This is a genomic window from Micromonospora sp. RTGN7 (genome assembly GCF_033804645.1).
Classification (GTDB): Bacteria; Actinomycetota; Actinomycetes; order Mycobacteriales; family Micromonosporaceae; genus Micromonospora.
In genome coordinates this window covers 168,801-223,034 of the sequence record NZ_JAPZLF010000009.1, presented here as the reverse complement: position 1 = coordinate 223,034, position 54,234 = coordinate 168,801, and the positions used below count along the sequence as shown (strand labels likewise).

60 protein-coding genes and 1 tRNA gene (2 of these 61 running past the window's edge) are annotated in these 54,234 nt (G+C 72.1%); 36 read left to right on the top strand and 25 right to left on the bottom strand.

The window, feature by feature from the left end; all coding sequences use genetic code 11:
* Positions 1 to 1,125, bottom strand: partial view of a HAMP domain-containing protein gene (locus SNR22_RS16140; RefSeq protein ID WP_320067385.1) — the 5' end (the start) only. It extends 3,243 nt beyond the left edge of the window; the window shows 1,125 of its 4,368 coding nt (coding positions 1-1,125); its start codon is at positions 1,123 to 1,125; its stop codon lies beyond the left edge, outside the window.
* A gap of 274 nt (positions 1,126 to 1,399) precedes the next feature.
* On the opposite strand from SNR22_RS16140, the gene SNR22_RS16135 reads away from it, so the two are divergent.
* Positions 1,400 to 3,490 carry a SpoIIE family protein phosphatase gene (locus tag SNR22_RS16135; protein ID WP_320067384.1) on the top strand — a complete coding sequence of 697 codons (2,091 nt, stop codon included), beginning with the start codon at positions 1,400 to 1,402 and terminating at the stop codon, positions 3,488 to 3,490.
* 49 nt (positions 3,491 to 3,539) lie between these two features.
* Here SNR22_RS16135 and SNR22_RS16130 read toward each other — a convergent pair whose 3' ends face one another.
* The gene (locus tag SNR22_RS16130) at positions 3,540 to 4,898 is read right to left on the bottom strand and encodes an FAD-binding oxidoreductase (protein WP_320067383.1); all 1,359 of its coding nucleotides are present in this window, start codon (positions 4,896 to 4,898) and stop codon (positions 3,540 to 3,542) included.
* Between the two features lie 165 nt (positions 4,899 to 5,063).
* On the opposite strand from SNR22_RS16130, the gene SNR22_RS16125 reads away from it, so the two are divergent.
* Entirely contained in the window at positions 5,064 to 7,154 is a 2,091-nt protein-coding gene (locus SNR22_RS16125; protein ID WP_320067382.1) for a S9 family peptidase, read from the top strand.
* A 75-nt stretch (positions 7,155 to 7,229) separates the two neighbouring features.
* On the opposite strand, the gene SNR22_RS16120 is transcribed toward SNR22_RS16125, so the two are convergent.
* Together SNR22_RS16120 and SNR22_RS16115 are read right to left on the bottom strand one after the other, a co-directional pair.
* Complete coding sequence (locus SNR22_RS16120) at positions 7,230 to 8,180, bottom strand: threonine/serine dehydratase (RefSeq protein WP_320067381.1); 951 nt, start codon at positions 8,178 to 8,180, stop codon at positions 7,230 to 7,232.
* A 668-nt stretch (positions 8,181 to 8,848) separates the two neighbouring features.
* Positions 8,849 to 10,225: an ATP-binding protein gene (locus SNR22_RS16115; RefSeq protein WP_320067380.1), complete on the bottom strand. Its 1,377-nt coding sequence runs from the start codon at positions 10,223 to 10,225 to the stop codon at positions 8,849 to 8,851.
* A 187-nt stretch (positions 10,226 to 10,412) separates the two neighbouring features.
* On the opposite strand from SNR22_RS16115, the gene SNR22_RS16110 reads away from it, so the two are divergent.
* The 4 genes from SNR22_RS16110 (at position 10,413) to SNR22_RS16095 (ending at position 13,517) form a co-directional block, all read left to right on the top strand.
* Complete coding sequence (locus SNR22_RS16110) at positions 10,413 to 10,604, top strand: hypothetical protein (protein WP_320067379.1); 192 nt, start codon at positions 10,413 to 10,415, stop codon at positions 10,602 to 10,604.
* A 192-nt stretch (positions 10,605 to 10,796) separates the two neighbouring features.
* Positions 10,797 to 11,543, top strand: coding sequence for an ATP-binding cassette domain-containing protein (locus SNR22_RS16105; protein WP_320067479.1), 747 nt, complete (start codon positions 10,797 to 10,799; stop codon positions 11,541 to 11,543).
* Entirely contained in the window at positions 11,540 to 12,835 is a 1,296-nt protein-coding gene (locus SNR22_RS16100) for a hypothetical protein (protein ID WP_320067378.1), read from the top strand. Before SNR22_RS16105 ends, SNR22_RS16100 begins: the two co-directional genes overlap by 4 nt.
* A complete protein-coding gene (locus SNR22_RS16095) occupies positions 12,798 to 13,517 on the top strand; it encodes a hypothetical protein (RefSeq protein WP_320067377.1) in 720 nt (239 codons plus the stop codon). Before SNR22_RS16100 ends, SNR22_RS16095 begins: the two co-directional genes overlap by 38 nt.
* A 119-nt stretch (positions 13,518 to 13,636) precedes the next feature.
* Here the strand turns inward: SNR22_RS16095 and SNR22_RS16090 are convergent, their stop codons facing one another.
* Positions 13,637 to 14,203: a TIGR03086 family metal-binding protein gene (locus SNR22_RS16090; protein WP_320067376.1), complete on the bottom strand. Its 567-nt coding sequence runs from the start codon at positions 14,201 to 14,203 to the stop codon at positions 13,637 to 13,639.
* A 31-nt stretch (positions 14,204 to 14,234) separates the two neighbouring features.
* On the opposite strand from SNR22_RS16090, the gene SNR22_RS16085 reads away from it, so the two are divergent.
* Complete coding sequence (locus tag SNR22_RS16085) at positions 14,235 to 15,047, top strand: AraC family transcriptional regulator (RefSeq protein ID WP_320067375.1); 813 nt, start codon at positions 14,235 to 14,237, stop codon at positions 15,045 to 15,047.
* Positions 15,048 to 15,056: 9 nt separating this feature from the next.
* On the opposite strand, the gene SNR22_RS16080 is transcribed toward SNR22_RS16085, so the two are convergent.
* From SNR22_RS16080 to SNR22_RS16055, 6 genes are read right to left on the bottom strand one after another with little or no spacing between them, the layout of a single operon-like run.
* Positions 15,057 to 16,607: a SpoIIE family protein phosphatase gene (locus SNR22_RS16080; protein ID WP_320067374.1), complete on the bottom strand. Its 1,551-nt coding sequence runs from the start codon at positions 16,605 to 16,607 to the stop codon at positions 15,057 to 15,059.
* Positions 16,604 to 17,929 carry a sensor histidine kinase gene (locus SNR22_RS16075; protein WP_320067478.1) on the bottom strand — a complete coding sequence of 442 codons (1,326 nt, stop codon included), beginning with the start codon at positions 17,927 to 17,929 and terminating at the stop codon, positions 16,604 to 16,606. Before SNR22_RS16075 ends, SNR22_RS16080 begins: the two co-directional genes overlap by 4 nt.
* Before the next feature lie 32 nt (positions 17,930 to 17,961).
* The gene (locus tag SNR22_RS16070) at positions 17,962 to 18,978 is read right to left on the bottom strand and encodes a SpoIIE family protein phosphatase (RefSeq protein ID WP_413775645.1); all 1,017 of its coding nucleotides are present in this window, start codon (positions 18,976 to 18,978) and stop codon (positions 17,962 to 17,964) included.
* Positions 18,966 to 19,385: an ATP-binding protein gene (locus SNR22_RS16065; RefSeq protein ID WP_320067372.1), complete on the bottom strand. Its 420-nt coding sequence runs from the start codon at positions 19,383 to 19,385 to the stop codon at positions 18,966 to 18,968. The genes SNR22_RS16070 and SNR22_RS16065 overlap by 13 nt, the downstream gene beginning before the upstream one ends.
* Positions 19,382 to 19,795: an STAS domain-containing protein gene (locus tag SNR22_RS16060; protein WP_320067371.1), complete on the bottom strand. Its 414-nt coding sequence runs from the start codon at positions 19,793 to 19,795 to the stop codon at positions 19,382 to 19,384. Before SNR22_RS16060 ends, SNR22_RS16065 begins: the two co-directional genes overlap by 4 nt.
* Entirely contained in the window at positions 19,795 to 20,652 is an 858-nt protein-coding gene (locus tag SNR22_RS16055; RefSeq protein ID WP_320067370.1) for an STAS domain-containing protein, read from the bottom strand. The genes SNR22_RS16060 and SNR22_RS16055 overlap by 1 nt, the downstream gene beginning before the upstream one ends.
* Before the next feature lie 161 nt (positions 20,653 to 20,813).
* Here SNR22_RS16055 and SNR22_RS16050 point away from each other — a divergent pair, with 161 nt between their 5' ends.
* On the top strand, positions 20,814 to 21,170 hold the full coding sequence (locus SNR22_RS16050) for an STAS domain-containing protein (RefSeq protein WP_320067369.1): 357 nt from the start codon (positions 20,814 to 20,816) through the stop codon (positions 21,168 to 21,170).
* A 9-nt stretch (positions 21,171 to 21,179) separates the two neighbouring features.
* On the opposite strand, the gene SNR22_RS16045 is transcribed toward SNR22_RS16050, so the two are convergent.
* Complete coding sequence (locus tag SNR22_RS16045) at positions 21,180 to 22,478, bottom strand: MFS transporter (RefSeq protein WP_320067368.1); 1,299 nt, start codon at positions 22,476 to 22,478, stop codon at positions 21,180 to 21,182.
* A gap of 50 nt (positions 22,479 to 22,528) precedes the next feature.
* Here SNR22_RS16045 and SNR22_RS16040 point away from each other — a divergent pair, with 50 nt between their 5' ends.
* The 4 genes from SNR22_RS16040 (at position 22,529) to SNR22_RS16025 (ending at position 24,517) form a co-directional block, all read left to right on the top strand.
* Positions 22,529 to 23,212, top strand: coding sequence for a FadR/GntR family transcriptional regulator (locus SNR22_RS16040; protein WP_320067367.1), 684 nt, complete (start codon positions 22,529 to 22,531; stop codon positions 23,210 to 23,212).
* A gap of 39 nt (positions 23,213 to 23,251) precedes the next feature.
* The gene (gene mscL, locus SNR22_RS16035; RefSeq protein WP_320067366.1) at positions 23,252 to 23,725 is read left to right on the top strand and encodes a large conductance mechanosensitive channel protein MscL; all 474 of its coding nucleotides are present in this window, start codon (positions 23,252 to 23,254) and stop codon (positions 23,723 to 23,725) included.
* A gap of 111 nt (positions 23,726 to 23,836) precedes the next feature.
* A complete protein-coding gene (locus SNR22_RS16030) occupies positions 23,837 to 24,097 on the top strand; it encodes a hypothetical protein (protein ID WP_320067365.1) in 261 nt (86 codons plus the stop codon).
* 45 nt (positions 24,098 to 24,142) lie between these two features.
* Positions 24,143 to 24,517, top strand: a complete 375-nt coding sequence (locus tag SNR22_RS16025; protein WP_320067364.1) for a hypothetical protein — start codon at positions 24,143 to 24,145, stop codon at positions 24,515 to 24,517.
* A 24-nt stretch (positions 24,518 to 24,541) separates the two neighbouring features.
* Here SNR22_RS16025 and SNR22_RS16020 read toward each other — a convergent pair whose 3' ends face one another.
* A complete protein-coding gene (locus SNR22_RS16020) occupies positions 24,542 to 25,771 on the bottom strand; it encodes a benzoate/H(+) symporter BenE family transporter (protein WP_320067363.1) in 1,230 nt (409 codons plus the stop codon).
* 55 nt (positions 25,772 to 25,826) lie between these two features.
* Here SNR22_RS16020 and SNR22_RS16015 point away from each other — a divergent pair, with 55 nt between their 5' ends.
* The 5 genes from SNR22_RS16015 to SNR22_RS15995 all read left to right on the top strand — a co-directional run bounded on the left by SNR22_RS16015 (position 25,827) and on the right by SNR22_RS15995 (position 29,851).
* The gene (locus SNR22_RS16015) at positions 25,827 to 26,381 is read left to right on the top strand and encodes a helix-turn-helix domain-containing protein (RefSeq protein WP_320067362.1); all 555 of its coding nucleotides are present in this window, start codon (positions 25,827 to 25,829) and stop codon (positions 26,379 to 26,381) included.
* A gap of 91 nt (positions 26,382 to 26,472) precedes the next feature.
* Entirely contained in the window at positions 26,473 to 27,192 is a 720-nt protein-coding gene (locus SNR22_RS16010; protein ID WP_320067361.1) for a PP2C family protein-serine/threonine phosphatase, read from the top strand.
* 103 nt (positions 27,193 to 27,295) lie between these two features.
* Positions 27,296 to 28,489 carry an enhanced intracellular survival protein Eis gene (gene eis, locus SNR22_RS16005; protein ID WP_320067360.1) on the top strand — a complete coding sequence of 398 codons (1,194 nt, stop codon included), beginning with the start codon at positions 27,296 to 27,298 and terminating at the stop codon, positions 28,487 to 28,489.
* A gap of 41 nt (positions 28,490 to 28,530) precedes the next feature.
* Positions 28,531 to 29,280 carry a ZIP family zinc transporter gene (locus SNR22_RS16000; RefSeq protein WP_320067359.1) on the top strand — a complete coding sequence of 250 codons (750 nt, stop codon included), beginning with the start codon at positions 28,531 to 28,533 and terminating at the stop codon, positions 29,278 to 29,280.
* A gap of 130 nt (positions 29,281 to 29,410) precedes the next feature.
* Positions 29,411 to 29,851: a hypothetical protein gene (locus SNR22_RS15995; protein ID WP_320067358.1), complete on the top strand. Its 441-nt coding sequence runs from the start codon at positions 29,411 to 29,413 to the stop codon at positions 29,849 to 29,851.
* A 66-nt stretch (positions 29,852 to 29,917) separates the two neighbouring features.
* On the opposite strand, the gene SNR22_RS15990 is transcribed toward SNR22_RS15995, so the two are convergent.
* Entirely contained in the window at positions 29,918 to 30,205 is a 288-nt protein-coding gene (locus SNR22_RS15990; RefSeq protein ID WP_074310625.1) for a hypothetical protein, read from the bottom strand.
* 80 nt (positions 30,206 to 30,285) lie between these two features.
* On the opposite strand from SNR22_RS15990, the gene SNR22_RS15985 reads away from it, so the two are divergent.
* Complete coding sequence (locus SNR22_RS15985) at positions 30,286 to 30,570, top strand: antibiotic biosynthesis monooxygenase family protein (RefSeq protein WP_320067357.1); 285 nt, start codon at positions 30,286 to 30,288, stop codon at positions 30,568 to 30,570.
* 26 nt (positions 30,571 to 30,596) lie between these two features.
* Here SNR22_RS15985 and SNR22_RS15980 read toward each other — a convergent pair whose 3' ends face one another.
* Positions 30,597 to 30,785, bottom strand: a complete 189-nt coding sequence (locus SNR22_RS15980; RefSeq protein ID WP_320067356.1) for a DUF397 domain-containing protein — start codon at positions 30,783 to 30,785, stop codon at positions 30,597 to 30,599.
* 263 nt (positions 30,786 to 31,048) lie between these two features.
* Between SNR22_RS15980 and SNR22_RS15975 the strand changes: the two genes are divergently transcribed.
* Complete coding sequence (locus tag SNR22_RS15975; RefSeq protein ID WP_320067355.1) at positions 31,049 to 32,164, top strand: XRE family transcriptional regulator; 1,116 nt, start codon at positions 31,049 to 31,051, stop codon at positions 32,162 to 32,164.
* A gap of 319 nt (positions 32,165 to 32,483) precedes the next feature.
* On the opposite strand, the gene SNR22_RS15970 is transcribed toward SNR22_RS15975, so the two are convergent.
* Positions 32,484 to 33,089, bottom strand: coding sequence for a YdeI/OmpD-associated family protein (locus SNR22_RS15970; RefSeq protein WP_320067354.1), 606 nt, complete (start codon positions 33,087 to 33,089; stop codon positions 32,484 to 32,486).
* Between the two features lie 42 nt (positions 33,090 to 33,131).
* A complete protein-coding gene (locus SNR22_RS15965; RefSeq protein ID WP_320067353.1) occupies positions 33,132 to 33,992 on the bottom strand; it encodes an alpha/beta hydrolase in 861 nt (286 codons plus the stop codon).
* A gap of 148 nt (positions 33,993 to 34,140) precedes the next feature.
* On the opposite strand from SNR22_RS15965, the gene SNR22_RS15960 reads away from it, so the two are divergent.
* Entirely contained in the window at positions 34,141 to 35,241 is a 1,101-nt protein-coding gene (locus SNR22_RS15960) for an META domain-containing protein (protein WP_320067352.1), read from the top strand.
* A gap of 457 nt (positions 35,242 to 35,698) precedes the next feature.
* Here SNR22_RS15960 and SNR22_RS15955 read toward each other — a convergent pair.
* Together SNR22_RS15955 and SNR22_RS15950 are read right to left on the bottom strand one after the other, a co-directional pair.
* A tRNA-Lys gene (locus SNR22_RS15955) sits at positions 35,699 to 35,771 on the bottom strand.
* 224 nt (positions 35,772 to 35,995) lie between these two features.
* Entirely contained in the window at positions 35,996 to 36,535 is a 540-nt protein-coding gene (locus SNR22_RS15950; RefSeq protein WP_320067351.1) for a hypothetical protein, read from the bottom strand.
* A gap of 189 nt (positions 36,536 to 36,724) precedes the next feature.
* On the opposite strand from SNR22_RS15950, the gene SNR22_RS15945 reads away from it, so the two are divergent.
* From SNR22_RS15945 to SNR22_RS15935, 3 genes are all read left to right on the top strand, one after another.
* Entirely contained in the window at positions 36,725 to 36,985 is a 261-nt protein-coding gene (locus SNR22_RS15945; RefSeq protein ID WP_320067350.1) for a DUF6289 family protein, read from the top strand.
* A gap of 200 nt (positions 36,986 to 37,185) precedes the next feature.
* On the top strand, positions 37,186 to 37,695 hold the full coding sequence (locus tag SNR22_RS15940; RefSeq protein WP_320067349.1) for a hypothetical protein: 510 nt from the start codon (positions 37,186 to 37,188) through the stop codon (positions 37,693 to 37,695).
* Between the two features lie 84 nt (positions 37,696 to 37,779).
* Positions 37,780 to 38,409 carry a phosphatase PAP2 family protein gene (locus tag SNR22_RS15935; RefSeq protein WP_320067348.1) on the top strand — a complete coding sequence of 210 codons (630 nt, stop codon included), beginning with the start codon at positions 37,780 to 37,782 and terminating at the stop codon, positions 38,407 to 38,409.
* A 46-nt stretch (positions 38,410 to 38,455) separates the two neighbouring features.
* Here the strand turns inward: SNR22_RS15935 and SNR22_RS15930 are convergent, their stop codons facing one another.
* A complete protein-coding gene (locus SNR22_RS15930) occupies positions 38,456 to 39,319 on the bottom strand; it encodes an A24 family peptidase (RefSeq protein ID WP_320067347.1) in 864 nt (287 codons plus the stop codon).
* Between the two features lie 717 nt (positions 39,320 to 40,036).
* On the opposite strand from SNR22_RS15930, the gene SNR22_RS15925 reads away from it, so the two are divergent.
* From SNR22_RS15925 to SNR22_RS15870, 12 genes are all read left to right on the top strand, one after another.
* On the top strand, positions 40,037 to 40,498 hold the full coding sequence (locus tag SNR22_RS15925; protein ID WP_320067477.1) for a hypothetical protein: 462 nt from the start codon (positions 40,037 to 40,039) through the stop codon (positions 40,496 to 40,498).
* The gene (locus SNR22_RS15920) at positions 40,492 to 41,430 is read left to right on the top strand and encodes a hypothetical protein (RefSeq protein ID WP_320067346.1); all 939 of its coding nucleotides are present in this window, start codon (positions 40,492 to 40,494) and stop codon (positions 41,428 to 41,430) included. The genes SNR22_RS15925 and SNR22_RS15920 overlap by 7 nt, the downstream gene beginning before the upstream one ends.
* The gene (locus SNR22_RS15915) at positions 41,427 to 42,083 is read left to right on the top strand and encodes an SAF domain-containing protein (protein ID WP_320067345.1); all 657 of its coding nucleotides are present in this window, start codon (positions 41,427 to 41,429) and stop codon (positions 42,081 to 42,083) included. The genes SNR22_RS15920 and SNR22_RS15915 overlap by 4 nt, the downstream gene beginning before the upstream one ends.
* A gap of 2 nt (positions 42,084 to 42,085) precedes the next feature.
* Entirely contained in the window at positions 42,086 to 42,886 is an 801-nt protein-coding gene (locus SNR22_RS15910) for a ParA family protein (protein ID WP_320067344.1), read from the top strand.
* Entirely contained in the window at positions 42,876 to 44,471 is a 1,596-nt protein-coding gene (locus tag SNR22_RS15905; protein ID WP_320067343.1) for a CpaF/VirB11 family protein, read from the top strand. Before SNR22_RS15910 ends, SNR22_RS15905 begins: the two co-directional genes overlap by 11 nt.
* The gene (locus tag SNR22_RS15900) at positions 44,420 to 45,376 is read left to right on the top strand and encodes a type II secretion system F family protein (protein WP_413775649.1); all 957 of its coding nucleotides are present in this window, start codon (positions 44,420 to 44,422) and stop codon (positions 45,374 to 45,376) included. The genes SNR22_RS15905 and SNR22_RS15900 overlap by 52 nt, the downstream gene beginning before the upstream one ends.
* Positions 45,376 to 46,245 carry a type II secretion system F family protein gene (locus tag SNR22_RS15895; RefSeq protein WP_320067475.1) on the top strand — a complete coding sequence of 290 codons (870 nt, stop codon included), beginning with the start codon at positions 45,376 to 45,378 and terminating at the stop codon, positions 46,243 to 46,245. The genes SNR22_RS15900 and SNR22_RS15895 overlap by 1 nt, the downstream gene beginning before the upstream one ends.
* Before the next feature lie 30 nt (positions 46,246 to 46,275).
* Positions 46,276 to 46,494, top strand: coding sequence for a hypothetical protein (locus tag SNR22_RS15890; RefSeq protein ID WP_320067342.1), 219 nt, complete (start codon positions 46,276 to 46,278; stop codon positions 46,492 to 46,494).
* A 158-nt stretch (positions 46,495 to 46,652) separates the two neighbouring features.
* The gene (locus SNR22_RS15885) at positions 46,653 to 47,090 is read left to right on the top strand and encodes a TadE family protein (RefSeq protein ID WP_320067474.1); all 438 of its coding nucleotides are present in this window, start codon (positions 46,653 to 46,655) and stop codon (positions 47,088 to 47,090) included.
* Between the two features lie 179 nt (positions 47,091 to 47,269).
* Complete coding sequence (locus SNR22_RS15880) at positions 47,270 to 47,746, top strand: TadE/TadG family type IV pilus assembly protein (protein WP_320067473.1); 477 nt, start codon at positions 47,270 to 47,272, stop codon at positions 47,744 to 47,746.
* Positions 47,747 to 47,910: 164 nt separating this feature from the next.
* Positions 47,911 to 48,282, top strand: a complete 372-nt coding sequence (locus SNR22_RS15875; RefSeq protein ID WP_320067472.1) for a hypothetical protein — start codon at positions 47,911 to 47,913, stop codon at positions 48,280 to 48,282.
* A 15-nt stretch (positions 48,283 to 48,297) separates the two neighbouring features.
* Positions 48,298 to 49,464, top strand: coding sequence for a LysM peptidoglycan-binding domain-containing protein (locus SNR22_RS15870; protein ID WP_320067341.1), 1,167 nt, complete (start codon positions 48,298 to 48,300; stop codon positions 49,462 to 49,464).
* A gap of 35 nt (positions 49,465 to 49,499) precedes the next feature.
* Here the strand turns inward: SNR22_RS15870 and SNR22_RS15865 are convergent, their stop codons facing one another.
* The 5 genes from SNR22_RS15865 to SNR22_RS15845 form a co-directional block, all read right to left on the bottom strand.
* The gene (locus SNR22_RS15865) at positions 49,500 to 50,342 is read right to left on the bottom strand and encodes a DUF2231 domain-containing protein (RefSeq protein WP_320067340.1); all 843 of its coding nucleotides are present in this window, start codon (positions 50,340 to 50,342) and stop codon (positions 49,500 to 49,502) included.
* A 66-nt stretch (positions 50,343 to 50,408) separates the two neighbouring features.
* On the bottom strand, positions 50,409 to 50,993 hold the full coding sequence (locus tag SNR22_RS15860) for a TetR/AcrR family transcriptional regulator (protein ID WP_320067339.1): 585 nt from the start codon (positions 50,991 to 50,993) through the stop codon (positions 50,409 to 50,411).
* A gap of 21 nt (positions 50,994 to 51,014) precedes the next feature.
* The gene (locus SNR22_RS15855) at positions 51,015 to 51,698 is read right to left on the bottom strand and encodes an ABC transporter ATP-binding protein (protein ID WP_320067338.1); all 684 of its coding nucleotides are present in this window, start codon (positions 51,696 to 51,698) and stop codon (positions 51,015 to 51,017) included.
* On the bottom strand, positions 51,695 to 52,819 hold the full coding sequence (locus SNR22_RS15850; RefSeq protein WP_320067337.1) for an FtsX-like permease family protein: 1,125 nt from the start codon (positions 52,817 to 52,819) through the stop codon (positions 51,695 to 51,697). The genes SNR22_RS15855 and SNR22_RS15850 overlap by 4 nt, the downstream gene beginning before the upstream one ends.
* A 174-nt stretch (positions 52,820 to 52,993) precedes the next feature.
* Entirely contained in the window at positions 52,994 to 53,914 is a 921-nt protein-coding gene (locus SNR22_RS15845; protein ID WP_320067336.1) for a phytoene/squalene synthase family protein, read from the bottom strand.
* Between the two features lie 66 nt (positions 53,915 to 53,980).
* On the opposite strand from SNR22_RS15845, the gene SNR22_RS15840 reads away from it, so the two are divergent.
* Positions 53,981 to 54,234, top strand: partial view of a polyprenyl synthetase family protein gene (locus SNR22_RS15840; RefSeq protein WP_320067335.1) — the 5' portion only. Its footprint extends 898 nt past the window's final position; only the first 254 of its 1,152 coding nucleotides appear in the window; the start codon lies at positions 53,981 to 53,983; its stop codon lies beyond the right edge, outside the window.

Genomic DNA, 54,234 nt, shown 5'->3' with positions numbered 1-54,234 from the left:
CCAGGTGCCGGAGACCCCGCGCACCTGCGCCTGACCGCCCAACTTGCCCTCGATGCCCACCTCCCGGGCCACCCGGGTCACCTCGTCGGCGAACGAGCTGAGCTGGTCCACCATCGTGTTGACGGTGTCCTTCAACTCCAGGATCTCGCCCTGCGCGGCGACGGTGATCTTCTGCGACAGGTCGCCCCGGGCGACGGCCGTGGAGACCTGGGCGATGTTGCGGACCTGCGCGGTCAGGTTCGATGCCATCGAGTTGACGCTGTCGGTGAGGTCCTTCCAGGTGCCCGCGACATTCGGCACCTCCGCCTGGCCGCCGAGCTTGCCCTCGGTGCCCACCTCCCGGGCCACCCGGGTCACCTGCTCGGCGAAGAGCCGCAGCGTGTCGGTGAGCGAGTTCATGGTGTCGGCCAGCTCGGCGACCTCACCCTTCGCCGACACGGTGATCTTCTGCGACAGGTCACCCCGGGAGACCGCCGTGGCCACCTCGGAGATCGACCGCACCTGGTGCGTCAGGTTCGACGCCATGGTGTTCACCGAGTCGGTGAGGTCCTTCCAGGTGCCGGCGACCCCGCGCACATCGGCCTGGCCGCCGAGCTTGCCCTCGGTGCCCACCTCCCGGGCCACCCGGGTCACCTCGTTGGAGAAGGACGAGAGCTGGTCGACCATGGTGTTGACCGTGCGGCCGATGCGCAGGTACTCGCCGCGCAGCGGGCGGCCGTCGATCTCCAGCGCCATCTGCTGGGAGAGGTCGCCGTCCGCGACGGCCACAATCACCCGGGCGATCTCGGTCGTTGGGCGGCCGAGATCGTCGATCAACGAGTTGACGGCCCGCTGGCCCTCCGCCCAGGAGCCCTCCAACCCCTCCTCGTCGAGACGCTCGGTGAGCCGGCCGTCCCGGCCGACGACCCTGCTGATCCGGCGCAGGTCGAGGTGCTGGCGCTCCTGGACCGCCACCACGTCGTTGAACGCGTCCGCCACCTCGCCGGCCGCTCCCGCACGGCGGGGCAGCCGGACCTTCAGGTCACCGCCGCGCACCCGGCGCAGCGCCTCCACCAGCTCGCCGAGCAGGGCGGCCTGGTCCGGCGCGGACGGGTCCGCGGCTAGCGACTGTTTCGCCGTGGTCATCATTCCTCGCTCAGTTCGGGGCCGCCGGGACCTGCCCGGCACACCAGCCATCCCATCATTGTGCCCGGACCGGCGTCGATGCCGCGCCGCGCGCCCGCCCGCCACGCCAACCGGTCACCGTACGTAGACCCTGCTCACGGCCCTGGGAATCCGACGCCGGCCGGGCGGCCTGCGCCGACTCCGGCGGCGGCGGCACTCCCCCGGCCGGGGGACCATGGCGGACGCCGCACCTGGTCGGCTTGGCTTACGGCCTGCCGCAATGCAGGATACGGAGGTGTCAGCGGAGGCGGGGCCGGCGATCTTCGACGGTCCGGACGAACGCGTCCGGCGCGTACGGCTACCCGCCGACCAGCGGACGCCGGCCGCCGCGCGCGCCCTCGTCCGGTCCGTGCTGGCCGCCGCACGCCTCGACGACCTGCTGAACGAGGCCCTGCTGCTGACCACCGAGCTGAGCACGAACGCCGTGGAGCACGCCCGCACCGAACTGGACATCGAGGTCATCGCCGACGACGTCGGGCTCACCGTCACGGTCTCCGACTTCGCCGCCGGGTCGGTCGACGAGCTGACCGTCGGCGTCCGCAACGACAGCTCCGAGATCAACGAGGTCTCCGTCCGGGGCCGGGGCCTGCTGCTGGTGGATCACTTCTCCAGCCGGTGGGGCACCACGTACCTGCCCACCGGCAAGGGGGTGTGGTTCCGGCTGGACCGGCCCGACGCCACCGAACAGCCGGGAAACGCCGGGCCGCAGGCCGGCACCGCCTGGGGCACCACCGTGGCGCACGCCGGCGGGGGCACCGCCGCCGAGCACCCGGGGCCGAGCGCCGGGGCGATGAGCGAGCTGATCCAGACCACTCCCGACCAGTACGCCGAGGACCCGTTGCCGGACTTCGCCGGCGAACTGCTCACCCGGTTGGCCGAGATGGTCGGCGCCGCCGGTGGCCTGGTTCGGCTGGACCGGGGCGACGGGCAGGGCACCCAGGTGCTGGCCCGCTACGGCCGCGCACCGCGCGCCGGCAACGAGCTGCTCCGGGTGCCACTGGCGGTGCACCGGCCGTACGCCGGGGAGCTGGAGTTGGACGCAGCCCCCTCGACGTACGCCCGACCGCTCGCGGTGCTGACCGCCGAGCGGCTCTCGTTGCACCTGGAGAACGACCGGCTGCGCCGGGCCGACCGACGCCGGCAGTCCTGGCTGACCTTCCTGGCCGAGGCGAGCGAACTGCTGGCCCAGTCCCTGGACGTCGAGCTGACCATGGCGCTGATCCCGCAGCTGGTGGTCCCCCGCCTCGGCCAGTGGTGCGCCGTGCACACCGCCGACGAGTGGGGGCGGCTACGGCTCGCGGCGGCCACCCACGCCGACGAGTCGGTGCTGCCGCAGCTGGACAAGGTGCTCCGGGAGACGGGGCCGGACTCGGTGCAGGCGCGGCTGCGCGAGGCGTCGCGGACCGGTTCGCAGGTGCCGCTCGGCGGGCCGATGGAGGGCTTCGCCGTCCCGCTGGTCGCTCGCGGCCAGCGGCTCGGCACCCTGGCGGTCGGTCGCCACCAGCGCCACCGGCACGACGCGGACGAGATCGCCGTGCTGGAGGACGTGGCCCGCCGGGCCGCCCTGGCCATCGAGAACGCCCGCATCCACGCCGAGCGGCGTCGGGTGGCGCAGACCCTCCAGCGGTCGCTGCTGCCGCCGGTGCTGCCGGTGGTCGACGGCATCGGCTTCGCCGCCGAGTACGTGCCGACCGGCGACGAAGCGGAGGTCGGCGGCGACTTCTACGACGTGCTCCCGCTGCCCGACGGCCGCTGGCTGGTGGTGATCGGCGACGTCTCCGGCAAGGGGGTCGAGGCGGCGGCGGTCACCGGGCTGGTCCGGGACGTGATCCGGGTGCTGGTCAGCGACGGCAAGCCGCTGCCGGAGGTGCTGCGCCGGCTCAACGAGACGCTGGTCGAGCGGGGCGGTGGGCGCTACTGCACGCTGGCGCTGGCGGCAGTCGGGCTCGACGACGACAACTACCTCGACGTGGCCCTGCACCTGGCCGGCCACGACCAGCCCGTGCTGCTGCGGGCGGGCGACGGGGCCGCCTTCGTCGGCACGGGTGGCACCGCCCTCGGCCTGCTCGACTCGATCAGTTCACCGACGGCGCAGGTCCGGCTCGCCCCCGGCGACTCGCTGATCTTCTACACCGACGGGGTGACCGAGCGTCGCCGGGGCCGGGAACTGTTCGGCACCGAGCGGTTGCGGGAGTCCGCCGCGCCGCTGGCCGGGTATTCCGCCGACGTGGTGGCCGCCCGGTTGCGCTCCACCGCGATCGGCTTCTCGGTCGAGGCACCCCGCGACGACATCGCCATCCTGGTGCTCCGCAACGACGCCGGCTGACCCCGGCAGACCCTGTCCTCCGACCCCGTGCCGGCCGGCGGCTCCCGGTTCAGCGGCCGCCGGGGAGGCGGCCCGGGGCCAGTCGCTGGTGCGGGTCGAGATAGTCCTTCGCCGCCCGCAGTTGGGACAGCGAGGTCAGCTCGCCCCACAGGTCGACCGCCTGCCGCACCGACGGCGGCGCCGCGACCACCACGCACCGGCCGCGCCGGGCGAGCAGCGTGTTGCGTACCCCGGTGACGATCGACGCCACCCGCTCGGCGGGCAGCGAGCCCGGCAGGGCCGCGTACAGCACGCCGTGCCCGGCGGAGCCACGGATGGGGACCGGGCTGCCGGCCACGTCGCGCAGTGCGTAGGCGCCCGCGCGCAGGTCGGTGGCGGGCACCTCGATGCGTAGCGCGGTCTCGCCGGGACTGAACGGGTAGTGCCCCCACCACGCCGGGGCCGAACGGTCGGCCGTCGCCTCGTCGCCGAGCAGGCCGAGCAGGCCGTCCGCCCGCTCGGAGACGTCGGCGGGATCGCCCTCCAGCAGAATCGTCAGGGCGCCCACGCTGGCCGTCGGCAGCGGGCGCCGGAACATCGAGGGGTGTTGGGCACGGGCGACCGCCTCCGGATCGTCGGGGTGCCGCGGTGGGCGCGTCCGGTTCGCCCGGGCCTGCAGGTCCAGCTCGACGGCGGCCGGGTCGACCGGGGCGGCGAGCACCACCCGGACCAGGTCGTACGCCTCCGCCGGGCTGCCCACCGGGCGGGTGACCCAGACCCGGCTCACCGGCACGGGCTGGACCCGCAGGGTGGCCGAGACCAGCACCCCGAGCCCACCCTGGGACCCGCAGAGCAGCCGGGCCAGCTCCAGGCCGGGCGTGCCGCCACCGGCACTGGTCAGCTCACCGTCGGCGTTCAGGTAGCGCACCCCGACCAGTTGCTCGCCGGGACCGCCGTGCCGGTGCCGCAGCGGCCCGGACTCGTCGGCGGCCAGCACCCCGCCGAGGGTGGCCCCGAGCGACGGCGCGTCGAGGGCGAGCCGCTGCCCGGTGCGTGCCAGCACCGCCTGCGCCGCCCGCAGTGGAGTGCCCGCGCCGATCTCGACCACCGGGCCGCCCGCCGGCTGGTGGCCGATGCCGGCCAGCCGGCCGGTGTCGAGCATGATGTCGACCTGCTCCGGAGCGGCGCCCCAGTCGATCTTCGTGCCGGCGCCGCGGGGCACCACAGTCAGGTCGTTCGCGGCGGCCAGCCGGAGCACCTCGGCGGCGGCGGACGAATCGCCGGGCACCGCCACCCACCGCGCCAGCCGCCCGGCGACGTCGTCGGCCGCGCCCGCGGACCGGGCGAAGGACGGCCCGCAGATCTCGGTGAGTTGACGGATGATGCCTCTTGCCCCGGATCGGTCGGTCGACCGCGCTGCTGTCGCCATGGCAGATATAGTACAGGTGTTCGAACGATTCGACTGCCCGCCGTCGAGGTAGCGGCCCGACCTGGCTTTCCGCCCGCCGACGGCGGGGCCCGCCGCGCCGCAGCGGCACCGGTCAGCCGGTGACGCGTCCCCGGGGACGGCCCTCCGGCCGGTAACCTGGCCGGCGTGACCACCGAGATCCCGCCCGTCGCCAAGCAGGTCCCCGCCGAGCGCGTCCACCACGGCGACACCGTCGTCGACGAGTACGCCTGGCTGGCCGCCAAGGACGACCCGGAGACGATCGCCCACCTGACGGCGGAGAACGCGTACACCGAGGCGCGCACCGCGCACCTGGAGGAACTGCGCGGCACCCTGTTCGAGGAGACCCGCCGCCGCACCCAGGAGACCGACCTGTCGGTGCCGGCCCGCAAGGACGGCCACTGGTACTACACCCGCACGGTCGAGGGCCAGCAATACGGCGTGCAGTGCCGTCAGGCCGTCCGCGACGGCGAGACCGAGCCACCGGTCAGCATCGACGGCGCCCCCCTCGATGGCGAGGAGGTGCTGCTCGACGGGAACCTGCTCGCGGAGGGGCACGACTTCTTCTCCCTCGGCGCGTTCGACGTCAGCCCCGACGGGCGTTGGCTGGCGTACTCGACGGACTTCAGCGGCGACGAGCGGTTCACCCTGCGGGTCAAGGACCTCGGCACCGGCGAGGTGCTGGCCGACGAGGTGCCGGACACCTTCTACGGCACGGCCTGGTCGGCGGACGCCTCGGTGCTCTTCTACGTCACGGTGGACGACGCCTGGCGGCCCCACCAGGTCTGGCGGCACCGGATCGGCACCCCGTCCAGCGAGGACGTCGTGGTCTACCAGGAGGACGACGAGCGCTTCTGGGTCGGCGTGGAGCTCACCCGGTCGGAGAGGTTCATCCTCATCGACATCCACAGCAAGATCACCAGTGAGGTGCTGGTGATCCCGGCCGGCAACCCCACCGGCGAGCCGGCGATCATCGCCCCTCGCCGGCAGGGCGTGGAATACGCCGTCGAGCACCACGGGCACCGCTTCCTGATCCTGCACAACGACGACGCCGAGGACTTCGCGCTGGCGTACACCTCGGCGGACGCGCCGGGCGACTGGGTGCCGCTGATCCCGCACACCCCCGGCACCCGACTGGAGTCGGTGGACGCCTTCGCCGACCACCTGGTCGTCTCGCTGCGCAGCAACGGGCTGACCGGGCTGCGGGTGCTGCCGGTCGGCGGCGGCGACGGCCACGACATCGACTTCCCGGAGCCGATCTACAGCGTCGAGCTGGACAGCAACCCGGAGTACCACACCCGGCAGGTCCGGCTGAGCTACGCCTCGCTGGTCAGCCCCCGCTCGGTGTACGACTACGACCTGATCACCCGGGAGCTGACGCTGCGCCGGCGCAAGCCGGTCCGCCCCGGCCCGGACGGCCGGGAGTACGACCCCGCCGACTACGAGCAGCACCGGGACTGGGCGCTCGCCGACGACGGCACCCGGGTGCCGATCTCGCTGGTCTGTCGGGCCGGCACCCCCCGCGACGGCTCCGCCCCCTGCGTCATCTACGGGTACGGCTCGTACGAGGCGAGCATGGACCCGTGGTTCTCCATTCCCCGGCTCTCCCTGCTGGATCGGGGGGTCATCTTCGCGGTGGCGCACATCCGGGGCGGCGGCGAGCTGGGCCGGCGCTGGTACGACGAGGGCAAGCTGCTGGCCAAGAAGAACACCTTCACCGACTTCGTGTCCTGCGCCCGGCACCTGGCCACGTCCGGCTGGACCTCGGCGGACCGGCTGGTGGCCCGGGGCGCGTCGGCCGGCGGCCTGCTGATGGGCGCGGTGGCCAACCTGGCCCCCGACGCGTTCACCGGCGTCGTCGCGCAGGTGCCCTTCGTGGACGCGCTGACCTCGATCCTCGACCCGTCGCTGCCGCTGACCGTCACCGAGTGGGAGGAGTGGGGAAACCCCCTCGAAGACCCCGAGGTGTACGCGTACATGAAGTCGTACACCCCGTACGAGAACGTGGCCCCGGTGGACTACCCGGCCATCCTCGCGGTGACCAGCCTCAACGACACCCGGGTGCTCTACCACGAGCCGGCGAAGTGGATCGCCCGGCTGCGCGCGGTCGCCCCGCACGGCGACTACCTGCTCAAGACCGAGATGGGTGCCGGGCACGGCGGCCCCAGCGGCCGGTACGACTCCTGGCGCGAGGAGGCGTTCGTCAGCGCCTGGATCCTCGACCGCCTGAAGGCGTAAGGAAGGGCACCTTGTTAACGCATTCGGTATAGGAAGGGCACCCTCCTAACACCGGAGCCGTGGGTAGACGGAGGCTCAGGGGGCGGTGGTGATCAGGTCGGCAAGAATCGTCGGGTCGACGTTGCCGCCGGTCACCACCGCGACGGTACGCCCGGCCGGCAGCTCCCCGGCGCGGAACAGCCGGGCGGCCGTCGCCACCGCCCCGCTCGGCTCGACCACCAGCCGGGCGTCCCTGATCAGCCGGCCCGCCGCCGCCCGGATCTCCTCCTCGGTCACCGTGACGATGCCGTCGAGGCGGTCCCGCAGGTGGGCCAGGGTCAGCTCGGAGAGCCCGGTGCGCAGCCCGTCCGCGCAGGTGCGGTAGGTCAGCTCGACGCCCCAGGGCACCACCCGGCCGGCGGCGAGCGACTCCCGGGCGTCGGCGGCGAGTTCCGGCTCGACGCCGATCACGGCGGCCGACGGGCGCAGCGCCCGCAGCGCCGTGGCGACCCCGGAGGCGAGGCCGCCCCCGCCGACCGGCACCAGCACCACGTCCACGTCGGGCAGGTCGTCGACGATCTCCGTGCCGATGGTGCCCTGGCCGGCGATGACCCGCCGGTCGTCGAAGGGCGGGATCAGCGTCGCCCCGGTCTCGGCGACGATCCGTTGCGCCTCGGGCAACCGCTGCGCGGGCGGGACGAGCAGCACCGTCGCCCCGAACGCCCGCATCCGGGCGATCTTCACCGCCGGGGCGCCCGCCGGCACCACCACCGTGCACGGCACGCCGGCCGCCCGCGCCGCGTACGCGAGGGCCTGGCCGTGGTTGCCGGACGAGTGGGTGACCACGCCCCGGCTCCGCCCGGCCTCGTCGAGGCGGGCGACCGCGTGGGTGGCGCCCCGCAGCTTGAACGAGCCGACCGGTTGCAGGCTCTCCGGCTTCAGCCACAGCGCGTCGTCCCAGGGGGCCCGGAGCAACGGCGTGTGCAGGACAGTCGGGGCGATGTCGGCGGCGGCGGCCCGGATGTCGTCGAGCGTCACGAGGTCCATAGGGTCATCCTGCCGCCGACGACCCGCCCGTCCGGTCGCCGCAGTTACAACTTCGATCATCAGGCATGGGTAACCGCGATAACGCGTCGATGACCAGCACTCCCTTCACGCAACAAGCACAACGACCGCAAATGCCCCAAGGTGGGCTATTCGGGCATATCCAGTCGCGCAGAAATCCCTGCTCCGCCGCCATCCCCGCACGCGGGTGGACATCGGCACACCTGATTGATTTACTTGCATAGGCCACACGGGGATATTGTAATGTTTGGCATCTTGGGCACTCTTCGCCTTACGGATAAGGCGGAATGCGTTATAGTAATTTCTTCGAAAGGCGCGCGCGCTCGCTGTCACCCTAATGTTGGATAGTCGGCAGCAATTTCTCTCGACACAATGATAGAAATGCTCTGGGATGAACCGCTGCCGTCTGCCGCCGCGAATGTGCGGAGCTACGTCGCCATAATCCGACGGGCCCTGAAGAGTATCGATTCACGGCTCGGTGAGGCACTCCTGACCGTGCCAGGAAACGCCGCGGGGATGAAAGCATCCTATCGCTTGAATATCCAGGAGTTCATCGACGTGCACCGGTTCCGCAGGAGCTGCATATCGCCATCCTTCGGGGCGACGAAGTGACGATGCCACCGATGGGCATCGTGTGATGATGGAAGCGCCTACCGGCGCCCGCCGAGAGCTACCCGGCTGCTTCTCAGTTCGTCGAGAGCTCGCAGGACATGGCCGACGTCCGCCCTCACGTCTCCCGCTGTAGCAGCCAATAGTTCCGCCCGGCGACCCAACTCAGCGAAGAAGGAGGCGGTGACACCAGTGGTTGCGGCGACGATCCTGCCCACATCGGCGTCACTCAGCAGCAGTGATCTCCCGTAGAGGGCCAAGAGGCGGGCTCTGCCCGCCTCGTCCGGCGGCGGCACCTCGACCAGAAGGTCCACGCGTCCCGGGCGATGCACCAGTGCTTCCTCGACCGCTTCAAGCCGGTTCGTGGTGAGCAAAAAGGTAATGTCCGCATCGCCCCCTATCCCGTCCATCAGGTTCAGAACCTCAGCGAGGAAGGGGTTGGTCGAGGTAGTAGCTGATCGCTCGCGCCCTTGAGCGACCAGGTCCACGTCCTCGATTACGACGATGGCCGGCGCGAGGGTCCGGGCCAGCGCGCACGCTTCACGGATGAACTGCGCGGCGAACCCGGTAACAATCAGGATGGTTGCGGCCGGCGCCCTGCCGATCAGGTGTCGCAGCGTATGCGTCTTGCCGGTGCCCGGTGGACCATACAAGACAATGCCTCGCCTGAGCCGGTGCCCGGCGGCCTGAATGCGAGCCCGATGCTCAGTCGGCCCAATCACATGCCTGTGCAGGACTTCCAGCGCACCGGACGGCAGTATCACATCGGCCTCATCGACGTCCGGACGGTGGTGAAACCGAAGTGGACCCAGCCCGCCGGAGAAGTCATGTGGCTCGAACGAGAGGACCTGACCACGGAAGATGCTGCGCTCGACCGCCAGAGCACGGATGACATCCAAGAACTTCCTCGCCGCAGCCACGTCGGCGGTGAGCACCTCCAGTTGCACCTGCGACACACCGGTACGGCGCGCGCCGACACGCAGGAGGACGGCGAGGCGGTGACCCGACGAGGCGACTAACAGCAGTCCGAAACCTAGGCAGGTCATTTCGGTGTCGACCCCTGTCGGGACCGATACGTAGTCGACAGCGCCCACGTCGAACTGCTGATGACGGCCAGTGGCGTTCACGATGTCCGCCAAACCGTGGTGTTCGCGGTTGGCGCCGCTAATCCCCAGCAGGTCCGCTGTCGTTCCCGGCGCGTCGAGGTACGCGTCCAACGCCAACTGAATATTGGGGTGTTCAAACGCCGGGAATGATTCGGTCACCACCGGAAGGCCGTCTGGATTTCCCCCCAAGTGCGATTCGAGTCGTTGACGCAGCACCGAGGTCTCCTCAGGGGGGGCAAGCCGGGAGACCGCGGTCATGAATGCGCGGAACTGCCGACCAAAGTCGGCCGCATCAAAGTCGTCCGTCATCATGCGAGAGAGACTACCGCCTGACCGAACGGGGCACCGGACTGACCCCCCGGTCACATCGACTGCAAAGCGTGCGATTTCTGCGTTCAAACGAACATTGGCCCGGCGAGATTTCTAAATACGCGCCATATGCAGCCCTTATACACAGCCGTGACAGAGTTACCTCACTCGACCAAGGAATGGAGGCAGCATGAAGTTGCAATCAGCCATCGCGGGAGCGGCGTTGATCGCCGGCACGGTTCTCGCGGTAGCGGCGCCGGCGCAGGCGGCGATCAGTCAGACCCAGGACGGCACGACGTGTGTTCCCGACCACCGCGAATACCGCTGCTTGGACCAACTGCAGCGGAGGGAGCGGGACGTGGAAAATCTACGTCGAGTGTGACTGGCTGAACCCGCCCATGACTGTTGGCCGGGCCCAGAACAGCACGACCACCTACAGCGGCACCGACTGCTCGATCGGTGCCAGCAACGGTTGGATTACTTACGTGTAAGCGGCTGCTGTAACCTTCGATGAAGGAGTGTGGCTGCCAGCCACACTCCTTCACCTCTTGTTCATGAAATGAGAGAGTTTCGCATGAGTGTAGTGCTCGACGCGCTGTCCCAGGGCTATGGAACGTCGACTGTCATCGACAGTCTCAGCGTGGCACTGCGACCAGGGATCACCGCCCTGTTGGGCCCCAACGGGGCCGGCAAGACGACCCTGCTCCGCACCCTGGCGACGGTGATGCCACCGCGTAACGGTCGGATCCGTATCGATGATGTTGAGATCTCCGGGGAACGGTCCGCCCGGCGGGTTCGTGACCGGATCGGCTATCTGCCACAGGAGTTCGGCTTCGACCCGAAAATGACGGTCGCCGACTTCGTGACCTACGCGGCCTGGATGCGCGGGGTGCCGGCCACCCAGTGGCGGCGGTCGGTCGGCGAGGCATTGGAGATGGTCGACCTGACCGACCGGCGGCGGGCGAAGATGGGCAGCCTCTCCGGCGGCATGCGCAGACGCGCCGGTATCGCCTGGGCGGTCGTCGGGCGGCCTCGACTCGTACTCCTGGACGAACCCACGGTCGGCCTGGATCCTCGCCAACGGCTGCAGTTCCGGAAGATCATCTCAGGGCTTGGTGAGACGGTGGTGGTACTCAGCACGCACCTTATCGATGATGTCGCCGCAGTCTGTGACCGGGTGATCGTGATGCACGCTGGAGCCGCCCGCTTCGACGGTACGGTCGCGGAAATGGAAGCTCTGGGCCGCGACGGACTTCCTGGGCATTCCAGATTGGAACGGGCGTACATGCATCTACTGCCCGAGGGAGAGCAGCAGTTGTGAGCGGGCTGTGGCTGCACATCCGGAACTCGCCGATCCGCTGGGCCTTCCCCGTGCTCGTCGTCCTCGACGTGGCGGTGTTGTTCCTGCGTAACCGGTACTGGATCGGCGACTGGCCGGAGACCGGTGCTGCGGCACAGGTGCCGGCATACCTGCTCGGGACGGTCGGAGCCGGTGCGGCCGCTTGGGCGGCGAGCGCATCCACCCGACAGGGAGTCGAGGAGCAACTCAGGGCGGCGCGAGTCCACCCGGCACGTGTCGAGGCTTATCGGATCGCCGCCACCCTCTTTGTTCTGTTGGTTCCGTATCTGATCGGTCAGGCGGTGGCCTTCGCGGTGACCGCCCGCACGTTCCCGCCGGGCCTGCACCTATGGCTGGGCTATGTTGCGCTCGGCCTGTTCGCAATCCTGCTGGCCGTCGCCCTCGGCTGGGCGTGCGGTCGATTGCTCGGGCCAGTCTTCTCGGCCTTCACGGCGGCGTTGGGTTTCCTGTTCCTGACCGTGGGGCTGGGCCGCTTCGAATTCATCGTGGTGTCCGGCCGGCCGGAAGTTGCGGTCGATCCGATGCCGATGGCCCTTCGGCTGGGCCTGGTGGTGGCCCTGCTACTGATTATGCTGTGGCTGCCCGGCTCCGGGGCGCCGCGACAGCGTCGCCGCAGCGTCGCCGCGCTGCTCCCGGTAGCGCTGTCCCTCCTCCTGGTCATGGGCGCCACCGCGGCAGTGGCCGACCGCGAGCCGCCAGGTGACGACGCGATCTGCCTCGACGGCTCGATGAGGCTGTGCATCTGGCCCGAGCATGAGAAGTATCTTCCGCAGTTGCGGGAGATCAATGCACGCATCGATGAACTCCCGGATTCCTTCATTCGGCCACCACTCATAATTGAGGCCGGGCTTCACAAAAAGCAATTCATCGTCATTAACGGAAAAGAGTACCTCAATTATGCGGACGACCCGCCTTTTTTTTACGTCCTCGAGGGCAGCCCGTGGTCCTATGCCGGTGACATTGGCAGTGCAATCACCAGCAAGACTTTCGGGTTCCAGGACCTCCGGGCCTGCGATTGGATGAAGATCATCGAGCCTGACCAGGCTCGACTCGCGGCCATCAGCAAATGGATGGAGACCTATCTGGTGGGTGGGGGCCGCCCCGATTACCACACCAGTGCTTCCCAAGAGTCGCAACAGGCTTGGGCCAAGGGACGCGCCGTCGCCGCAGATCCCTCCCGCGCCAATCAGTTCCGGTGGGCCGAAGGAGAGGTGAGTGATCTCCGTGGACGTTACTGCCAGCCGAGAAACTGACCTCCCCGCGGCGACAAGCCCGCTCCGGCTGTTCCTCGCCGTCAGGCCGGCCCGAGCCGTCCTGGCCATCACGGTTCTGCTGGGCGCACTCGCCGCCTGGTTCGGCCTGATCCAGACACCGATCCCCACGTCCATCGAAGATGGTAAGGCGATTATTCCCCTGTGGCGCATGATCGCGATGGGAGCTGGCATACTGCCCGTCCTCGCGCTGACCAGCCCGCTCGCCGACCTGGAACTGGTGGCCACCCAACGGTTGCGGTCCATGCAACGGCGCTACCTCGCCGGCCTGAGTATCGGCTGCGCAGCGATCTACCTGGCCATCTGCGGGACCGTGCTGCACCCCGCAGTAGTCGCAATCATCGCCCGAGCGTGGATCGCCTGGTTCGGACTCGCCCTGCTCGCAGGAGCGATCCTGGGGTGGCGACTGGCCTGGACACTTCCGGCGGCGACCGCCGCCGTGCTCTGGTACTGGGGATACAGCGGAAGCCAGCATTACTACTGGTGGGAGTTCAGCGCACGGCCCCACAACGACCTGCCCAGCCTCTTCCTCAGCGCCGCGCTCCTAGCCGCCGGCCTCGTCGCCTACGCAGCGACCCCATGGCGTCGTCGACGCTGGACCTGGCGATTGCCAAGACCCAAACCCTCTCCCCCGACATCGACATCGACATCGACATCGACATAGGCCAACGTGAGACGGCGAGGGCAGCGGTCGCTGATGTCGGCGGAGTCGACCTCGCCCCGCCGCCTCCACCGGTCCGGCGGCGGAGGCGGCGGCTGGCCAGAGCTACCGGCGCTGCTGGCTCAGTGCGGGGACCAGGCGGGGTGCCGGCCCAGCCGGGCCAGGGCGCGGTCGAACGGGGAGGAGTTCGGCGGGGCGTCGACCGGTGCGGCGAAGGCACCCATCCGCTGGCCCGTGTCGCCCATCCGGTCCATGAACGCGTGCGCGACTGCGGTCGCGTCCGGGGCGGCCTCGAACGGCTGGCCGGTGGCCCGGGCCAGGTCCCAGGCGTGCACGGTGAGGTCGATCAGCCCCATCTCCCCGACGGTCTCCCGGGGCAGCCCCACCCTGGGCGAGACGCCCTCCAGCGCGGCCGGGTCCGCCCACGCCTCGATCAGCCGCTCGGTCTCGGCGGCGAACCGGTCCCGCCAGCCGTCGGTCAGCAGGTCGGTCTTGTCCCACTTCGCCGGGCGCTTGGCGGCCAACTCCTTGAAGTTGACCACCACCTGGTACAGGTGGTGCAGGAGGTCCCGCACGGAGTAGTCCGCGCACGGGGTCGGCAGGTCGAGCTGGTCGTCACGGATCGCCCGGACCACCGCGACGGCGCGCGGCGCGGCTTCCGCCAGGAGTTCACTAGTCTTCGTGGCCATAGGGGCAGCGTACGAAGGTGGTCTTGAAGAAATGCGACACCAGCCACGCGGGGACAGCCGGGGCATCCTCGACCCGCGCCGGCTGCTGCGCGACGTCCGCTTCCGCCGCAGGCTGCCCGCCGCCGCGCTGCGCTCGTACGTCGAGCTCTACTGGCTGATCGACTGGGAACTGGACGAGCCGTTCGAGCAGCGGGTACTCCCACAACCGGCGGTCAACGTGGTGTTCCAGCACAGCGGTGGCGACGGTCGGGAGACCGCCGAGGTGGCCGGCGTCGGCCGGGAGCTGTTCCGGATCACCCTGACCGACACCGGCGGGGTCAGCGGGGTGCAGTTCCGCCCGGGCGGCTTCCGGCCGTTCTGGCGGCGGCCGGTCGCCGAGCTGACCGGCGAGCGCCGCCCGCTCGCCGCCGGCCTCGTCGGTGGCAGGCGGCCCTGCGCCGGTACGGACGACGAGCGCTGCGCCGCCCTGGACGACCTCCTGCTCGCCTGGGACCCGCGCCCCGACCCGTCGACGGCGGAGGCGATGGCGCTGGCCGACGAGATCCGCGCCGACCGGGGCGTGCTGCGGGTCGACGACCTGGCTCGGCGGCACGGGACCAGCACCCGGCGGCTGCAACGGCTCTTCCTCGACCACGTGGGCGTCGGCCCGAAGTGGGTGATCCGGCGGTACCGGGTCCAGGAGGCGATCGAGCAGGCCGCTGGGGGGCCGGTGGACTGGGCGGCCCTCGCCGCCGACCTCGGCTACGCCGACCAGGCCCACCTGGTCCGCGAGTTCACCGCCGCCACCGGGATCTCCCCGACCGCGTATACCCGGTCGCTAAGCCGGCCGGCGTCAGCCCGGTGAGGAGCCTTCCTAACGCCTCCGGCGGCGGAGGGCGACCACGGCGACGTCGTCGTTGATCTCGGTGGGGGCCAGCTCGACCAGCAGCCGCTGGCAGAACGCGTCCAGGTCGTCGTCCACCACCTCGGCGCAGCGGGCCAGGGCCGCCAGGCCCTCGTCGATGTCGGTGTCCCGCCGCTCGATGAGCCCGTCGGTGTAGAGCACCAGCGTGGCCCCGGCCGGCAGCACGAACTCCAGGTCGTCGGGGCGGGGTGCGCGGACGCCGAGCAGCGGGGCCGAGTGCTGGACGTACTCCACCACACCGTCCAGGTTGATCAGCGCCGGCAGGTGGCCGGCGCTGGCCAGCCGGACCTGGCCGGAGTTCGGTTCCAGCAGCAGCAGGCAGAGGGTGGCCAGCTCGTTGGGGAGCAGCGTGCGCATCAGCTCGTTGACCCGGTGCAGGATCGCTCCCGGCTGGTGCCCCTCGACGGCGTACGCGCGTACCGCGTGCCGCAGCTCCGCCATCACCGTCGCGGCGTGCAGGGAGTGCCCGGCGACGTCACCGATCGCCATCAGCAGGTGGCCGTCGAGCATCACCAGCTCGTAGAAGTCGCCGCCAACCTCGGTCTGGGCGCTGGCCGGCTCGTACCGGACGGCGAGGTCGAGCCCCGCGATCTCCGGGATCCGCCGGGGCAGCAGGCTGCGCTGGAGGGTGACCGCGATGCGGTGCTCCTCGTCGAAGGAGCGTTGCGCCTCCACCGCCGCCGCCACCGCCTGGGCGACCTGCACCAGCACCGGCGTCCCGGCGGTCTGGCTGCCCGTCGGCACCACCACGTAGAGCGGAGCCCGGTCCTCACGCAGCTTCGCCGCGGCCACGGTCACCTGGTCGCCAACCGGCCAGTCGACCAGGTTCCAGTTGGCGGGATCGTCCACCCGCACCGTGGAACCGGTGGGCACCCCGGTGTCGTCGACCACCCACGGGACGATCCGGGGCTCGTCCCCCGGGCCCGCCGAGACCCCGGCGAGGCAGTCGCCCTCGAAGGTCTCGGCGATCACCGCTGCCGGGCCCTTGAAGATCCGCGCGGCACCGGCCGCCGCCGCCTCAAGCAGGCGGGTGAAGTTCGGCGCGGCGTGCACCGCGACGGTCGTCTCGGCCAGCCCGGTGAGCCGCTCGGCGAGCAGCTCGGCGCGCTGCCGGGCCCGGTAGTACCGCAGTACCGCATGGGCGGTGGCGCCCAGTTCCTCCGGCTCGATCGGCTCGGCCAGGTAGGCGTCCGCGCCCCGGGTCAGCCCCTGGGCCCGATCCGCCACGTCGACGGCGTGCGCCGACACGTGGACCACCGGCATCGCCGGGTACGCCTTCTTGATCCGTTCGCAGACCTCGAACCCAGTCATGTCAGGCAGCTTGACGTCGAGCACGACCAGGTCGATCGGGTCCACCCCGACCCGGGCCAACGCCTCCCCCCCGGTCTCCGCCTCCAACGTCGCGAAGCCGGCCCGGCTGAGCCAGCTCACCAGCAGGTAGCGCTTCGTGTGGCTGTCGTCGACCACCAGCACGGTCGCCGGACCGCCCTCCACGATCATGCTCCGCGCGCCGGTAGGGTGACGGTGAATGTGCTGCCCCGCCCCGGCTCGCTGGTCAGCTCCAGGGTGCCGCCGAGCAGTCGCACCACCCGCCGCGAATACGGCAGGCCGAGGCCGGTGCCGCCGATCCGGGTGCTCCCCGGCACCTGGTAGAACTCCTCGAAGATCCGCTCGTGCAGCTCCGGGGCGATGCCGGCGCCGGTGTCGGAGACCGACAGCCACCACCGCTCGTCGCGGATCTCCGCCCACAGCCGGATCTCGCCCCGATCGGTGAACTTCAACCCGTTGTGCAGCAGGTTACGCAGCACCTGGGCAAGCAGCACCTCGTCGCACCGCACCGTCCCCGGCGGCGGCGGGTCCTCCACCACCAGCTCCACGTCCGGCTTCGTGGACAGCGCCCGCATGGTGCCGCGGAGCTGGCCGAAGACCGCCCGCAGATCCACCTCGGTCCAGTTCGGCTCCAATCGCCCGGACTCCGCCTTGGCCAGGTCGAGCAGCTCGTTGACCAGGCCGAGCAGGTCGGTGGCCGAGGACCGGATCAGCCCGACCTGCTGGGCCTGCTCGTCGGTGAGCGGGTCGGACGCGGAGTCGGCGAGCAACCGGCTCAGCCCGATGATCGCGGTCACCGGGGCACGCAGCTCGTGGCTGACGTTGGCCAGGAACCGACTTTTCGACTCGCTGGCCGTGCCGAGCTGAGCGGACTTCTCGTCCAGCTCGGCGTAGAGCGCCACGACGCCCCGATTGGTCTCCTCCAGCTCCTCGGTGAGCTGGTTGTAGAGGGCCATCACGCCCCGGTTGGTCTCCTGGAGCTCCTCGTTGAGCACGGCCAGCTCGTCCCGCTGGCTGCGCACCTCGTCCAGGGCCGAGACCAGCTGCTCGTTCTGCAGGGCGAGCTCGTCCAGGGCACTGCCGGGGGCGCTGTTGCCGAGCTCGGTGCGCAGCTCCGCCAGCCGCTCCAGGGTCAGCGCCTGCGCGTTCGCCGGGACACGTCGGGACATCCTCACGACCGTATCGCCCTCCCGATGCACGACGCCCAACATGTCCACCAGACGCGCCACCGCGCCCGAGTGCGGCTCGTACCGTCCGTCGGGCAGCGGGCGCATCGGGGCCAGGTCCACCCGCACCTGAGACGGGCCGTACGCCTCAAGGTCGACGGCGAAGGTCACGTCCGCCCCGCCGACGACGCGCAGCAGGTCCCGGGCCACCTCGCTGAGTGCGGTGGCGAGCCGGACCTGGTCCTGGTGCTCCAGGCCGACCGCCGCGGCCACCTCCCGGCCCCGCTGTCGGACCACGAAGATGTCGTGCTCGACCCGCAACGCCATCTGGAACAACGGCAGGCTGCCTGCCGGCCTGGTCACTGCGGTGCCCGGGCAACCAGGACGCAGGCGTCGTCCCGACGCAGTCCGGCGTCGCGCAGCAGGGTCGCTGCCATCACCAGCGGCGTCCGCGACCCCAGCCCGGGGTAGTCGTCGAACTGCCAACGGTCCACCACCCCGTCACTATGCATCACCAGGGCCGCCCCGGAGGGGAAGGCGTAGTCGTACTCGCGGACGACGGGTCGTTGGTGGCCGGCGATCCCCGGCAGGGAGACTAGCCCCCGCCGCCGCTCGCCCTCGACCACCACGGCCGCGGAGATGTTGCCCAGCCCGGCGTACCGGAGCAGCCCGGCGTCCGCGACCACCTCGGCGACGGCCAGCGCCGCGCCCCGGGTGTGCGACATCGCCCGGTGCAGGTGCTGCACCACCACCGCGGGCGATGCGGCCGGGGCGGACCGGAACGCGGCCAGCGCCGCGTCGGTGGCCGCCGCTGCCAGCGGGCCGTGCCCGAGGCCGTCGGAGACCAGCACCTGGTGCCGCCCCTCGACGACGCGGACGGCGTACCCGTCGCCGCTGACCGACTCACCGGCGAGGGGCCGGGTCAGCGCCGCGGTCCAGGACTGCTCCGGGACGGGCCCCCGCGGCCAGACCTGCACGGCGAGGACGGTGCCCTTGCCGGGCAGCGAGTAGCCGTCGAACCAGTCTGCCTGCCGCATGATCGCGCCGAGTCCGATACCGAGCGTCCCCGCGGTGGAGTGCCCGTCCCGCGAGGAGACGGTCAGATCGGCCATCCCCGGCCCGGAGTCGATGGCGATCAGCTCGACGCCGGCCTGGTCGCCCCGGCGCACCGGGCGCAGCAGCAGCACCCCGTTGTCGGCGTGCTTGATCAGGTTGCTGGTCAGCTCGGCGGCGACGATGGCCAGGTCGGCGATGCGGGTCTCGCCGATGTCGAGCTGGTGGCCCAGCCGCTCGGCGGCCCGCCGGACCGCGCTGCCGCTTTCGAACCCGAACCACAGGCCGTGGTCGGACATGGCTTCGATGGTCATCGGGACCATTTGGTGATCGTGATGCGGGTGCCACGGCCCGGGCCGGTGTCGATGTCGAACTCGTCGACCAACCGTCGGGTGCCGCTGAGGCCGAGGCCGAGGCCACCGCCGGTGGTGTAGCCGTCGGTGAGGGCAAGGTCCAGGTCGGCGATGCCGGGGCCCTCATCGGCGAAGACGATCCGTACGCCGCGCCGCAGGCCGTTGTCCACGCTGGTCACCTCGGCGGTGCCGCCCCCGCCGTACACCAGGGTGTTGCGGGCCAGCTCGCTGGCGGCGGTGACCACCTTGGTCTGGTCGACCAGGGAGAGCCGGGCCGCCACCGCCACCGTCCGTACCAGTTGGCGGACCCGCACCACGTCCTCGTCGCTCCGGATCGCCTGCGCCTGCGGGTGGCTCAGGTCGAAGCCTGCGGTCATCTCCTGGCCGTCGTCTCGTCGTCCGGTTCCTCGGCGATGTCGTAGTCGTACTCGTCGGGCCGGGTCGACGCGATCAGTTCCATGCCCCGCTCGACGTTCAGCGCGGTGCGGATGCCGTTCAGCGACAGGCCCAGCTCGACCAGGGTGATGGCGACGGCGGGACGCATCCCGACCACCACGGTCTCGGCGTCGAGCACCCTGGAGATCGACGCGATGGTGGAGAGCATCCGGCCGACGAACGAGTCGACGATGTCCAGCGCCGTGATGTCGATGATCACACCGTGGCAACCGGTGGCGACGATCCGCTCGGCAAGGTCCTCCTGGAGCATGACCGCCGTCTGGTCGGACATGTCGAGCTGGATCGAGACGAGCAGGATGTCGCCGATCTTCAGGACCGGCACCCGCTCCATCAGGACTCCCGGCGGGGGTGCCGCCGGGAGGACTCCACCCCGGCCAGCCGCAGCACGTGGCGCAGCGCGTCGGCGAGGCTGGCCTTCGTGGCGATGTCGCCGAACTCGATGCCGAGTGCCACGATGGTTTGGGCGATCTGCGGGCGGATGCCGGAGATGATGCATTCGGCACCCATCAGCCGGGCCGCCACGACTGTCTTGAGGATGTGCTGGGCGACCTGGGTGTCCACCGCCAGCACGCCGGTGATGTCGATGATCGCGTACGGGGAGCCGGTGTCGACCAGGGTCTGGAGCAGCCGCTCCATCACCACTTGGGCCCGGGCCGAGTCGAGCGTGCCGACCAGCGGCACGGCCACCACGCCCTCCCAGATCTTGACCACGGGGGTGGAGAGCTCGAGAAGCTGCTCGGCCTGGTCGGCGATCAGGCTCTCCCGGGTCCGCACGAAGCTCTCGACGGTGAAGAGCCCCATCTGGTCGACCAGGGAGGTGAAGGCCACGTAGTCGCGGATGCTGTCGGTGCCGCCGGACTCCATCAGCTCCCACAGGACGTCCTTGAAGGCGTACACGCTGACCGCCGTCTCGCTGGCGGTGAAGCCCTGCCGGGCGCGCCCCCGGGAGATCTCGGCCAGCACGGCGCGCAACTCTCCGGCCGACTCGTTCTCCAGGTCCAGCGTGCCGCCCTGACCCGCGGCCACCATGCCACGGTGTAGATCCTGCACCTGACGGCGCAACTCCGCCTGGCTGAGTCGGCCACGCAGCGACGCGGCGGTGATCTCCGTCCAACGCTGTGTGATCCGCTCGGCGTGCTCGCTCAGCAGACCGGTGAGCCGACCGCTTTCTTCCGCGTTCAACGCCATTGAATCCTCCCTCTGACCTGGACCGGCCGGACTCTACCACCGGGTACCGAACAACTAGTTGTCACATGACAAAGAGATGCTGCTCACCTCGGGGTGGCACTCCCGTTCTGCGCCGGGCCCCGGTCGTGGGATACCGTTCCACCGATAAACAGGAGGTCCGAATGTCCTTGACGGTGCACACGGAACAGCGCGGCGACGTGGTCGTCGTGTCGGTCGCGGGCGAGCTCGACATGGCGACGGCACCGCAGCTCCAGGACCAGATCACGGATCAGCTCGACAAGGGTCGCAGCCGGCTCGTCTTCGACCTGGCCGACGTCTCGTTCTGCGACTCGACCGGGCTCTCCGTGTTCGTTCGCGCCAAGAACAGCTGCGACGAGGCCGGCGGCGTGGTCCGGTTGGCCGCCCCGCAGCGCGGGGTGCTGCGCATCCTGGAGGTCAGCGGGCTGGTCGAGGTGCTGCACACGTACCCGACGGTCGACCAGGCCGTCGCCGGCGAGCCCACGCCCGCCTCCTCCTGACCGGTCCGCTCAGCGCTCGTCCTCGATGAACCGGGGCCGGGCGATCACCAGGCCCGCGCCCGTCTGCACGACCAGGGCCGCCAGCAGGAACCCGATCGGCGCGGTCCACCCGCCGGTCGCCTCGTAGAGGATGCCGACCAGCAACGGGCCGAGCGCGGCGATCACGTACCCGGTGCTCTGCGCGAAGGCGGAGAGCGCGACGGTGCCCTCGGCCGTGCGGGCGCGCAGCCCGATGGTGGTCAGGATCAGCGGGAAGGCGCCCTGCCCGAGGGCGAGCAGGGCGATCCAGAGCAGCGCCGCGTCGTGCGGTGCGATCGCCAGCCCCAGGTAGGCCGTCGCCGAGAAGGCGGTCAGCCCGAGCACCAGCGGGCGCAGTGTCCGCATCCGCCCGGCGAGCGTCGGCATCAGCAGCGCCACCGGCACGCCGAGCGCGGTCACCCCGGCCAGCAGCAGCCCCGCCGTCTCCGGCGCGAAGTCGGCGTCCCGGAAGAGCTGGGCCAGCCAGCCCATGATCGCGTAGCCGCTCAGCGACTGCGCCCCGAAGTAGACCGCCATGGCCCAGCCGAGCCGGGTCCGCTCGGGCCGGATCCGGGCCGACCTGGGGGCAGCCACCGTCGGGCCTGCGCTGCGGCGGGCGGCGCGGGCCCGCAGTGCCAGCGGCACCCACGGGACTACGGCCACCGCGGCCAGCCCGGCCCACACCCCGAGCCCGGCCCGCCACGAGCCGAACGCGTGCGCCACCGGCACCGCCGATGCGGCGGCCACCGTCGTGCCCACCGTCAACGCCATCGTGTACGCCCCGGTGACCAGCCCGGTGCGGTGCGGAAAGTGCTGCTTCACCAGCATCGGCAGCAGAATGTTGGCCACCGCGATGCCGGCCAGCGCGAGCGCGCTGGTGGCCACGAAGACCACCGTCGAGTCGGTGACCACCCGGAGCACCTGGCCGACGGCCAGGGACAGCATGGCGACCACCAGCACCCGGGCGGGGGCGTACCGGCGGACCAGCCACGGGGTGAGCGCCCCCAGCGCGGCGAACGCGATCGTCGGCAGGGTGGTGACGACGCCGGCCATCGTCCCGGAGAGCCCGAGGCCGGTGCGGACCTCGTCGAGCAGGGCACCGAGGCTGGTCACGGCGGCGCGCAGGTTCAGCGCGACCAGCAGCATGCCGACCAGCACCAGCAGCCCACCGGTCGCCGGCCGCTGCGCCGGGACCGGCGCTGGTCCGACGCCGGAAGCCGGGGCGGGCTCGCCGGGGGCCCTGGTGGGTGCGGTGCCGGAGCCGGCGGTGGCGGTTGGTGGCGGCGTCATGACCTCGAACCTACAATCATGGGATGAATTACGGACCGGTGGTGTAACCAGTGACACCGCCCGCGCATTCCGCACCCGTGCCGCCCCGCGGTCACCGGGTCCGGCAGACGATCGAGCAGCTCCGGTCCCGCATCCTCGGCGGCGAGTGGCCGGTGGGCGCGCGCATCCCGACCGAGCCACAACTGGTCGCCGCACTTGGGGTGGGGCGCAACACCATCCGGGAGGCGGTCCGCGCCCTGGTACACGCCGGGGTGCTGGAGCCCCGGCAGGGCTCCGGCACGTACGTGGTGTCGACCGACGAGCTGGCCCCTGTGGTGGCCCGTCGGCTCACCGAGGACCGGATGACCGAGGTGATCGAGGTGCGCCGCGCCTTCGAGGTGGAGGCCGCCCGGCTCGCCGCGCTGCGGCGTACCCCCGGGGACCTGGCCGCCCTCGACGCCGCGCTCGCCGCCCGGGAGGCCGCCTGGCACGGCGGCCGGGTCGACGAGTTCGTCGAGGCCGACGCGGCGCTGCACACGGCGGTGGTGGCCGCCGCCCACAACGCCATGCTCGCCGAGCTGTACGCCTCGGTGGGCGCGGCACTGCGCAGCACGATCAACCAGGCGATGGGCGACGCGTTGGAGCCGGATCGGTACGTCGACCACACCCGACTGGTGGACGCGATCCGCGCCGGCGACCCGATCTCGGCAGCGCGCGAGGCCGGTGCTTTTCTGGAACCCTCCCCAGGGGAATAGGTTGCCCCGGACGGTAAACCGGATACCACGGGAGTACGAATGCTCAAGGGCTTCAAAGACTTCATCATGCGCGGAAACGTCGTCGACCTCGCGGTCGGCGTCGTCATCGGCGCCGCGTTCACGGGCGTGGTCACCAAGCTGACCGAGTCGTTCCTGGAACCCCTGGTCAGGGTGATGATCGTGCTGATCACCGGCAACAAGGACGGCGTCAGCGGCTCGACCCCGAAATTCAGGGAGATCCCGTTCGACTGGGTGGCCTTCGTCAACGCGGCGATCACCTTCGCGCTGACCGCGGCGGCGCTGTACTTCCTGGTCGTCTACCCGATGAACAGGCTCGCCGAGCGGCGCAGGCGCGGCGAGGAGCCGCCGCCGGCCGCCCCCAGCGAGGAGGTCAAGCTGCTCACCGAGATCCGTGACGCGCTGGTCGCCGCCGGCCACGCCACCCCGGGCCAGCAGCGGGGTGCCCTGGACGACGTGCTCGGCCGCCGCCCGGAGCCCCCGGCCCCGCGCTGAGCCCCCCGGGACACCGGCCCCCGCGCCGGCCCGCCCGGCAGCACATCGGCCCCCACGGGATTCCCGTGGGGGCCGTACCATCTTCGTACACATGTTCGATATGGTCCCGTCATGGAGCAGCGGAAGCACTGGTGGAACGGCAAGTGGGGGCGGCTGGCGCGGCGGGATGTCTTCCTCCGGGTGAACGGCGACCGGTGGCACGTCGAGCAGCGGGCCGGCGGCGCCGAGGGCGTCTCCCAGTTCTACGAGTACCCGAGCGTCGAGGAGGCGGAGGAGACCGTCCGCGCACTGCTCGCCGGGGCCGACGGCTGGCGCGAGCTGTCCCCCCGCCCGCCGGGCGCGTGGCAGCCGACACCCGACGCACGCCCCTGACCGGGGCGGTGTTTAGCCGGCGGGCGGCCCGGGAACCGCGCCAGGATGGAGCAGCAGGGCACCGATCAGCAGGCGACCATCTCCCGCATCACCACCGGGATGCCGGTGGTCGACGTGACCGGGGCGGAGGTCGGCACCGTGGACCTCGTCCAGCGGGGCGACCCGAATGCGGTGACCGTGCAGGCGCCCGCCGCGGACCCCGGCGGCAGCCTGGACGAGTTGATCGAGTCGGCGGCGGTCGAGGAGCCGGACGTGCCGGCCGACCTGGCCGCCCGCCTGCTGCGCAGCGGTTACCTCAAGGTCACCACCGATCTCGCCCCGACCGGCGCGGTCTACGTACCGGCCGACCAGATCGCCGCCGTCGCCGACGGACGGGTACGCCTCGACGTCCCCGCCACGAGCCTTCCTCCGCAGGAGTGAACCCCCGCCGTCAGCCGGTCCTCTTCACCGAGCCGGCTCGGAGGCCGGGGTCGGCTCGGAGGCCACAGCCGGCTCGGCAGCCGGGGTCGGCTCGGCAGCCGGGGTCGAGCGGCGGCGGAAGAGCAGCAGCATCAGCCAGCCTGCGAGCAGACCCCAGAACGCGCCGCCGATGCCCAGCAGGCTCACCCCGGAGGCGGTGACCACGAAGGTGACCACTGCCGCCTCACGGGCCTGCGGGTCGGCGACGGCCGCCGACACCGCGCCGGCCAGCGCGGCGAGGAGCGCGAGCCCGGCCACCGCCTCGATCAGCACGGGCGGGGAAAGCAGTACCAGCGTGGTGGCGAGGCCCGCGCCGAGGCCGAGCAGGGCCAGTCCCACCCCGGCGGTGACCGAAGCGACCCAGCGGCGCTCGGGGTCCGGATGGGCGTCCGGGCCGGCGGCCAGCGCGGCGGTGATCGCGGCCAGGTTGACCGCGTGCCCGCCGACCGGGGCACCCAGGGCGCTGGCCAGGCCGGTGACCCGCAGCGCCGAACCGAACGGCGGGTGGTAGCCGTAGCCCCGCAGCACCGCCATTCCGGGAACGTTCTGCGCGGCCATGGTGACCAGGAAGAGGGGAATCGCCAGCCCGACCACCGCCGGTACCGTCCACTCGGGCGCGGTGAGGGCGAACACCGGCCGGAAGCCGTCCGCGCCGATCCTGCCGGGCGTGGTCAGGGCGATGGCGACCGCGGCCACCACCAGCGCGGCCGGCACCGCCCAGCGGCGGGCGAACCGGTGCAGGACCAGCCAGGTGAGGACCACCGGCGCGGCCAGTCTCGGCACCTCGACCAGGGCGCGGACCGGCGCGGTGCACAGCGGCAGGAGGACCCCGGCCAGCATCGCGCTGGCGATCGGGCCGGGAATGGCGGCCACCGCCCGGCCAAGCGCCGGGAAGAGGCCGGCGGAGACGATCAGCGCCCCGCACACGACGAACGCGCCGACTGCGGCCGGCCAGCCGCCGGGGACGGGGCCGGTGGCCACCAGCAGCGCCGCGCCGGGGGTGGACCAGGCGACTGCCATCGGCAGCCGGTGCCGCAGCCCCAGCCACACCGCGCAGAGCCCGGAGAGGACGCTGACCGCGAGCAGCCCCGAGGCGGCCTGGTTCTCGTCGGCGCCGACCGCCCGCAGCCCGGCGAGCACCACGGTGAACGAGCTGGCGAAGCCGACGAGCGCGGTCACCACCCCGGCCAGCACGGGTTGCAACAGGCCCGCCACGCTTCCCCCCTCACCGTTCCGTCTACGGAACGAAAACGTGTAGGACGATAGCGGCATGGAGCCCCCTGCACCATCCCGGGCGCGGGCAGTCGACACCGACACCGTCGGCTGCCGGGTCCGCGCCCTGCGCAAGGAGCGGGAAATGTCGTTGTCCGCCCTGGCCCGGCTCGCCGGAGTGGGAAAGGCCACTCTCTCCGGCCTGGAGAACGGCACCCGCAACCCCACCCTGGAGACGCTCTATGCGATCACCGCGCAACTCGGGGTGCCACTGACCGCCGTGCTCGCCGGGCCGGCAACGACCCCGACGGTTCGCGGCGCGGCGGTCAGCGCCACCCTGCTGGAGGTCTTCACCGAGGCGGGCTCGACGTACGAGTTGTACCGGATGCGGGTGTCCCCCGGGGTCGCGCAGGTCTCGCCCGCGCACCAGCCCGGGGTCACTGAGCACGTCACGGTCTTCGCCGGGGTGCTCCGCGCCGGGCCGGTGGACGCCCCGCTGACCGCCGGGGTCGGCGGCCACCTGCGCTGGGCCTCCGATGTGCCACACGGCTACGCGGCCGTCGGCGACGAGGAGGTCTGGGCGAGTCTTCTGCTGCGCTACCCGCGCCGCTGAAGCCGGCCGCCGTCACGCGTCACATGATTCTTTTCGCTCCGACCCCGCAGTGCATAGCGACGAAGGCGGGTCTTCTTGGCAAGCTTGTCGTATGACGCTGATCTTCCGCTCGGCCATCCTCAACGACGTCGGCCTCGTGCGGACCAACAACGAGGATTCCGCCCTCGCCGGTAACCGTCTGGTCGCGGTCGCTGACGGGATGGGTGGCCTGCCGGCCGGTGAGGTGGCGAGTGAGATCGTCATCCGCATCCTCGACGAACTGGACCCGCCCGCAAGCACCGAGGGGGCCGCCGACGCGCTGCGGGCTGTGGTGAGCACCGCCAACCAGCGCATCCGGGCCGCCATCTCCGTCGATCCGGCCCGCGAGGGCATGGGTACGACGCTCACGGCCGGCCTGCTCGCCGGCGACGTCCTGGTCCTCGCCCAGGTCGGCGACTCCCGCTGCTATCTGCTGCGGGACAATGCGATGACCCAGCTCACCCGGGACGACACGTTCGTCCAGTCGCTGGTCGACCAGGGCACGCTCTCCCCGGGCCAGGCCCGGCACCACCCGCAGCGGTCGCTGGTGACCCGGGCCGTGCAGGGCGCGGACGCGCCCCCGGCGATCGGCACGCTCACCGTCGTCGCCGGCGACCGGTTGCTGTTGTGCAGCGACGGCCTCTCGGACTACGTCGACGACGGCGCGATCGCCGCCGTGCTGGGCCTGTACGGCGACCCCAAGCTCTGCGGCGAGCAGTTGGTGAAGCTCGCCCACCAGGCGGGGGCGCCGGACAACGTCACCGTCATCGTCTCTGACGTCACCGCGCTCTGACGTCACCGCGCTCCCCGGCGCGCCGCCACCAGCCTGCCCGGTCGGCGCGTCCGGGGTCGGCAATGGGGTTGCGGCGGGCCGGCGGGCCGGGTTGGGATGGGGAATGAACATCCGGCGGGTGACCAACGAGGAGCGGCTCTCCACCGCCTTCCCGCTCCAGGCGTACGCCTTCGAGGCGTCCCCCAAGCGACCCGAGCAGGCTGAGGATTTCCGCCGCGTCCTGCCGTACGCGGCGGCCAACCGCACCCTGGTCGTGACGGAGGGCGACGAGACCGTCGCGGTGGCCTCCGCCATCCCGATGCGGCAGAACCTGCGCGGGGTCGTGCTGCCGATGGCCGGCGTCGCCGGGGTGACCACCCACCCGCTGGCCCGCCGGCACGGGCACGTCCGCGCCCTGCTGCACCAGCTTCTCGACGAGATGCGCGACGAGGGGCACCCGGTGAGCGCGTTGTACCCGTTCCGCGCCTCGTTCTACGAGCGCTTCGGCTACGTCGGACTGCCCCGGGCGCGTACGGTCACCCTCTCGCCGGCCGGCCTGGCCCCGCTGCTGCGCGCAGACCTGCCCGGCGAGCTGACCTGGGAACGGACCGGCACCGGGTACGCGGCCCACCGGGCATTCACCGAGCGTTGCCTCGCCGAACGGCACGGCTTCGCGATCTTGCCCGAGACCCGGGCGGTGTGGCTGCGCGACGAGGACGACCGGTGGCTGGTCACCGCCCGCCGGGACGGGGCGACGGTCGGCGTGCTGACGTACCGGATCGACGACCACGACGGCGAGTTGGTCGGCGGCCCCCTGCTGGCCGCCGACCCGTACGCCCGGGCCCTGCTGTTGCAGTTCCTCGCCCGGCACGTCGACCAGGTCGCCCGGGTCTCCCTACAGGTGGCCGCCGACGAGCTGCCCGAGCTGTGGCTGACCGACCTGGACGTGCACGTCGAGGCCCGGATCGCGGGGCCCGGGTCGCCGGCGCCGATGGCCCGGCTGCTCTCGCTGGACGCGCTGGCCGGTCTTCCGGCCGGGCCGGCCCGGGTTCGGGTCGAGCTGACCGGGGACCGCTGGCTGGCCGGCACCCACCTGCTCGACGGCGCCACCGGCCACCTGGAGCTGGTCGAAGACGTCTCCTCCGCCGCCGCGCCGACCGCGACGCTCACCGCGGCCGGGCTCTCCGCCCTGGCATACGGGGTGCTCGACCCGGCGGAGGTGGACGTGCGCGGCCTCGGCCGGGTGCCGGCGGACGCCGCCGCCGAGCTGCGTCGCCTCTTCCCGCGCCGGCTCCCCTACCTGCACGCGGAGTTCTGACCCCGTTTCGCCCCCGGGGGTGCCCGGGTAGCGTCCTACGCATGCCGGAGTGGTTGCAGGCGGGTGGGTGGGGTCTGCTGGCCGGGTCGGCCCTGCTGCTCGGGGCCGCTCTGGGCTGGTTCGTGGCGGTCCCGCGCCGGGTCGTCGCGTCCGTGATGGCCTTCGGTGCGGGGGTGCTGCTCTCCGCAGTGTCCTTCGATCTGATCGCCGAGGCGCACGAGCAGGGCGGGCTGCTGCCCACCGCGATCGGGGCGGCGGGCGGCGCCCTGGCGTACACCGGGGCGAACGCCCTGCTGGCCCGGCGGGGCGCGCGGCACCGCAAGCGCTCCGGCGACCTACAGCCCTCGGAGAATGAGCAGCCCGGCTCCGGGTCGGCGATCGCCGTCGGCGCGCTGCTCGACGGCATCCCAGAGTCGGTGGTGATCGGCGCGAGCCTGCTCACCGGCGGCCCGGTCAGCGTGGTCACGGTGGCCGCGGTCTTCCTCAGCAACGTTCCGGAGGGGCTGTCCAGCGCGACGGGAATGCGTCAGGCCGGCCGAACCCGCCACTACGTCCTCGCCCTGTGGGCCGGGATCGCCCTGGTGAGCGGCCTCGCGGCGGTGGCCGGGTACACCCTGTTGGGCGACGCGCCACCGGAGGTACTCGCCTCGATCACCGCGCTGGCGGCCGGCGCGATCCTCGCCATGATCACCGACACCATGATCCCCGAGGCGTTCGAGGACGCCCACCTGCTGGTCGGCCTGATCACGGTGCTGGGCTTCCTGGTGGCGTTCGCCCTCTCCCACTCCTGACCCGGGCGGAGAACTGCCCAGCCGGCGTTGACCGGTTGCCGCCGGGCCCGCCAGCTCAGCGCCGCCGCGCAACAGCGGGGCGGCGGCCGGGGCTGTCGTTGGCCGGGGGCTGACAGGCTAGTTTGCTCGGATGAGTCTTCTCGATGACGTCGCGAGGCGTGACAGTTGGCGATGCTGGGTGTGCGACGAGCCGGTCGACGCCGACATGTCGGTGAACGACCCGCGTGGTCCCAGCGTCGACAGCCGCACCGCCGACAAGAAGGCCAAGGTCGTCGAGCGGCTGGCGCACCGCGCCTGTAACACCCGCAAGGGCGCGGTCAAGGTGGTCATCGCCTGGCCGGACCGTCTGCACGTGGTGGAGCCCGCGCCGCTGATCGCCGTCGCCGAACGACTCGAACGCAAGGGTGGCCGTGAGCTGGTCGCCCGCTGTGCGAGCAAGAAGGACGCCCAGGAGGCGGCCGACTGGCTGGTCGACCGGTTCTCCCGGCTGGTGCCCGGACTGCCGGTGACCGCAAGCGTCGACGCAGGCGGCGGACAGTACCTCGTCGCCCTGGCCACCGGCCGCCGCTGACCGGTGGCCCTGATCGGCGGGCCGCCGATCAGGGCAGCGAGCGGCTCGAACGTTCTCAGCGGCTGATCAGAAGGGGGGTGCGTCCTCGCCCATCAGCGCGAGCACGACGCCTCCCTTCCCGCTCTTGAGGCTCTGGACCACGACCTTGCCGGTGCTGCCGTCGGGCAACTCCAACGTAAAGGTCTTCCCGACCGCGTTCTTGGGGCCATTGCCGGCGCTGTTGGCGGGTCGGAAGTCACCTGCCCACGGCGGGGTCCCACCCTTACGGGCGGGCTCGGCGAAGAGTGCGGCGGTGCCAGGGGTCCTGGTGCCGTCCGAGGAAAGAAGCACTGAGGCGCTGCGATAGGTAGCCATATGCGCCAAGGATATCCCGAACTGGCGAACATGCGGGGATCGCCGAGGACCGACAGCCGAGCACGTACCAGGAGGAACGAGTGCTGATCATCGCCGGGACGCTCCACCTCGCCCCTGCTGACCGCGAGCAGTACCTGGCCGCCGTCGCCGACGTCGCCCGGCGGGCGCGATCCGCGCCGGGTTGCCTCGACTTCGTCCAGTCGGCGGACCCCCTCGACCCGCAGCGGATCAACGTCTACGAGCGGTGGGAGTCCGACGAGGATCTACACCGCTTCCGCGACGGCGGCGGACCGGATCCGCAGACCCCGGCGATCCGGTCCGCGGACGTCGGCAAGTACCGGATCGCCGGAGTCGAGTCGCCGTAGGGCCACTGGCCGAGGGTAGCTGCGAGTTATGGGCGGGCACCGTCGGTCTTGAGGCTGCCGGTGAAGGCGGTCCACGCAGCCGGGTCGAAGCTCAGCGTCCCGGCGGCGGGGGCCTTGGAGTCGCGTACGTCGACCCGAGCGCCTCGGTCGCGCACCTCGACGCACTGACCGTTGTTGCCCGAGCGGCTCGACTTGTGCCAGGTGTTGCGTTCCATGCTTGCTCAGCTCCTTGCTGAACTTGATCTACTCGACTGGTTAGGTCTAGGCGTCGTTGATCCGTTCATTTGCCGGGTGCAGTAATGGCTACCCGCACCCGGCAGACGAGTTAGGCGTCGAGCTTTCCAGCCCTGATGCCCTGGACGAAGCTGACCCACTGGTCAGCCGCGAAGGACAGCACTGGCGGCAACGGCCAGTGCGTCGAGGCTCGGTATGTGGACCACATTGCCCAGGTCCGCGACAGCAAGGACTGCGAGGGGCGGTGGACAAGGTCGAGCGCGGTCTGCGTACCCTCGATCGGCTCTCGGTCCTCGAAACGGTCGCCGCGGTCCTCGGCGTCGCCCCGGAGGTGCTGCTCGCCCGGGAGACCCGGCGAGGTGAGCTGGTCGCGGGCATCGCCGCGGCCGTCAAACAGCTACGGGCGGCGCTGGCCTGCTACCACACCCCCGGCCCCGGCGAGGCCGGCTGGCGACCGCCACTGCCCCTCGAAGAGCTAGACCGCAGGGTGACGTACGTGTGGATGGCGTACCGGCACGCCCACCACTCCCAGGTGTTGCGGATGCTGCCCGACCTGCTCGCCGACGCCCATCAGGCCCGCGACCACGGGGCACCGACCGGTTCGGCGCGCGCCGCCGACCTGCTGGTGCGCACGTATCGGCTCGCCGCCCAGATGCTGGTGAAACTCGGCGAGGCGCACCTGGCCTGGCTGGCCACCGACCGCGCGATGGCCACCGCCGCCGGTGACCCCCGACGCACGGCAATCGCGACGATCCCCCTGGTCCAGGCGCTACGTGCCCTGGAAGAGGGCCGGCTCGCGATGATCGCCGCCACCACCGCCGTACGCCGGCTCACCCCGTACCCGTCCCACGCTTTCCCGCCCGACCACCTCGCCCTGGCCGGAACCCTGCTGGTCGAGGCCGCCCTCGCCGCCGCCGGCACGGACTCGGCCGCCGCCCGCAACCTCATCGACCACGCCACCCACCTCGCCGAGGTCCACGGCAACCGTCCCGACCACGACAACAACGACATCGAGTACGGCCCGACCGTGGTCGCCCTCGCCCGCGCCCTCATCACCGCCGACCTCGGGGACCCCCACCAGGCCGCCATCATCCACAAGCACACCGCCAACGGGGACGCCTGGAACCGGCTCCCCGCCGAACACCGGGCGGCCCACCTGATCGACATAGCCCGCATCCACCTCGACTCCGGCAACCCACGAGCCGCCGGCCGCGCCCTGGTCACCGCCGACCGGATCGCCGCCGCCGAGACCCGCATCCGCCCCGCCGCCCGTGCGGTGCTGACCGCCCTGCTCCGCGACGGTCCCGCCGACGCCGATGTGACCCGCTTGGCCGCCATCATCGGCCTGACCCACCCCTGACCCCACCGTCCGGAGACGGCCTCGAGCCCGCAGGGAAGTTCCGCGCCCGGCGCAGCTGTAGCACAGACGCAGCGCCATCTCCCCCACCAGCGGATCTTTCCGCGCGAATGAGACGCTGGGCCAGCCCGGCCTGACTACTTGCGCGCGGCCCGAGCTAGACCGGTCGCCGAACCTGCAGCTTCGGCGGCCGGCAGCCCGCAGGCTCGGCCGATGTCTCGCCACCGTGTCCGCACTTGCCCGTACCAGGCCCAGACGCCTCGCGGGTTGTCGGCGCGCACGATCGGCGGCAGATCGATGCACCTGATGATGAGGATGCCGATTACGGCGAGTTCGGAGGCTTTGCCTTCTGCGGGTAGATCGTCTCGTGACGGGCCAGCATGGCAACGAACTCGCCGATCTTCCGCTCGCGGGTCTGCGCCCGTTTGACGGCATTGAGGCGATGGGTGAGAGCGAACCGGTTGGTTCTGGTGAGTACGTCGAACATGGCCTGGGCGACGGGGTCGGCGGCGATGGCGGCGAGGAGGTCGGCCGGCACCTCGGCTTCCGAGGACGGGGCGTAGGCGGCTGCCCATCGCCCGTCTGCCTTTGCGGCTTCTACCGCGGCGCGGCCTGGGGGCAGCATTCGCCCCTGAGCCTCCAGCCGGGCCACGTGGGCGACGTTGCGTTGTGACCAGGAACTGCGGGGCCTGCGCGGAGTGAACCGGATCCAGGAGGTCTCCTGATCCCGTTTACGGGCCTGCCCGTCGATCCAGCCGAAGCACAGGGCCACGTCGACCGTCTGCTGCCAGGTCAGCGTGGTGACTGTGCCGCCCTTTTTGGTCAGGGCGAGCCAGACGCCGGGCGACGTGGCGTAATTGGCCGACAACCACGCGCACAGCGCGTCGTCGTCCGCGACGATCAACTCATCCAGTTCGGCGCTCGCCATGACGGTGAGGTTAACCGCTGGCATTTTGACAGCCGAGCGACGTCAGGCGGTGGGTGGTGCCGGGCGGCGCGCGAGGAACCCTTCCACGGTGGCTGCGAACATGGTCGGGTCGTCCACCCAGGGAAAGTGCCCGACACGCGGCAGTTCCGCCACCTCGGCGTGAGGGATTTGGGCAGCCAGCTCGCGGACGGCCCTGCAGGTTGGCCAGATATCGTATTCACCAACGACCAGCAGCACCGGCACTTCGAGCGCCGCGAGCCGCTTCGGTATCGTCGGGTCCGGTTCGAAGCCAGCGTAGAAACCGTCCGTGGCCGGCTGGGCGAACTGAGCGGGCTCAGCGGCGGCCTGGGCCTGGGCCGCGGCGTCCCAGCGCCCGTACAGCAGTGGCGCCGACAGCCAACGGTACCGCTCCAGTTCCTGCGGTGACGCGGCCTCGGCATGCAGCGCGGCGACCGCTTCGGCGTGCCAAGGCTCGTGCACCCGCCGGGCCAGCACCTCGTCCGCCCCAAGGTCGGATTGAATGCCGACGACACGCAGCGACGGTGCTACCAGCACAAGGTGGTCGAGGCGGTGCGGATACTCGACCGTGTACGCCAAACAGATCCCGCCGCTGGCCGAATGTCCAAACAGATCAACTCGGTCCAGCTGAAGGTGGTCGCGCAGCGCCTCGACGTCCTGGACGAGCCGGTCGACCCGGTACGTCTCGGGATTCTCGGGAACCGACGAAGCGCCCGTGCCGCGGTTGTCCAGGAGGATCAACGTCCGATGATCGCTGAGACCACCCAACTCCCCGAAGTACTCGACGGCCTGACCCGGACCACCGGGGACACAAACCAAGGGCGGCCCGGACCCAACCAGCCGGTATGCCAATTCCGTACCGTCCCAGGATCGAAAGCGTCGCATGCGGCCCTAGTCTGCCCCGGATCACACTCGTGAGACGCCCGGCCGGCGGCTACGAGCCGAGACCTGGTCGGGATCGAGGTACGGGGACAACTCCAACAGGCTCAGCGCGCACTCCACCATCGAGGCCGTCGGCACCAAGGAGTCGATGATGCAGGCCGTCCACTCCACCCGCCCCGGCGGGCACGTCGGCTACGTCGGCGTCACCCACGTCGAGCTGCCCGGCCTGGAACTGTTCTTCTCCGGCGTGCACCTGCACGGAGGGCCCGCCCCGCCGACGGCGACGGAGGTGGAACCGCCGCTCAATCTGTGCCGTCTGAGCATTGGGACGACGGTGGAAGCGAAGAGGACGGGGGCTGGGATGGCGAATCGGGGCTACCTCGCGGCGATGATCGCGTGCGGTGTACTGCTCACCGGGTGCGCCGGGCAGAGCGGACCGGGGGCCACGGACCCAGGTCCGGGCCCGGGTGCCAGCGAGTCCTCGGGGCCGCCGGCACCGGAGGGGCTGATCGGTTCCTGGACGATCGCCGACCTCGCCGACCCCGGCGCGGCCACGATCCTGCGCCTCGCGCATCGCGAGCTGCACGTCGTGGGCAACCGCTGCGGCATCCTGCGCGGGTCCTGGCGGGCCGACACCGACGGGAACTTCCTCGCCGAGGTCAACTCCACATTCGGCCCCGCCGCCGAAGGGACTCCCGGCTGCGAGCGGGCAAGCCAGGACACCCCCGGTTGGCTGCGGCGCGTGACGGCGTACCGAATCGACGGCGCAGGGCAGCCGGTGCTCCTGGACAACCGGGCGCAGCCGGTCGCCCGACTGATCCCCGGTGCCACCCCGACCGCCGGGCCGGACATGGCGGGCTCGCTGCTGGAACCGCCGACGGTCACCGACGAGGCCCGACGCGCCCTCGCCCCGGCCGCCGCGCTACCGCCGGCGCTGAGCCCCGCCGACCAGCAGCGACTGGCCGGTCGCTGGACGCCCACCGTCGGGAACCCGGGGGCGTACGTGGAGTTCACGGCAGACGGCGAGTGGCGCGGGTCCGACGGCTGCAACCGCGGAGGCGGCCGGTGGATCACCGCGCCCGGGGGCACGCTGCTCGCCACCACCGGGCCCGTCACGAAGATGGGCTGCACCGACCAGGTCCCGGTCTGGAGCTGGCTCCAGACAACCCGGCGGGCAGGTCTCGACGGTGAGGTCCTGGTGCTGATCGACGCCCAGGGCGGGGAGGCTGGCCGGCTGCACCCGGCTACCTGAGAGCGACCGGCGACTCCGTGCGCGGGGCCGTTCCGCCCCGCGCACCGCCCTGGGGTTGGCCGCTTGCAGTTGGCCGGCCGGCCGGCGCGGCGGCGAGGGCATCAGGAAGTCCAACCTCCGTCGGAGGCAATAACCGCGCCGTTGAGGTTGATCGCCTCCTCGGAACCAACGAGATGCCCAGCCTCAGCACCTGCACGACGTCTGACCGCTGGCCACTTCCCGGCGTACCCGTGAACTCGCCCGGGCCATCCACCGTCCCTCGCCCGCCGGAGTTCAGGGACCACTCCGCCGCTGTCCGGCTGAACGTGGTGGGAGCCATCTGACGGCGCTGCGGAACTCGCTCGCCGAACCGCACGGAGCGCGGAGCCGGGCCCCAGCCTGGCGGTACGACCAGGGACCGGCCGTGGCCTGCAATTTCGCGGCTCTTGGACCCCTCCGTTTGGGTATCCGTTTCGGGTGGGCCGCCTGGGACTCGAACCCAGAACCTAAGGATTAAAAGTCCTCAGCTCTGCCAATTGAGCTAACGGCCCGCCGTGCCAGGTTACCGGAACCCTGCTCCCGGGCGCTCCCGGGAGCGGGCGGTCGCCGCGTCGGTCGCCGGGGGCTCGCGGCGGGCCGAGCCCAGCAGCCCGCCCGGTGGATCTCAGCCGGCCCGGAGCTCCTTGCGCGCGTACACCGCGGTGGCCGCCAGCGCCCCCGGCCCCCGGCCCTGAACTGGGCGACAACCCCTCACGTTCGCGCCGGACCGGGCGTCTCAGACTTCGCCGCCGGGGTCGAAGAGGGAATCCGGTGGGCCGGCGGTGACCGGCGCGGCGCGGTGCTCCGGCGGCGGCGGGAGCTGCCGCGCCGGCTGGCGGGAGTGCAGCCGTACGCCTGCCTCACCGCGCCGCGCGGTGACCGTGAGGGTGACCATCCGGATCGGTTCCGGTGGTGTGACGAAGCCACGGGCGCTCCACCGGACCCAGAGCGGCACCCGCCCGGCCTCGGCTTCGGCGAGGAGCTTCTCGACCGTGCGGCGCCGGTCGGTGTGGTCGACCTCGATCACCACGGGTGACGCGGCGGGCCGGGCGCAGGCGATGTCGATGACGGATTGCTGCCCGGACATCGGCGGTGGCAGCGGCACCACGCTGGCGGCTCGCCGGTAGACCCGCCAGCCCCGCGCCGCGCCCCAGTCGGCGATCGCGTCGATGAGCAGTTCGGTCAACCGCTCGGTGGTGAGGTCCACGAAGGTCAGGGAGCCGAGCCGGTCGGACAGCGACTCGGCCAGCCGTACTGCGTCGTCTGGATCGGTCATGCCCGCCGGTTCACTCCTGCCTGTCCGTGACCCGCAGCGGAGAAGAGATCGGCCTGCGGTAGCGCATCCCCCAGTCTGCCGGGTCGACGAGGTCGCGGGAGGGTCGGGGCACGGTGGAAGACCCTAGGCTGAATATCGATATACGACTATCATTTGCGCATCCAGACCGCTCGATCGAAAGGCCGCGAGTTGAAGAAGTTTGTGCGGAACGCCGTCCTGGCCACCCTCCTGACCGTTGCCGGCACGACGGCGGTGGTGGCCAGCCCGGCCATGGCCCTGCCGTACCCCAACGACAACGAGAGCATCACCTTCGTCTACTACTCCGACGCCAGCAAGACCGTTCAGGTCGGGATGCACGTGTACGGCAACTGCCTGGAGGACTTCCAGTGGGGTGTCCGCACCTCCTACTCCACCTGGAGCCGGACGACCTGCCCTCCCAACCTGCCGTAGCGATCGATCGGGTGGGGTCCGGCATCGGCCGGGCCCACCGGTGCCTCCAGGTCCACCGGCGCGCTGAAGATCCGCGCACCGGCACGAACGCCCACTGACCCGCCGTGTCGTTGATCCGGTTGTGTCCGTCGCCCGACCGGGGCGACGGTGGGGCTGCGGGCGTCGGCCCGGTCGGCGCCACCAGGTCGAGGAGGTACGCGATGACCCGTCAGCGGGAGACCGTCGAGGTGGATCCGGTCCTGTTCCGCGCCGTGTACGACTCACCGGCCTCGCTGCCCGGCCGGCACCGCTGGGTGACCCCGGAGCACGACGTCCGCCGGATCGAGAAGCTGCTCGGGATGCCGGCGCGCAGCATCGGGGCACCGCTGTGGGTCAGTGGTGACGAGCCGGACTGCCCCAAGTGCGCCCGGCGGATGACCTGGCTGGACATCGTCTCGTCGGCGCTGCACGGCGTGCACGACCCGGCGATGATCGCGCGGGTGATCCTCGGCGAGCGCAAGTACGTCAACACGGAGGTGCCGGACGCCGTCCCCGGGGTGCACTGCGTCGACTGCCGTACCCCGATCGAGGGGCTGCGCAGCTTCAAGTGCCACAACTGGGCGTACGCCTTCGAGGCGCTGGAGGCGATCGTCGAACGGATGGCCGGCGGGGTGCAGGAGCCTGCCAGTCCCCACCCCCGGACGGCGCTCCCGCCTCAGGAAGCGACGTGAGAGGGGAACCCTTCTCAACCGCAGGCGTAGCAAGGTGCCCTTCCTTACCGGCGGGCGGGACGTGAACCTTTGATAAGGTGAATCGTGATTGAGGGCGATTTGTCAGACGCACCGCAGTTCAGCGTTGATTTATACCGCGACATCGTTGAGTTCGCGGACGGCACACCGGACTCTGTGCAGTGGTTCGCCGCGCACTTCACCGAGTGGTCGATCATCCTGCTCGGGCTTCTCTTCGTGGCGGCAGCCCTGCCGAAGCTGGGTGCCGGGCCGCGCAACCTGGCGCTCGCCCTGGCCGCCCCGGTCACGGTCGTCCTCGCATACGGCGGCAGCGAGTTGATCAAGTCGGTGGTGGACCAGGATCGCCCCTGCCGCGTCCCGTCCGACCTCGTGATCCTCGCCGAGCAGTGCCCGCCCGTCGGCGACTGGTCCTTCCCGAGCAACCACTCGACGATCGCCGGCGCGCTGGCCGTGGCGATCCTGCTGCTCTCCCCCCGACTCGCCTGGTACGCGATCCCGGTTGCCGCGCTGGCCGCGTTCTCCCGCACCTTCGTCGGGGTGCACTACCCGCACGACGTGATCGCCGGCCTGCTTTTCGGCGCGCTGGTGGTGGCCGTCTTCGCCCCGCTGCTGGCCCGTCCGATCGCGAAACTGCTGCTTCGCCGCGAACGCCGGGCCGAGCGCCCGGTCGCCGACGCCACCACCCGGAGCCGCTGACCCGAAGCCGCTGACCCGGGCCGCTGCACGTGGGGCGGCGCGGGGGTCAGCGGATGAGAAGCAGAGTGGCGACCGTGCCGAGCACCAGGAACGGGCCGAACGGCAGGTGACTGGACCAGCGCACCCGACGGCCCAGCAGCAGCACCAGGCTGGTCAGCGCGGAGAGCGTGAACGTCACGAAGACCCCGAGCACGAGGACCGGCCAGCCGTACCAGCCGAGCAGCGCCCCCGCCCCGAGCGCCAGCTTGGCGTCGCCGAGGCCGAAGCCGCGCCGCCCGAGCAACAGGGTGGTGGCGGCGAAGCCGAGCGCCAGGCCGAGCCCGGCGGCGGCCGCCCGCAGCCAGGGTGACGGTCCCGCCGAGGTCAGCGCGGCCACCCCGAGCAGCATCTGAACCCCGGCGGCGGCCGGCCAGGTGAGCCGGTCGGGCAGCCGGTGCACGGCGGCGTCCACGAAGACCAGCGGCACTGCCCAGCCGAGCCACCACGCCAGGGCCACCCGCTCGGCCGGCGACCCGCCCACCGCCACCAGCACCGCGACCGCCGCGAGCACTGCGGCCTCGACCGCGCCGGCGGGAGCGCCGATCCGGGTGCGGCAGGCCGGACAGCGGGCCGCCGGGCCGAGCGCCGGCCAGGGCCGGTCGAGCGTGAGCGGCGTGCCGCACGTCGGGCAGGCCGTCCGGTCCGGTTCCCCCGCTGGTACGGCGTATCGGGCGACGGCGAGGCGGAGCACCGGGGTGACGGCCAGGACGGCCGACAGCCGCGACCACCACCGCCGACGGGGCCCGGCCTGCGGCTGATCGACGGCACCGGCGGGCACCGGCCCGGCGAGCGGCTGATCGACGGCAGCGGCGGCGGGCGGTGCCGGCGGGCTGGGTAGGGCGAGCGGCCGGCGGGGGCGGTCGACGGTCATGTCCGGCTTCCCCGGGCGGGGCGGCGGCCGGTCCCGAAAGGACACGGTGAGTCATCCTCGCTCGGTCTCGGTGTGGCGGATGGCGCGGAATCGGACCCCGTCGCGTCCCGCCTGGACCCCGCCGACGCACCCGGCCGCCGGGCCGGCCGGCCGCTCACGGCAACCGGCGCGTTCGAGGGGTATTTCGGACCGAACCCCCCGGACCGGGCCGGCGTACCGGCCGATCGGACGACGAACGCCGTGCCCGCGGCCGAGGCAACGGCCGGGGCAAGGGCCGACACGATACCTCTCGAGCGGGCTCCCCGCCCACACCACCCGGCTTCCGGCCATGCCATTCCCGATCACCGCCCCCATCACCGAGAGTATTCGGGTGAATTGCCTCTGTTGCATCGGCAGGCGTCAGCTTATGCTCGCCCCTTGAGTACGACGCAACCCCTGCAAAGGCGTCGGAGGCAGCACGAGGACATTGGTTCACGGCTTTTCGAAGATCAGCACAGGCAAATACCGCGGTGACGCGATGTGGGTCCGGATGACGCCATCCGGCCGCGTTGCCGCACGCCCGATGGCGGTCAGCACGCCGCCCACCCGGGTCGCCAGCAAGGAGGCGCGGCGTTGCGAACACGGCACCCCGGCCGATGGACGATCTTCCTGGTCGCGGTCCTGACGACCGGCCTGGTCGCCGCCTGCGGTCCGGAACCCGAGGCCACCACACGGCCCCTGCCGGCAACGCAGAAGGCGACCCCCACCCACTCGGCGGCCGAGGAACAGGCCGCCCGCAAAGCGGCACTCGCCGCATATTCCGGATATCTCGCGGTGTCCCGAACGGCGAGTCGGCGCGCAGATCCGTTCCACCCGGAACTAACCCGGTTCCTGGCAGATCCATTGCTGACCCGGGTTCGACTGGCAATTCGCGATGCGAAGGAGCACGGTGCCATGCGTACCGGAACGCTCGTCTCCGACCCCACCGTCACCTCCGTGAGCCTGGACGGCGTCCCGGCCACCGTGGAGATCCAGGACTGCGTGGACGCCACCGGCTACCGGCTGGTCTACACGAAGACGAAGAAGGTGGTCCCCGGCTCGGGCGGCGGTCGGCACCTGGCCACCGCGACGGCCACCCGGTACGCGGCCGACCGCTGGCTGATCAGCGCCGGCACCGCGCACGAGGACCAGCCGTGCTGACCCGGGGTGGACGGAGCCGGGGCGTACGACTGGTCGTTGGGGCCGGCCTGACCCTCGTGCTCGCGGTCGCCGTCGCCGCGCCCACCGCCACCGTCGCGGCGGCGGCCCGGGAGGGCGGGGTGGAGTGCCCCATCGGCCAGAACGACTGCGACATCTGGGACGACGACCCGGGCACCCCGGGCGGGGGCGGCGGACCCGGCGGAGGGGACAACGGCGGAGGTGGCGGCGGCAAGCCGGCCGGCAAGTGCCAGTGGGGCGGCAAGGTCATCGCCTGCTACGACGACGTGCTCGGCTGGTTCGACAACGGCAGCGGCTGCTACTACAAGCTTAAGGTCCCGCAGGATCCGGGCACCCCCGAGGGCAAACAGTGGTACGTGGTCACCTGCACCGGCGACGACGTGGGCAGCCTGCACCCGGTGCTGCTGGATGCCCCGCCCCCCGGCTTCGGCACCCCGCCCGACCCAGAGGAGCTGGCCCGCCGCGCGCTCGCCTCGATCTCGCTGCTCCCGCCCCGGGCCGCGGTGGCCCCGCGCAAGAGCAAGGGCCCCGGACTGGTCGGCCTGCCGGTCTGGATGTGGGCCAGCCCCGGTAACGCCTACTTCGGTCCGCTGACCGCCTCCGCCTCGGACCGGGGCCTGACGGTGCGCATCACCGCGACCGCGAACGAGATCGTCTGGAAGATGGGCAACCGCGCGGAAATCACCTGCAAGGGCCCCGGCACCCCGTACGAGGCGGACGGCCCAGGTGCTGGCCAGCCCTCCCCCGACTGCGGCTACGACGGCTACACCGAGGCCGACACGTACGAAGTCGAGGCCACCACCGTCTGGAACGTGCACTGGGTCGGCGGGGGCCAGAGCGGCGACATTGCCCAGACCCGAACCAGCGGCATCGTCCAGATCGAGATCGACGAACTTCAGGTGGTGACCCGATGAGTCTCGCGACGCGCAACGGAACGGGACCGGTGGACGCCCCCATCGCACCGCCCAGGGTGGTGCGGCAGCGCCGGGTCCGTCCCGGCCTGCTCGGCCTCGCGGTGCTGCTGATCGCCCTCGGCGGCCTCGGCGCGGCGTTCGCGGTCAGCTCCGTCCGGGCCACCGGCAGCTACCTGGCGGTCGCCCGGCCGGTGGAGGTGGGCCGGACGCTCAGCGCGGATGACCTGGTCACCGTGCAGGTGGCCGGCGGGCAGGGGCTTGCGCCGGTGCCGGTGGGGCAGCTCGACGAGATCATCGGCAAGCGGGCCGCCGTCTCGCTGGCGCCAGGCACCCTGCTCACCCCCGCCCAGCTCACCGACGACCCGATGCTCGGCCCCGGCCAGCAGCAGATGTCCCTCGACCTCTCCCCGGGCCAGGTGCCGGCGAAGCGGCTGCACCCCGGCGACCGGGTGCTGCTGGTCAGCACCCCGAACCGCAACGCCAACGGGCAGTCCAGCGGCAGCACCCGGTTCGAGGCCACCGTGATCGACACGTCCACCCCGAGCAGCAGCAGCGTCGTGCTCTATGTGGCGCTCACCGCCCGGGACGTGCCGGCTGTCGTGGCGCTGGCCGCCCAGGACCGGATCGCGGTCGTGCTGACCGGGGCGGCCTGAGCATGGCGATCATCGCGTTGGTCTCGGCCAAGGGCTCGCCTGGCGTGACCACATCCGCCCTGGCCTGCGCCCTGACCTGGCACCGCCGGCTGGTACTCGCCGAGTGCGACCCGTCCGGCGGGTCGATCCTCGCCGGCTACCTCGGCGGGGCGCTGGACGGCCCCCGGGGCATCGGCGAGCTCGCCGTCGGGGAGTTGCGCGACGGCAGCCTGGAGTCGGCGTTCTGGTCGCAGTTGGTCGACCTGGACGCACCCCGCCGGGAGCGGCTGCTGTTGCCCGGCGTCGTGGACCCGGCGCAGGCCGGCAGCGTCACCCCGCTCTGGCAACGGTTCGCCGACTTCTTCGTCGACCTGGAACGCGGCGAACCCCCGTACGACGTGCTCGTCGACTGCGGGCGGCTCCAGGTGGCCGGCCCGCCGTGGCCGATCCTGCGCGCCGCCGCGGTGGTCCTCCTGGTCACCCGCGCGAAGCTGCCCGACCTCTCGGCGGCCCGGTCCATGATCAGGGCGATCGAACGGGACCTCACCGAGCACCGGGTCCCGCCGGGCACCCTGCGGCTGCTGCCGATCGGCGACGGTCACGGGAACGGCGAGATCAGCAAGGCGCTGCGGCTGCCGGTGATCGCGCGGTTGCCGCAGGACCCGCGTACCGCGGCGGCGCTCACCCTCGGCGGGACCGTGCGGGCCGGACGGCCACTGATGCGCGCGGCCGGCGGCCTGGAGGTGCCCGTCCGGGCGCTGCTGGAGCGCCGCTGCGCCCGGCTGGCCTGGCCGACCACCCAGGGGGTGCCGGGTGCGGTTTGAGCCGGTCTCCCACGACCCCCGGATCCCCCAGCAGCCGGGTGCGACCTCCACCGCCCCGCCGCTGCCGCCGGCACCGAACGGGCGACACCACCAGCCCCCGCCGCAGCCCGTGAAGGTCGCCCCGCCGCCCGGGGGTGTCGCGCCGCCGCCCATCGCGGCGCCGGTGCCCGTCGCAGCGCCGCCGCCCCGGCCCCGGGTCGACTTCGCCGTGGTGCGGGAGCTGCGCCGGGAACTGAGCGAGCGGCTCACGCTCTGGCAGCGCGGCCGGGAGTTCGACGCCGACGCCGAGGACGTCGAGCGGGCCCGGCTCGCCGTCGCGGTGGTCTCCGAGTACGCCGACGCGGTCCGCCGGGCCGGCACCCCGATGCCCGCCGGTGAGGAGCGGATGCTGCTCGACCACGTGACCGCCGAGTTGGTCGGCCTGGGACGGCTCCAGACGCTGCTGGTCGACGACACCATCGAGGAGGTGCACATCCTCGGCTGCGACCAGGTGCGCATCACCCGGCACGGTGGCGGGGTCGACTGGGCGGACCCGATCGCCGACAGCGACGACGAGCTGGTGGAGATCCTCCAGGCGGCGGCCCGCCGGGCGGGGGCGACCGAGCGGTCACTCTCCACCTCGAAGCCCACCCTGGACCTGCAACTCCCCGACGGCAGCCGGCTGGCCGCCGTGTTCCTGGTCAGCCATCGCCCGTATGCGGTGATCCGTAAGCACAACACCCTCGAGGTGAGCCTCGACGACATCGCCGGCGGCCGGGGCGACCTGGACGAGATGATCGACCCGCTGCTGCGCGACTTCCTGCGGGCGTCCATGCGGGCCGGGCTGAACATCATGGTCGCCGGGCTGGCCGGGGCGGGGAAGACCACCGTCATCCGGGCGCTGATGGACGAGATACCGGCCGACGAGCCGTACGTGCTGCTGGAGGAGAGCCGGGAGCTGCTGCCCGCCCGCCGAGGACACAAGCACCGGGCGGTGATGAGCTTCGAGTCCCGGGAGGGGCACGGCGAACGCGGGCTGGACGGCCGCCCGGCCGGCGAGGTGAGCATCGCCGACCTGATCCCGGTGTCGCTGCGGATGGGTGTGCTGCGGATCATCGTCGGCGAGGTGCGGTCCCGGGAGATCGTGCCGATGCTCCAGGCGATGACGACCAGCCGCGGTTCGATGTGCACCATCCACGCCCGCAGCCCGGGCGGGGTGGGCGAACGGATCGTCGAGCTGGCGCTCTCCCACGGCCGGGAGATGACCGTCGACCAGGCCCGCCGGATGGCCGGCAACGCCCTCGACATGATCGTTTACGTCACCGTCGAGGACGAGACCGCGATCGGTGGCCGCAAGTACCGGTTCGTCTCCCATGTGGAGGAGGTGATCGGGGTCGGCGAGGGCGGCCGGATCGTCACCACCACCGTCTTCGGCCCGGGGCCGGACGGCCGGGCCATCCCCCTTCACCTGCCCGAACGCGTCCGCGACCAGTTACTCCGAGTGGGCTACGACGCCCGCCTGCTGGGCCGGTGGATCGAGGCCGGAGCCGGAGCCTGGCAACGTCCCCGGCACAGCCGGCTCGGCCGAAGGCCGGTGGCCCGGTGACCGTGAACATCGAGCTCGTGGCCATGGTCTCCGGCGCGGCGTGCGTCGCGGGCCTGGTGCTGGCCGTGGTGGCGCTGGTCGGCACCACCCGGCCACCCGGGCCGCCGCCCGGTGCCGGCACCGGTGGCGGGCTGCGCCGGCTCTGGCTCGGCTCCGGCACCAGCGCCCGGGAGCAGCGCAACTACCAACTGCTGCTCGGCTGCGCGGTGGTCGCCGGCGCGCTGGCGTTCCTGCTCACCGGGCTGCCGGTGGTCGGCCTGCTGGTCGCCGTGTCGGTGCCCGGAACGCCGTGGCTCTTCACGGTCGGCCGGGCCGAGCAACGGGCCATCGCCCGCATCGAGGCGGTCGGGGAGTGGACCCGCCGGCTCAAGGACGTCTCGTCCACCGGCCAGGGCCTCCAGCAGGCCATCCTGGGCACCATTTCCACCGCGCCCGAGCAGATCGCGGAGGAGGTGCGGCTGCTCGCCGCCCGGCTCCAGGCCGGCTGGCAGGCCAGATCCGCCCTGCTCGCGTTCGCCGACGAGATCGGCGACCCGGTCTGCGACCAGGTGGTTGCGGCGCTGATCCTGCACCTGAGCGACCGGGGCGAACGGCTCGGCGACGTGCTGGGCTCGATCGCGTCCGCCGCCGGAGCCGAGGTGGCCACCCGTCGGGAGATCGAGGCCAAGCGGACCCAGCCACGCTTCGCAGTCCGGTTCCTCACCGGGATGACCCTGCTGACCCTCGCGTACGGGCTGGTCAACGCCGAGTACATCCGCCCGTACGGCACTCCGACGGGGCAGCTCGTGATGACCGTGCTCGGCGGGGCGTTCGTCGGCCTGCTGGCCTGGGTGCGCGCGATGAGCCAGCCGCCCCGGCCCGCGCGGTTCCTACCCGCGCCCGACCGCACGGAGGCCATCCCTTGATCCTCAACTGGCAGCTCACGGTCGCCGTCTGCGGCGGCGCGGCGGTGGGGCTCGGGGTGTTCCTGGTGGTCCGGGAGGCGCTGCCGGCCGCCCCGGCGCTCGGGCCCGCGCTGCGCCGGCTGCACCAGCCGCCGGGCGCCGGCCGGGGCGTCGCCGGCGGGGGGCGGGGCCCGGACTGGATCGGCGGGTTCGCCCGCTGGTTGCGCCCGCCGCACCGGCAGCTCGCCCTGATCGACCGCACCCCCGAGCAGTACGCCCTGTCCCTGCTGCTCTCCGCGCTGATCGGCCTGGCCACCCCGGCCCTGACCGGTGCGGTGCTCTTCCTCGGCGGGGTGTCCGTGCCGGTGGTCGTGCCGCTGCTGGGCAGCCTGGGGATGGCGCTGCTCGCCGCCCTGGTGGCGCACCGCAGCGTGCTGACCCGCGCGGACAACGCCCGGGACGAGTTCCGCCAGGCGGTCTGCACCTATCTCGATCTGGTGGCGTTGCAGCTCTCCGCCGCGCACGGCCCGGTGCAGGCCCTGGAGCGGGCCGCAGCGGTCTGCGACGGCTGGGTCTTCGACCGGATCCGGGAGTCGCTGCGGATCGCCCAGATGCAGATGCACTCGCCCTGGGACGAGCTGCGCGAGCTGGCCGACAAGATCGGCATCCCGGAGCTGGGCGACGTCGGGGCGATCATGAGCGCCTCGGGCAGCGAGGGTGCGCAGGTGCACGAGACGCTGCGCAGCCGGGCGGACTCGCTGCGCGACCAGATCCGCACCGACAACCTGGGCCGCGCGGAGGCGGTCACCAGTCGGCTGGACATCCCCGGTTCGCTGCTGGTCTTCGTGCTGCTCGGCTTCGCCATCTACCCATTCCTCGCCCGGTTGTGAACCCCTCCCCAGTTCGAGAAGGAGCACGTCATGCACCTCATCGCCTATCTACATATCGCGTTGACGACGCGACTGGCCGAGCTACGCCGCGACGGCGAACGCGGCGACAGCCCGGTACCGACCGCGGTGATCATCTTCGGCCTGGTCTTCATCGCGATGGCGGTCACCGGTATCGCGCTGGCCAGGGCCAACAACTGGATGAACGCCATCCCGAACAACACCAACCCACAGGCGCCGGCGGGACCGTGACGGATCGTTCCACGCGCGTGGCCCGGAGCCGGCCGGCAACCGCCAACCGGCCCACCGGCCTGCGCGCACCGGGGCGGGCGCGCGACGGCGTACGGCAACCGACCGGCGGGACACCGCGGCGGCGGCGCGACGGCGCGCGACGGCCGAGTCGGCGGCACCTGGCCGGAGGACCGGGGCGGCTCCTCGACCGGGTCCGGCGGCGGCTCGCCGGCAGCGCGGCCGACCGGGGCGCCAACCCGGTGGAACTCGCCGTGGTGATGCCGGCGATCCTGGTGCTGCTCTTCGCCTCGATCCAGGCCGCCGTCTGGTTCGTGGCCCGGGCCACCGCGCTGAACGCCGCCCAGAGCGCGGTCAACGCGCAGCGCGTCCACCAGGCCCCGGCCGGGGCCGGGGAGGCGCGGGCGGTCGCCTTCCTCAACGCGGCGGGCGACTGGCTGGTCGGCTGGGACAGCCCGGGACCGGACTGCGTGATCGACATCGACACCACCGAGGTGGTCTGCACGGTGACCGGCACCTCCCTGTCGGTCATCCCCCTGGTCAGCTTCCCCGTGCGGCAGACCGCCCACGGCACGGTCGAACGCTGGACGACGGGGTGAACGGCGTGCGCGGCTACGATCCGCCGGACGGCGACCGGCACGCGTCGAGGGCCGCCCGGCTCCTGCGCGCCGCCCGGGACGCCGTACGCCGCCGGCGCCCCGGGGACAGCCCGACGACCGCCCGACGACCCGGGGACGGCCTGACGACCGCCCGGCGTTGGAGACCCGACGGCCGCCCGGTGGGAGTCCGTGTCCGGCGGCCCGAACGCGGGTCGGTGGCCATCGAGGTGGCCGTGCTCGCCCCGGCGTTCATCGGCCTGATCGTGTTGGCCGGGGTGGCCGGGCGCACCGCGATCGCCCAGGAGTCGGTCCAGTCGGCGGCGCACGACGCCGCCCGGGCGGCGTCCATCTCCCGGGACGCCGACACGGCCCGGAGGCAGGCCCTGTCCGCCGCGCGGAGCCAGCTCGACTGGCAGCAGGCGAACTGCGCCGGTCAGCCGGCGCTGACGTTCAGCGGCTCGGTCGACGGGGCGACGGCCAGCTTCGACGAGGCGTTCGCCAGCGACCCCGGCAAGGCCGCCGCCGTGACGGTGCGGGTGGACTGCACGGTTTCCTTCACCGACATCGACCTGTCGCTGCTGCCGGCGATGCCGGCCACCCGCACGATCTCGGCCACCTTCACCTCCCCGCTGGACCGCTACCGGAGCCGGTCGTGACCGCCCGCCCGCCGTCGGTATCCCCGGTGGCCGGTCCCGTCCCGGGGCTCCGGGCCACCCGTGACCGCAATGCGGCGCGGCGGGACGCGCCCATCGGCGGGGTCCGCTCCGCCGGCCGGCTGCGCGGCGACGACGGCCGGGTCAGCCTGTTCCTGGCGGCGGGCATGATCGGCGTCCTCGCGATCATCGGGCTGGCCTTCGACGGCGCCGGCCAGCTGCGGTCCATGCAGCGGGCCGACAACCTGGCCGCGGAGGCGGCCCGCACCGGGGGCCAGTCCATCGACCGGGCGAAGGCCATCGAGGGCGGCCCCAAGGTGATCGACCAGGTGGCGGCCACGGCCGCGGTGCGCAGCTACCTCGCCGTGGCCGGGGTGACGGCCTCCTCCGTCGAGTTCCCGGTCGTCGGCGGGGAGACCCTCATCCGGGTCCACGTCACGGTCACCTACGACCGGTACCTGCTCGGCTTCTTCGGTTTCGGCAACACCGTCACCGTCACCGGTGAGGCCACCGCGCGGGCCCTCACCGAAGGCCCGTAGGAAGGAAGGCACGCCATGGCTGCACCGGGTCGCTCCGCCGTACGGCGGACCGGACAGGTCCTCACCGGGTTCGGCGCGCTGGTCGTGCTGATCGCGGCGCTGGTCGGGGGGCCGGTGGCGCTGATCGCGTTCGCCGGCAACCCGCTCCCCGACCACATACCCACCCTCGCCGAGATCGGCACCACGTTGACCAGCCGGGACGACGGCCAACTCTTCCTGCGGGCGCTGGCCCTGGTCGGCTGGTTCGGCTGGGCCACCTTCGCCTTCTCGGTGCTCGTGGAGTTGGGCGCGCAGACGCTGCGCCGACCGGCACCCCGGCTGCCCGGGATGAGCCGGCAGCAACGAGCCGCAGCGGCGCTGGTCGGGTCGGTCGCCCTGATCATCGCGGCGAGCCCGGCCGCCGCCAGCGCGGCGACCGTGTTGGCCGGCCCGTACCCGAGCGCGACGCAGCCGGTCGTCGCCGCGGCGGCCCCGGCGGCACGTCCGGTCACCGCAACGCTCCCGGTCGGCGCGCGGCCGGCGACGCCGGTGGTCACCACGGCGGCCGACCTGCCCCGGGAGGCGGAGCCGACGGTGTACCGGGTGGCGAAGGGTGACTACCTCGGCGAGGTCGCCGAGCGCTACCTCGACGACTTCGACCGCTACCGGGACGTGGCGAAGCTGAACCGGTTGCACGACCCGAACCGGATCCGCCCGGGGCAGCTCATCCGGCTTCCCGAGGGCGTGGTCGACGACGGGGCCCGCACGCACGCCACCGGCCGGCTGATGGCCCGGCCCGCGGCGCCCACCCCCGGCGGCCCGGTCACTCCCCGGCCGCCGGCGACCCCGACCACCCCGCCGGCCGCCGAGGCACCTGCGTCCCCGGCGGCGACCCCGCCCTCGCCGCAGGTCACCCGACCCGCCCCCACGCCGTCGACCGCACAGCCGTCGACCGAGTCGTCCCGGGGCACCCAGCAGGTGGGCCAGCCGCCCACCGGACCGCAGCCGGCGATGGCCGCCGGGGCGTCCCGGGCCGGCGGGGACGACCAGGTGAACCGTCCACTCGCGGTCTCAGCGGTGCTCGCCGTGGCCAGCATCGTCGGGGCGCAGATCGGCGCGGTCCTCGGGCTGCGTCGCCGGCCCGCCGCAGCCCGGGCCGCCGTCGCCCGGTCCCTGATCTCCGGCCGCCACCGCCGGGACTGACGCCCGCCACGCGCCCCGAGCCGGTGCGGACCGGCTCAGGGCAGCCGGGTCTGCAACACCCCGTCGACCACCCGGGTCGGCAGGATCTGCTGGTCGTTCGCAGACGGGCCGTGCACGACCTCGCCGCCGTTGAGCCGGAACGCACTGCCGTGCCAGGGGCAGACCACGCAGGTGTGCCCGTCGATCTCGGTGACCTCGCCCTCGCCGAGCGGGCCGCTCTGGTGCGGACAGCGCTCCAGCATCACGGTGACCTCGTCACCGTGCCGGTAGAGAATCACCGAGACGTCGTCGTCGACCTCCCGGGTGATCAGCTTCCGCTGTGGCAGCGCGGCCAGGTCCGCCAACGAGTGCCAGCCGTCGCTCATCCGGTGCAGCTCGGAGACGCTCTGGTTGACCTGCGCGCCCTGCTTGTACGCCAGGTGCCCACCGAGGTACGCCCCCGCGCTCGCCGCGGTCAGGCCGAGGTACGCCAGCGCCCGCCCGGTCCCGTGCCGCCCGCGCAGTCGGGCCGCCAGCGAACCCGCGTACAGGGCCAGGCCGACGGTGTTGGAGGCGGCGTGCACCAGGCCGACCCGGCGCTGATCCCGGGAGAGCGCCGCCCAGTCGTTCAGCCCGGCGATCGCCGCCGGGAGGGCGCCGACCGTGCCCACCCCGATCAGTGTGGTGGCCGCCCGACGCTGGCCCGGCATCAGGTCCAGCACGGCGGCGCTGATCCAGGCACCCACCGGCACCTGCACCATCGCCGGGTGCAACGGGTGCCCGAGGAAGACGCCATGCAGCAGGTCACGGACCCGCTGCGGGCGCAGGGTGGCCAGGACGGCGCGCTGCAACCGGTCCCCGACCCGGTCCAGCGCCGATGCCTGTTCGAGTTTCGTCATGAGTTCCCGCACGCCGTACGACTTCCCGGCAGAAGCGGCCCCAAACCGGTCACCGCGCCGGATGAGCTATCGGACGTGCTGGGAAAGGAACGGGCCGAGCAGCTCCCGGACTCGCTCCTCGGTGGCGGTCGCGTCGGCACCCGCCTCGATCATGCGGCTGGCCGTGTATACCACCGAGCCGATCAGCCCCGCTGTGCTGGTGGGATCGGGCAGGCGCAGTTCGCTGAGGGCGGCCCGCAGCGGTGTGCTCATCTGCTCGTGCATCCGCTGGGTGCTGGCGTTGACCTCATCACCCGGCACCGACTCGATCAGGGTGGTGGCGAGGGCGTGTTCGCCTTCGGCGACCAGCCGCAGGTTGGTCGCCGCGTACGCCAGTACCCGGTCGCCGGGGCCGTCGGCCGCGGCCATCGCCTCGGTGACCCGGCGCGACCAGTTCGGCAACACCTCCTGCACCAGTTCCCGCAGCAGGTCCTCGCCGGAGCGGAAGTACTCGTACACCGACGATCGGGCCACCCCGGCCCGGGCAGCCACCGCGGCGAGCGTGGGCGGGTGCCGGGGATCCTCGGCGAGCAGGGCGCGGGCGGCGGCGAGGAGGGCCCGGCGCCGCTCGGCCCGGTGCAGTGCCACGGTCGGCGCGTTGATGCGTGGCATGGGCCCTCCCCTTCGTGTCGGTCAGCCGGCGGACAACCGCCCGTCGATCATCTCCATCACCCGGTCGCAGTGTTCCAGGACGTCCTGGTCGTGCGTCACCATGACGGTAGCGACTGCGGACTGTTTCGTCTCCTGGGCCAGCAGCTGCACCACTTCGTGGCTGCGCGCCCGGTCCAGGGCGGCCGTCGGTTCGTCCACCAGTAGCAGCGACGGGTGTCCCACCAGGGCGCGGGCGATGCCCACCCGCTGACGCTCACCGCCGCTGAGCTGGTGCGGCCGACGGTCGGCCCGGTGTGCCATCCCGACGTCGGCGAGCAGCTGCCTCGGGTCGCGGGTGTCGACCCGTCGGCGGCTCAGGTTGGTGACCAGCCGGAGCTGGTCGAGAACGGTGAGCGCCGGCAGCAGGTTGCCGCTCTGGAACACGAAGCCGATGTTGTCGCGGCGGTAGGCCGCACGGTCCTTGCTGCCCATGGCGGCGACGTCGCGCCCATCGATGGTGACCGTTCCCGCGTCTGGGCTGGTCAGCGCGCCAGCGACGGCCAGCAGGCTGGACTTGCCCGCGCCCGACGGACCGACGACGGCGACCAACTCGCCTGGCCGGACGGTGAGGTCGACGCAGTCCAGGGCGGTGACCGTGGTGTCGCCGTCGCCAAGGCGCAGGGTCACGTTGGACAGGACCAGTCCGGTGCGTTCCGTGGTGCTCATCGCTGTCCTCCCAGTGCGGCGAGCGGGTCGACGGTCGTGACGCGAACGATGGCTGCGGACGCGCCGAGGAGACCGAGCAAAACCAGCAGCACGGCGGCGAGGGCCACGGCGGGTGCTTCGAGGGCGAACGGCACGCCGCTACCACCCATCAGGCCACCCAGGGCGAGACCGACGCCCACCCCTACGGCGATCGAGGCCGTCAGGATGGCCAGCGCCTGCACCAGGCCATCGCGTAGCAAGTACGACTTGGCGGCACCCATCGCGCGCAGCACCGCAAGTTCGTGCCGGCGGTTGATCGTCCAGACGGTGAAGAACGCGCCAACCACCAGCGCCGAGATGGCGTACAGGAAGACCCGGATGAGGGTCAGCGTCGAGGTCTCGGCGGTGTAGCCGGGCGAGGCCCCGTACGAATCCTTCTTTTCGAAGCTCGACGTGCCGGCGGCGGCGTCGCCGGCAGCCAGGTCGACGTTGTCATCCGCTCGGATGGCGACGGCGGTGGCCTGGTCGGCGGCCTGCGGGGGCAGGGCCTGGCCGGGGCCGACCCCGGCGTGCAGGCGCTGCCAGGCGGCCAGCGGCAGGTACGCCACGTCGACGTGGCCGTAGGTGCGCTGGTCGGCAGTGACGCCCACCACCTTCAGCTCGGTGCCGATCCGGTCGACGGTCACCGTGTCTCCCAGGCGTAGGCCGGCATCGAGAGCGGTCCGCGAGACCACGATGCCGTCCGGAGCACCCAGCCCGCTGCCCTCGGCGGGCGTGGGAGCCAGGAAGGAGTTCGGTTCGACGCCGAAGACGGCGAGGTCCGCCGGTACGCCCCGGTCGCTGCGCGTATTGATCAGCATGGTGCCGAACGGCTCGGCCGCCTGCACGCCGGGCTGTTGACGCCACCGTTCGACCTGTTGGGTGTCCACCACGCTGCGGGAGAAGGCGGAATCGAGCTTGGTGCCCTCGTCGAAGGCGAACGCCGTCACCGGAAGGCGCTGCAATCCTGAAACACCGTCGTTGACCAGTCCGGACGACAGTCCGGACAGCAGGACCATCAGCACCGCGATCAGGGCCACCACGCTGCCCATCAACGCGAAACGCCAACGTGCGAAGCGGAGCTCACGCAACGCCAGGAACATAAATCCGTCCCTCCGAGAGAGTCCCCGGCAGTTTTCCGACGGGATGTCGGCAACTTTATCGACGCCGCGTCGGAAAGACGGTCGCTCGCCGCTGTGTCGTCGGTCACTCGCGGCAGGAGCCCACCGCGACCGCCCGCAGGTCGCGGGTGTAGGACACGATCGCGGTACGCCCCGTCAGCCGGCGGGCGGCAGGGCCGGGCCGGGGACGACGACCGGGGTGCCGGCCGGGGTGAGCAGCGCCCGCCCCGCCACGGCCATCCGCCGCCGCTGGGGCACCAGCGCCCGCCGGGTGAACACGTCGTAGCCCTGGGCGGCCACCTCGTCGAGGATGCCGCCGTAGAGCGCGTACGCGGTGCGCATGCAGGCCTGCGAGGCGGGCTTGAGGAGGGTGACGCCCGGGGCGGCGGCCTCGTAGTGGGCCTGGGCGCGGGTCACCTCGTACTCGATCAGCTCGCGGATTTTCGGGGTGGATCGGCGCCGCGCGGCGGCGGCGAAGAGGTCCTGGCGGGTGACGTCGAACTTTGCCAGGTCCTCGTCGGGCAGATACGTCCGGCCGCGCTCCAGGTCCTCGGCCACGTCCCGGATGAAGTTGGTGAGCTGGAAGGCGAGGCCGAGCTGGCGGGCCGGTTCCCGGGCGGCGGCCGGATCGCGGCTGCCGAGGATGGGCAGCATCATGGTGCCGATGACGGCCGCGGAGCCCTCCATGTAGTCGAGCAGGTCGTCGTAGGTGGGGTAGGCGGTGACGGTCAGGTCCATCGCCATGCTGCGCAGAAACGACGCAAAGTCCGCCCGGTCCAGGGCGAAGACGGCGATGGTGTGCAACACGGCGGGCAGCAGCGGATCGTCGACCGGAGCACCGTGCAGCCCGGCCAGGAAACGGGCCGACCAGTCGTCGAGCCGGGCGGCCCGCTCGGCGGGCCGCAGGTCCTCGGTGCGGTCCACGATCTCGTCGGCGTACCGCGTGAACCCGTACAGGGCATGCACATGCCGCCGTTTCCATGCGGGGAGCAGCCGGGTGGCGAGATAGTAGGTGCGGCCATGTCGTTTGTGCAGCTCACGGCAGCGTTCGTAGGCAGCGGTGAGGTCGACGTCCATCGGCCCCCTCCTCAGAATCGACGCGTCAATCGACGCAACTCGTAACCCTAGGGTACGCTCGCCCCCATGGCCAACGACGCAGTTGCGGACAACGCACTCCGCGTCGCACCGGCACAGCCGGAGGCGACGGACGACCCGGTCCGCGGCGTACTGGCCGCCTTCACCAAGGACCTGGTCAAAGGGGTGGACGACACCCTCGCGGGGTTCCTGGCCACCGAGGTCGCCGCGCTGGCCGAAATCGACCCGGCGATGGGTGGCTTCGCCGCGACGGCGCGTGACTGCGTGCTCTCCGGCGGCAAGCGGGCCCGCCCGACCTTCGC

Excerpts from the sequence above, each read along its gene's own strand:
- SNR22_RS15960 (WP_320067352.1), top strand. The coding sequence starts at position 34,141 with ATGCAGGCCGTCCACTCCACCCGCCCCGGCGGGCACGTCGGCTACGTC.
- SNR22_RS16015 (WP_320067362.1), top strand. The coding sequence starts at position 25,827 with ATGGAGCCCCCTGCACCATCCCGGGCGCGGGCAGTCGACACCGACACC.
- SNR22_RS16070 (WP_413775645.1), bottom strand. The coding sequence starts at position 18,978 with ATGGTCCCGATGACCATCGAAGCCATGTCCGACCACGGCCTGTGGTTC.
- SNR22_RS15970 (WP_320067354.1), bottom strand. The coding sequence starts at position 33,089 with ATGGCGAGCGCCGAACTGGATGAGTTGATCGTCGCGGACGACGACGCG.
- eis (WP_320067360.1), top strand. The coding sequence starts at position 27,296 with ATGAACATCCGGCGGGTGACCAACGAGGAGCGGCTCTCCACCGCCTTC.
- SNR22_RS16105 (WP_320067479.1), top strand. The coding sequence starts at position 10,797 with ATGAGTGTAGTGCTCGACGCGCTGTCCCAGGGCTATGGAACGTCGACT.
- SNR22_RS16075 (WP_320067478.1), bottom strand. The coding sequence starts at position 17,929 with ATGGCGTTGCGGGTCGAGCACGACATCTTCGTGGTCCGACAGCGGGGC.
- SNR22_RS15915 (WP_320067345.1), top strand. The coding sequence starts at position 41,427 with ATGAGTCTCGCGACGCGCAACGGAACGGGACCGGTGGACGCCCCCATC.
- SNR22_RS16060 (WP_320067371.1), bottom strand. The coding sequence starts at position 19,795 with ATGGAGCGGGTGCCGGTCCTGAAGATCGGCGACATCCTGCTCGTCTCG.
- SNR22_RS16065 (WP_320067372.1), bottom strand. The coding sequence starts at position 19,385 with ATGACCGCAGGCTTCGACCTGAGCCACCCGCAGGCGCAGGCGATCCGG.
- SNR22_RS15855 (WP_320067338.1), bottom strand. The coding sequence starts at position 51,698 with ATGAGCACCACGGAACGCACCGGACTGGTCCTGTCCAACGTGACCCTG.
- SNR22_RS16115 (WP_320067380.1), bottom strand. The coding sequence starts at position 10,225 with ATGATGACGGACGACTTTGATGCGGCCGACTTTGGTCGGCAGTTCCGC.
- SNR22_RS16110 (WP_320067379.1), top strand. The coding sequence starts at position 10,413 with ATGAAGTTGCAATCAGCCATCGCGGGAGCGGCGTTGATCGCCGGCACG.
- mscL (WP_320067366.1), top strand. The coding sequence starts at position 23,252 with ATGCTCAAGGGCTTCAAAGACTTCATCATGCGCGGAAACGTCGTCGAC.
- SNR22_RS15870 (WP_320067341.1), top strand. The coding sequence starts at position 48,298 with ATGGCTGCACCGGGTCGCTCCGCCGTACGGCGGACCGGACAGGTCCTC.
- SNR22_RS15965 (WP_320067353.1), bottom strand. The coding sequence starts at position 33,992 with ATGCGACGCTTTCGATCCTGGGACGGTACGGAATTGGCATACCGGCTG.
- SNR22_RS15890 (WP_320067342.1), top strand. The coding sequence starts at position 46,276 with ATGCACCTCATCGCCTATCTACATATCGCGTTGACGACGCGACTGGCC.
- SNR22_RS15865 (WP_320067340.1), bottom strand. The coding sequence starts at position 50,342 with ATGACGAAACTCGAACAGGCATCGGCGCTGGACCGGGTCGGGGACCGG.
- SNR22_RS15845 (WP_320067336.1), bottom strand. The coding sequence starts at position 53,914 with ATGGACGTCGACCTCACCGCTGCCTACGAACGCTGCCGTGAGCTGCAC.
- SNR22_RS16010 (WP_320067361.1), top strand. The coding sequence starts at position 26,473 with ATGACGCTGATCTTCCGCTCGGCCATCCTCAACGACGTCGGCCTCGTG.
- SNR22_RS15940 (WP_320067349.1), top strand. The coding sequence starts at position 37,186 with ATGACCCGTCAGCGGGAGACCGTCGAGGTGGATCCGGTCCTGTTCCGC.
- SNR22_RS16085 (WP_320067375.1), top strand. The coding sequence starts at position 14,235 with ATGCGACACCAGCCACGCGGGGACAGCCGGGGCATCCTCGACCCGCGC.
- SNR22_RS16025 (WP_320067364.1), top strand. The coding sequence starts at position 24,143 with ATGGAGCAGCAGGGCACCGATCAGCAGGCGACCATCTCCCGCATCACC.
- SNR22_RS15980 (WP_320067356.1), bottom strand. The coding sequence starts at position 30,785 with ATGGAACGCAACACCTGGCACAAGTCGAGCCGCTCGGGCAACAACGGT.
- SNR22_RS16080 (WP_320067374.1), bottom strand. The coding sequence starts at position 16,607 with ATGATCGTGGAGGGCGGTCCGGCGACCGTGCTGGTGGTCGACGACAGC.
- SNR22_RS15995 (WP_320067358.1), top strand. The coding sequence starts at position 29,411 with ATGAGTCTTCTCGATGACGTCGCGAGGCGTGACAGTTGGCGATGCTGG.
- SNR22_RS16055 (WP_320067370.1), bottom strand. The coding sequence starts at position 20,652 with ATGGCGTTGAACGCGGAAGAAAGCGGTCGGCTCACCGGTCTGCTGAGC.
- SNR22_RS15875 (WP_320067472.1), top strand. The coding sequence starts at position 47,911 with ATGATCGGCGTCCTCGCGATCATCGGGCTGGCCTTCGACGGCGCCGGC.
- SNR22_RS16120 (WP_320067381.1), bottom strand. The coding sequence starts at position 8,180 with ATGGACCTCGTGACGCTCGACGACATCCGGGCCGCCGCCGCCGACATC.
- SNR22_RS16130 (WP_320067383.1), bottom strand. The coding sequence starts at position 4,898 with ATGGCGACAGCAGCGCGGTCGACCGACCGATCCGGGGCAAGAGGCATC.
- SNR22_RS15850 (WP_320067337.1), bottom strand. The coding sequence starts at position 52,819 with ATGTTCCTGGCGTTGCGTGAGCTCCGCTTCGCACGTTGGCGTTTCGCG.
- SNR22_RS15930 (WP_320067347.1), bottom strand. The coding sequence starts at position 39,319 with ATGACCGTCGACCGCCCCCGCCGGCCGCTCGCCCTACCCAGCCCGCCG.
- SNR22_RS16090 (WP_320067376.1), bottom strand. The coding sequence starts at position 14,203 with ATGGCCACGAAGACTAGTGAACTCCTGGCGGAAGCCGCGCCGCGCGCC.
- SNR22_RS15910 (WP_320067344.1), top strand. The coding sequence starts at position 42,086 with ATGGCGATCATCGCGTTGGTCTCGGCCAAGGGCTCGCCTGGCGTGACC.
- SNR22_RS16000 (WP_320067359.1), top strand. The coding sequence starts at position 28,531 with ATGCCGGAGTGGTTGCAGGCGGGTGGGTGGGGTCTGCTGGCCGGGTCG.
- SNR22_RS16050 (WP_320067369.1), top strand. The coding sequence starts at position 20,814 with ATGTCCTTGACGGTGCACACGGAACAGCGCGGCGACGTGGTCGTCGTG.
- SNR22_RS15860 (WP_320067339.1), bottom strand. The coding sequence starts at position 50,993 with ATGCCACGCATCAACGCGCCGACCGTGGCACTGCACCGGGCCGAGCGG.
- SNR22_RS15990 (WP_074310625.1), bottom strand. The coding sequence starts at position 30,205 with ATGGCTACCTATCGCAGCGCCTCAGTGCTTCTTTCCTCGGACGGCACC.
- SNR22_RS16030 (WP_320067365.1), top strand. The coding sequence starts at position 23,837 with ATGGAGCAGCGGAAGCACTGGTGGAACGGCAAGTGGGGGCGGCTGGCG.
- SNR22_RS16045 (WP_320067368.1), bottom strand. The coding sequence starts at position 22,478 with ATGACGCCGCCACCAACCGCCACCGCCGGCTCCGGCACCGCACCCACC.
- SNR22_RS15950 (WP_320067351.1), bottom strand. The coding sequence starts at position 36,535 with ATGACCGATCCAGACGACGCAGTACGGCTGGCCGAGTCGCTGTCCGAC.